The following is a 54788-nucleotide window of genomic DNA, read 5'->3' as shown; positions in this document are numbered from 1 at the left end:
GAAGCTGACCTGGTTAATTTCGGCTGCCTGTCAGGCGACCATTTCTACATGCACTTCGACGAAATCGCCGCCAAGGCCTCGCAGTTCGGTAAACGCATTGCCCACGGTTACTTCGTACTGTCGGCAGCAGCCGGGCTGTTCGTGTCGCCCGGCGCCGGACCGGTATTGGCCAACTATGGGCTGGACACCCTGCGCTTCATCAACCCGGTGGGCATTGGCGATACCATCCAGGCGCGCCTGACCTGCAAGCGCAAGATCGACCAGGGCAAGACCAGCCCGCTGGGGCAGCCGCAGGGGGTGGTGGCGTGGGATGTGGAAGTAACCAATCAGCTGGGTGAATTGGTGGCCAGCTATGACATCCTGACCTTGGTGCTGAAAAAACCAGCATGATGTGTTGACGCTACTGGCCTCTTCTCGGGCAAGCCGCCTCTGACCGGCACTGCACAGCTCCCCCGTAGGAGCGGGTTCACCCGCGAAGAGGCCAGTAGCTGCTCAAGGCACTTGGGATCAATGCACCTAAGTGGCTGCCGTGAATTACTCAGGCACCTGAAACCGTTGGTCAGCGACTGCCAATGCTCAGTGGACCTCTGGCGTGCACCTGTCGCTCTTAATTCATAAGGATCATGAACGAGGACTGCACCATGAATTCCCTACTGCGAATGGGTGGCGGCAATGTTGAAGATGACTGGCCGGAGCTGGAGCCGGATCGACGCAATGATCGGGCAGACGACCCGGATACCGACCCGGATACCGACCCTAATGTGACTGATGATGAGGAAAACCGGCCCGGCGTTCCGGCCAGCGACCCTGAGTCTGGCGCCTGACACTAGAAGTGTCAGCGTACACTGCAGGAGCGGGCACGTCCGTTCCTGCAGTTTCTTTAACCGGTTGCAGGCGAGCTATTAAACCATCGCCGCCGGATCGCCCACCGACTGGTTGGGCTTGCTCCCCGAAATCCGCCAGCTCACGGCGGTAATCCCGTAGCGCTCGGCCATCGGCCGACTGACCTTCCTGATCTTCTCGCGACCGAACTTGGGAATGATGCCGATGCCCGCATCACAACTTGCCCAATGCCAGGCCTCGGCATTGTCCAGGCGTTCCAGGCGGATGATGAAACTGCGCGGCTGGTCATGCAGTTTGTAATCGATTATGTACAGCTGTGGGCTAGGCATCGCAGGGGGCCTCCTCTTCTCCATGGATGACCTTTTGATTGATCGGGCCATGGCCAGAAGATTCAAAATTTTTGTCGACCTTTGTTACCGGTGGCCGAATGTGTGCCCCTGTCTAGGTTTCGAGAGCCTGTTTTATCGCTGTGCTTGATCGCTTTGCTGCTGACCGTCGGTACAAAAAGCAGCACACAATATATTTGCGTGACGGAGATGACCGTTCGTCAGCTTTAACGCAACGTTTATTGCCAGCCAGGGCCGAAACTTCATGCAATGAAGGAATTGCCCAGGAGCCTGAATGAAGCCAGTCAAGCATCGCGCCACCATCATTTGCCGGCATGGCAAGCAGCGCCACAAATGGTTGTGGGTAAGAAAGCCCAACGCGCCCTGGACCCTTCCAGGCGGCAAGATCGAGCCCGGCGAGACACCTATGCAGGCCGCCGAGCGGGAGTTGCTGGAAGAGACTGGGCTACAGGCTGAATCGCTGGTTTTGTTGATGCGCCATGAAACGCCAGAGCGTGTGCATTACGTGTTCGCAGCGGAGTTTGCCGAAGCACCGCAGCCCAAGGCCCGGCACGAAATTTCCGACTGCCGCTTTGCCCACCTGGATCAGGTGGCTCTCGTGAAGGGCGAGATCAAGGCCCTGATCCGCTCCTTGCTGGCTTGTGACGCGGGCACGGCGGCGTCCGTTCGGTAAGCTAGGCGTGCACACTCCACTGAACGGTGTCTGACGCGATCGGCATCTCGTCGATTGCATGGATCATTCCGTTTTCCAGCGCCTCCCGCGGCGCCAGTATCCTTGGATAGGCCATTAGATAACGCGGTACATCCAAAACCTCGGCCGCGCCTTTCGTGCGCTCCGCCACGATCTGCGCATACAGGCGCAGGTCGTAATCCAGGCTCATCGCATACTCGGACATCCGCGAATGGTCCACCGACCCATGCAAGGTCCAATGAAACGGGTGGAAAAGAAACTTGCTGAAACTGCAAGCCGTGCGTCGCTCCCCGGCAAGGAAGAGGATATTGCCCATGGATTCCACCGTACCCAGATTGTGGGTGTGCACCTCCACGGGTAACGCCCGCAGAAAGTTGTACAGGGTAAACCCATAGCTGCATTCACCGCCCATGGTGGCGATGTTCAGTTGCAGAAGCTCGGCACCCTGTTGCAATGCCCGCGAGCAGGTCGTGATCAGGTTGCCGCAGGTAGACGAATTGATCGGTCCGGTGAAGTGGATGATATGTCTGGCCATGCTTGCCTCCACGGGTGGCAGGTCATTGCTTGATCTTTTGCCCATCGTCGCCCAGCCCGGCCCTCTGGCGGTGGGCGAAACGCTCGAATGTCATCCTGGCACCCTTCCATGAAACGGGTATGCGGTGGAGACGCCAACTGCCGCAAAGTTCAACTCGGCGTCAGCATTTCCGTTGGTCAAGCGTTGTGAACCCTCGGCGGTCTTTGCCGGTCGCACCTTCAGAGCGACCGAACTAGGAACCGGCAGTGAGGACGGCAGCGTGAGCGATATTCGCATCGGTATCTCCGGGTGGCGCTATGGCCCCTGGCGCAAGGATTTCTACCCCAAAGGCCTGAAACAGGACGATGAACTGGCATTCGCTTCACGGGCGGTGAACAGCATCGAGATCAATGGCTCGTTCTACAGCCTGCAGACGCCCGAACGCTATCTGGGCTGGCGTGAAGCAACGCCGGAAGGCTTCGTGTTCGCGGTCAAGGGGCCGCGCTATATCACCCATGTCCGGCGGCTGAAGGAAATCGAAGAGCCCTTGGCCAATTTTTTCGCTTCCGGCCCGCTGCTGTTGGGCGAAAAGCTCGGGCCGTTTCTGTGGCAGTTCCCCCCTAGCATGAAGTTCGATGAAGACCGTTTTGCCCGGTTCCTGGAGCTGCTGCCACACACACGCGAAGCGGCCCGTGAACGCGCCCAAGGCTGCGCCGAGCGCCTTAAGAGTAATGGCAGCCTTGCCATCAAGGGCAATGCGCGCTTGCGCCACGCCGTGGAAATCCGCCACGAGAGCTTCCTCTGTGAAGCCTTCGTCAAGCTGTTACGCAAACATCGCGTGGCGCTGGTGGTTGCCGACAGCGCCGGCAAATGGCCCTGTGCCGAAGATGTAACCGCCGACTTCGTCTACATGCGCCTGCACGGGGATGTGGAGTTGTACAGCAGCGGATATACCGCACGCGCGCTGCGGCGCTGGAAGCAGCGTATCCAGCTATGGAGCGAAGGTAACCAGGCGGACGATGCCCGCCTGATCGTGCCGGGGCCGCCGCCTCGGTGTGCGGCACGGGATGTGTATTGCTACTTCGACAATGACCAGAAGGTTCACGCGCCATACGACGCCAGGCGCTTGCTGCAAAAGCTGTCCTTGGACCATGAGCTGATGACCGAGCCAGGCGTGGTGCCGGAGGTGGCCTTGTGAACAAGACCCTGCCCGCCCCGCGCTGCATCATCGACAAGGTGACCGCTGTTCGTCGGCTGAATGTGCTGACGCTGAACGTGCACAAAGGCTTCACCTTCTTCAACCGGCGCTTCATCCTGCCCGAGTTGCGCGAGGCGGTGCGCGCCACCGGCGCCGACCTGGTGTTTTTGCAGGAGGTGCACGGCAGTCATCAGCAGCATGCCTTGCGCCACCCAGCCTGGCCCGAAACGCCGCAGTACGAGTTTCTGGCCGACAGCATGTGGCCGCAGTTCGCCTATGGCCGCAATGCGGTCTATCCCCATGGCGACCACGGCAACGCGCTTTTGTCGAAATTCCCCATCAGGCGCTTCAACAACCTGGATGTTTCGGTGCAGGGCAATGAACAGCGTGGCCTGCTGCATTGCCAGCTGGAGGTGCCGGGCCATGACGAGGTGCATGCGGTATGCGTGCACCTGGGCCTGCGGGAAGCCCACCGGCAGCGCCAGGTGAAGCTGATGCTCGACCTGCTGGCCAGCCTGCCGCCCAACGCGCCGGTCATCATCGCCGGCGATTTCAACGACTGGCGGCTGAAGGCGGACGCGGTACTGAGCGAACACCTGACAGAGGCCTTCGGCACCCCGGCGCGCAGTTTCCCCGCGCGCCTGCCGTTGTTGCGCCTGGACCGCATCTACCTGCGAAACGCGGTGCCGGGCGCAGCCCAGGTGCTGTCCAAATACCCGTGGTCGCATCTGTCCGACCATGTACCACTGGCTGCGGAGATCAACCTGTGAACCGACCTTGGGTAGACGGCAACAGCGTGCAGTTGCTGATCAATGGCGAGCAGTATTACCCCCGCGTGTTCGAGGCCATGGCCCAGGCGCGGGAAGAAATATTGCTGGAAACCTTCATCATCTTCGACGACAAAGTGGGCAAGCAATTGCAGCAGGTGTTGATCGAGGCTGCCCGGCGCGGTGTACGCGTGGAAGTGGTCGCGGATGGCTACGGCACAGCCGAGCTACCGGCTGAATTCATTTCAGCGATGACCGACGCGGGTGTCAGCTTTCATGCCTTCGATCCACAACCCCGCTTGTTGGGCATGCGCACCAACCTGTTTCGCCGTTTGCACCGCAAGATCGTGGTGGTCGATGGTGAGCGGGCCTTCATCGGCGGTATCAACTACAGCGCCGACCATTTAGGCGACTTTGGTGCGATGGCCAAGCAGGACTATGCCGTGGAGGTCACTGGGCCGGTAGTGGCGCAGGTACATTCAGCCAGTAAGCGCCTGATGTCTCCCGTGCTGCAGCCACCCAGTGCGGTACGCCCGGTTACCGAGCCCGCCGGTAGCAGCAGTGCTGTGTTGATCGAGCGTGACAACGGCATGCGCAGCACCGATATCGAGGCACACTACCTTCAGGCGTTTCGTAAAGCCCGGCAACGCATTGTGGTCGCCAATGCGTATTTCTTTCCAGGCTACCGGCTGATGCGTGAGCTGCGCAACGCGGCCCGGCGTGGCGTGGAGGTTCGGTTGATTTTGCAGGGCCAGCCCGACATGCGCTGGGTACGCGCACTGTCGCGCCTGCTGTACAACTACCTGCTGCGCGACGGCGTGAAGATTCATGAGTACTGCCAACGGCCGTTGCACGGCAAGGTGGCACTGGTGGACGACCAATGGGCCACCGTCGGCTCCAGCAACCTCGACCCCCTGAGCCTGTCGTTCAACCTGGAGGCCAACCTGTTCATTCGTGACCGGGCCTTCAACCAGCAACTGCACCAGCATCTGCAGACACTGGCCAGCGAGCAATGCAAACCGGTCACCCTGGAGCGCATGATTCGCGGCTACTGGTGGCGAGCACCGTTGATCTTCGTGTGCTTCCACGTGATCCGCCACTTCCCGCGCATTGCGGGCTGGTTCCCTGCGCACCGGCAGCGTTTGCGCTCGGTGCAGCCGGAAGCCGAACCCCAGGGCAACTTGCACGAGGGCAACTCCTGATGGCGCGCAAAAGCTGGCAAACGTGGGGCAAACGCCTGTTCACACTCGCGTTTCTGATCCTGATCCCTGTGCTGCTGTACCTGCTGGCGCGCAATCTGGACTGGAACGAAGTGCGCCAGTCTTTGCTCGCCTACAAGCCTGGCACCCTTGCCATCGGCTTGGCGATCGCGTTGTGCAGCTACTTCGCGTTTGCCAGTTACGACCTGTTGGCCCGGGCTTACACCGGCCATACGCTACCTGCCCGGCAGGTATTGCCCGTCGCGTTCGTGTGCTACGCCTTCAACCTCAATTTCACTACCTGGGTAGGCGGGGTTGCCTTGCGCTACCGCCTTTATGGGCGGTTGGGCCTGGATACCGCGACCATTACACGAATCCTCACCTTGGGGCTGTTGACCAACTGGATGGGCTATATGCTGCTGGCCGGCACCGTATTTGCCCTGGGCCTGGTCGAGATGCCCGGCAACTGGGCGGTGGGCACTACAGGCCTGCGCCTGATCGGCCTGCTGTTGCTGGCGATTGCGGGCGGCTACCTGCTGGCCTGTGGTTTTGCCAAGAAGCGCACCTGGTGCTGGCGCGACCACGAAGTGACGCTGCCCTCGCTGCGTCTGGCGCTGTGCCAGGTGGCGCTGGGTGCCAGTAACTGGGCACTGATGGCGCTGCTGATCTTCTGGCTGCTACCGGGCGAAGCGTTCTACCCGTCGATTCTTGGCATCCTGCTGATCAGTTGTGTGGCCGGCGTGGTGGCGCATATCCCTGCGGGGCTGGGTGTGCTGGAAGCGGTGTTCCTGGCCCTCCTGCATGGGCAGATGGGCCAGGGCACGCTGGTGGCGGCCCTGCTCGGCTACCGCACGTTGTACTACCTGATTCCGTTGCTGTTGGCGGTGGTGACCTACCTGATCCTGGAAAAGCGCGCCAAGGCCATGCGCTTACGGGACAAGCCAGCCCGGACCTGAAAGGGGCCATGTGCGCTGGAGGTGGCAGATGCGACGCGTTGCATGGCACCGGCTTTGCCGGTGTTCGCGGGTAAACCCGCTCCTACGGGGGGACGCTCCGAGAAAACAACCAGGCCCAAGGCATGCGCCATAAATGTAGGAGCGGGTTTACCCGCGAAGCAGGCAACACGCTGCATGGCACCGGCTTTGCCGGTGTTCGCGGGTGAACCCGCTCCTACGGGGGACGCGCCAAGAAACCAACCAGGCCCAAGACATGCGCCATAAATGTAGGAGCGGGTTTACCCGCGAAGCAGGCAACACGTTGCATGGCACCGGCTTTGCCGGTGTTCGCGGGTGAACCCGCTCCTACGGGGGGACACGCCGAGAAACCAACCAGGCCCAAGCCATGCGCCGTAAATGTAGGAGCGGGTTTACCCGCGAAGCAGGCAACGCAACACCCTAGGCCCAAAGGACTGGGCGACCGGGTGAAAAGGCAGCCCGCCTACTGGCTTCAGGGCGATATCGGATCGCTCGCCGGAAAGGTTTCATCCAGTGCATTGTCCACCGCGTTCTCACTTGGCTTTTCACCGCAATGGCAGTCCTGCATCCGGCATGGCTCACTGTTGCTGTGCCCGCTGGCACAGGCCTGGCAGCAGTAGGCCTTGCCGTCGCGTTGCAAGGCATTGGCATCCACCGTGCAGGAACAGTGCGCGCAGGCGCAGCGTTGTTCGTTCATGGCTTGCTCTCCTCGTCGTCTATCACATCGTCGGTCCAGGGCACCCCGTCTAGCGGCGCGGATCGGGCCAGTTCGGCCTCGTCCAGGCCAATGCCGCCACCGATCTCATCGGCATCCACCTCGCGCAGACGCTGGTCTGCCGGGCCGCCACTGCCGCCCGGTTCGTGGGGGTCGCGGGCACCGGTTTCGTCCAGCAGGGTGTCCGGGCTCAAATCGTCGTAGGTGACATTGTCCTCATGCAGGCTGTCACTCAGCGCCTCGCCGCCGGTCATGCCACTTTGCGCCACGCGCCGGGGGGGAAACTCACGGTCGACCTCGGCGGCCGGTCGCTCGTCGCCCACACGCCCTTCGCGCTCATCCAGGCGTTCATCGAAATCCAGCTCATGCACGCTGCCCATGCGGTCTTCGATGTCATCGATTTCGGTGGGGGTGTATGGCTTAGGTGCATCGGGTCGGGTCATGTGCGTTCTCCATCAGGTGGCTTCATTCGGTCGACTACGCCAGCTCACGGAAGATTCAGAGTTTTTTGAACTACCGCCTCGGCCGGCGCCTCCCACGTTAGAGACCGTGATCTGCCCGGAGCCCGCCATGGCCAAGCCCCTGCAGGAATATGCGCGCAAGCGCGACTTCAACGCTACACCCGAGCCCAGCGGCAAACGCAAACGTGGCAAACGGGCCCATGCGCTGCAGTTCTGCATCCAGAAACACGACGCCAGTCATTTGCACTACGACTTCCGCCTGGAGCTCGATGGCACCCTGAAAAGCTGGGCGATCCCCAAAGGTCCGTCGTTGGACCCCAAGGTGCGCCGCCTGGCGGTGCATGTGGAGGATCACCCGCTGGACTACGCCGATTTCGAGGGCCATATCCCGGAAGGCCACTATGGTGCAGGGGACGTGATCGTCTGGGACCGCGGTATCTGGGAGCCTGAAGGCGACGCGCATGAAGCCTACGCCAAAGGCAAGCTGCGATTCCGCCTGCTGGGTGAGAAGCTAGGCGGCGTGTGGAACCTGTTCCGCACCCACCTGGCCGGCAAGAAAGAGCAATGGATGCTGGTCAAGTCGCACGACGCCCAGGCGCGCAGCGAAACCGAGTACAGCATTGTCGAGGCCCTGCCCGACAGCGTGCTCAGCGAGCGCACGCTGGTGCCACGCAAATCCGCTGCCAAAAAAGCCACTGCCCCGCGCAGCAGCCGTAAACGCGCCGACAAAGCTCAGGCTGCACCCTTGCCAGCACAGTTACAGCCACAGCTGGCAACGTTGGTGGACTCTCCCCCCAGCGGCGACTGGCGCTACGAAGTCAAGTTCGATGGCTACCGTATCCTGGCCCGCATCGAGGGCCAGGACATCCGCCTGTTCACCCGCAACGGCCATGACTGGAGCAGCAAGATGCCCCGGCAGGTTGCCGCCCTGCGCGCGCTGGGCATCGACTCGGCCTGGCTCGATGGCGAAATGGTGGTGGCCGATGACACCGGCATGGCTGATTTCCAGGCGCTGCAGAACGCCTTCGATACCGAGCACGACGAACGCATCACCTATTACCTGTTCGACCTGCCATTTCTGGGCGGTCAGGACCTGCGACAGCTACCGCTGCAGAACCGCCGCGATACATTGCGCCAACTGCTTGAGCACAACCATTCCGACGTCATCAAGTATTCCGCCGACTTCGACGAACCTGTCGAATCGCTACTCGACAGTGCCTGCCGGCTGAAGCTGGAAGGCCTGATCGGCAAGCGGGCTGACAGTGTTTACAGCGGCCGCCGTAGCCCGGACTGGATCAAGCTCAAGTGCAAGCAACGCCAGGAATTCGTGATCGTCGGCTACACCGACCCCAAAGGCAGCCGCAGCGGCTTCGGTGCCCTGCTGCTGGCCCTGCACGACAATGAGAGTGGCGAGCTGCGCTATGCCGGCAAGGTTGGTACCGGCTTCAATACCACGACACTGGCCAGCATCCATGCGCGGCTCAAGCCCCTGGAAATCGCCAGCCCTGCCCTGCCCTCACCGCCGGCCGGAGCCGAAGCGCGTGGTGTGCACTGGCTGCGGCCGCAGCTGTTGGCGGAAGTCGCCTTTGCCCAGATGACCCGTGACGGCATCGTGCGCCATTCGGTGTTCCACGGCCTGCGCGATGACAAGGCGGCAACCGCCATTGACCTGGAGCGCGCCATGCCCGCCAAAACTGTATCCAGCCGCAACAAGCAGGCCAAGGCGTCCGAGAACCTGGGTGAACTGCGGCTGACCCACCCCGACCGGGTCATCGACCCTTCAACCGGGGTGACCAAGCGTGAGGTCGCCGAGTATTACGCCGGCATCAGCCAGTGGATCCTGCCCCAGCTCAAGCATCGCCCGGTGGCATTGGTACGCGCCCCGGACGGCCTGGGCGGCGAGCTGTTCTTCCAGAAAAACGCGGGCCAACTGCACATACCCAATGTACTCAGCTACGAAAAGGCCGAGGCCGGCCAGGCAGCGATGGTCATCAATCGCGCCGATACGTTGCTGGGTGCGGTGCAGATGAACATGCTGGAGCTGCACACCTGGAACGCCACGGACAAGGATTTCGATAAACCGGACCGTTTTGTCCTCGACCTTGACCCTGACCCTGCGCTGCCCTGGAGGGCCATGGTGGAGGCGACCCAACTGACCCTCACCCTGCTGGACGAACTGGGCCTCAAGGTGTTCCTGAAAACCAGTGGTGGCAAGGGTATTCACGTGGTTGTGCCCTTGACCCGGCGAGCCGGGTGGGACGAGGTCAAGGACTTCAGCCACGCCATCGTCAATTACCTGGCCAAGCTGTTTCCGGAGCGCCTGAGCGCGGTGTCGGGGCCGAAAAATCGCGTGGGACGCATCTTCATCGACTACCTGCGCAACGGCAAAGGCGCCACCACGGCGTGCGCCTATTCACTGCGTGCCCGTGACGGGCTGCCGGTATCGGTACCTGTCTGGCGTGAGGAGCTGGCGCAAATAAAAGGCGCCAACCAATGGAACATCACCAACCTGCGCGAGCGTCTGGCGGAGGTCGACGACCCTTGGGCCGACATGGGCAAGGTACGCCAGTCGATCACCGCGCGCATGCGCAAGCAGCTAGGGCTCGAATGATGACGCCAAAGCGATTGGACACGACCCGGGAGGCCCGCCCATGAGCATCGTTCAGGACTTCAACCTGACCACCCTTGACCGCCTTTTACGCACCTTTGGCGAACGCCAGCTACCGCTCAACCTCGATACCCAATTGCCGCAACTGATCCAGGCGCTGCAAGCTGATCACCTCGACCTGCTACCGTTGCCGGGGCAAGGCAACACCTTGCGTCGCTGGCAGACCTTGGCACGGGTGGCCGGCTGTGACCTGGCATTGGCCAAGCTCTATGAGGGCCACACCGATGCCTTGGCGATCCTGGCGGAATGCGGCGCAGCGCACCACGCCAACGACGGCATCTGGGGCGTGTGGGCGGCAGAGCCACCCGATGCGCGGGTCCACATCACTGCGCGTGAAGGTGACCAGGTGCGCCTCAACGGCACCAAGGCCTGGTGTTCCGGTGCCTTGCAGATCGATCGCGCGCTGATTACTGCCTGGGATGAGGCCGAGCAGCCGCAATTGGTGGCAATCGAGCTGTCACAGCCAAGCCAGGGCCTGAACATCGAGCACTGGCAGGCCGTTGGCATGGCCACTACCGCCAGTGTCGAGGTGGCGTTCAACGATACCCCAGGCACGCTCATCGGCTCGCCAGGCCAATACCTCTCGCGCCCTGGCTTCTGGCAAGGCGGTGCGGGTATCGCCGCCTGCTGGTACGGCGCGGCCGAGGCGCTGGCGGATTACCTGCGTGAACATTGCCGCAAACCCCGCCCAGACCCGCATGCCGATGCGCATCTGGGCGCTGTGGACGCTGCATTGTATGGCGCCCGTGCGTCACTGCGTGAATGTGCTGCCTGGATCGATCAACAGCCCGGTGTGGATGCCAGTTTCGAAGTTCGCCGCACCCGCGCCCAGGTAGAACAGGCAGTAGAGCAGGTCATCAGCCACGTCGGGCGTGCCTTGGGGGCCACGCCGTTCTGTCGCAGCAGTCATTTTGCCCGGCTGAGCGCCGACCTGCCGGTGTTCCTGCGTCAGAGCCACGCCGAGCGTGATCTGGCGATGCTGGGCCAGCAGCTGGCCCAGTTGCCAGCCGGGATGTGGCAACTATGAGCCAGAACCTGATCCAGTCCGCGGGCGGCACGCCTTGGGCAGCCTGGCAGCAAAGCGCGCACCTGGCGCGTGCGACCTGGCTCGACTCACGCCAACTGTGCCCGCCGGGGCGCCGGCTGGTATTGATCGCGCCGCATCCGGATGACGAAATTCTCATGGCCGGCGGCCTGCTGGCAGGCTTCAAGGGGCGTGAGGATGAGCTGGTGTTGATCTCCGCCACCGACGGCGAAGGCAGCCACCCCGGCTCCAGCCACTGGACCGAACATCGCTTGCGCCGCCAGCGTCCCCAGGAAAGCCGACAGGCCCTGCAACAGCTCGACCTGGACCTTGAACGCCTGGACTGGCGCAGGCTCCACCTGAAGGATGGCCAGTTGCCGCGCGAAGAAGCGTTTCTGACCCATCACCTCACCCAGCTACTGCGACCCGATGACCTGCTGATGGCCACCTGGCGCAGTGACGGCCATTGCGATCACGAGGCCGTCGGCCGCGCCGCTGCGCAGGCGGCGGCAAGCCGTGGGGTGCACTTGGCTGAGGTACCGGTCTGGGCCTGGCACTGGGCCGAGCCTGACGACCCGCGCCTGCCATGGCCCCGTGCGCACCGCGTGCAGCTCGATGAAAGCCGTCTGGCACGCAAGCGCAAGGCCTTGGCCGCCCATGTCAGCCAGCTACAGCCGGACGGCGAGCAGCCGCCGGTGCTACCGCCGCACCTGCTGGATTGCCTTCTGCAACCTTTCGAACTGGTGTTCCTTTGAATGGAGCTGTCATGAGCCTCGATCCACAGTATTTTGCCGAGCTATACGCCACCAATGAAGACCCTTGGGCCTTTCGCACCCGCTGGTACGAGAAGCGCAAACGCGAGCTGGTGATGGCCAGCCTGCCACGGCAGTGCTATCAGCGCGTGTTCGAGCCAGCCTGCGCAAATGGCGAGCTCAGTGCGCTACTGGCCGAACGCTGCGCCGACCTGCTGTGCCAGGACCTGGACCCCACGGCCGTAGGCCTGGCCCGGGAACGCCTGGCGCACCTGCACAATGCTTCGGTCGAACTGGCCCGGTTACCGGGGGACTGGCCAGGCGGGCGCTTTGACCTGATCGTGCTCAGCGAGGTGGGCTATTACCTCGATCCCACTGACTGGCTGCAGGTCATCGAACAATCGTTGGCCAGCCTCAGCTACGACGGTGCGCTGCTGGCCTGCCACTGGAAGCACCCTATCGCGGGTTGCCCGCAGGACGGTCGCGAAGTGCACCGCCTATTGACCCGGCATTTGCCGTTGCATCAGCAGTTTCGGCATGAGGAGGCGGACTTTTTGCTGGAATACTGGTCATGCCAGCCAAGCGTCGTCGATCTCGATGAGACTTGCCCATGATCGCCGTTGTCATCCCGGCGCATAACGAAGCCCGCCGCCTTGGACGATGCCTGCGGGCGGTGCTGGTGGCTGCCCGGCAGGCGCAGCAAGCGGGACTGCACGTGGAAGTGCTGGTGGTACTGGACCGTTGCAGCGACGGCAGCGCCGCCGTGGCGCGGCGTTTCGGAGTACACATGCTGGAGGTGGAAGCCGGTAATGTCGGCATGGCACGTCGTGTGGGGGCCGCGCACATGGTCGAGCGTGGCGCCACATGGCTGGCGTGCACCGATGCGGACAGCCGGGTCCCGGCGCACTGGCTGCTGTCGCAGCTGGCCTGTAGCGCCGAGGTGGTTTGCGGCACCGTGCATATCGAGTACTGGCAACCCTGGCAGACCGCCGCGCTGCGCAAGCTGTACCAGAGCCGCTACCAGGCTTGTGAAGGGCATCGGCATGTGCATGGCGCGAATCTGGGGGTCTGCGCCGATGCTTACGAGCGTGTGGGTGGCTTCCAGCCCCTGGCGGCGCATGAGGATGTGCAACTGGTCAGCGACCTGCAGGCCAGCGGCGCCCAGATCGTCTGGACCGCCAGGCATAGCGTGGCCACCAGCAGCCGGCGCGACAGCCGCGCCCGCGAGGGGTTTGGTGATTACCTGGCCGGGTTGCAGGCGCAGTCCTGAAATCAATGGATTTCGGCGGTGTTCATGAAGCCTTGCGCGTTTTCTTCACCGGTTTCTTGCCACCCAGGCTGCGCTTGAGCAGTTCGGTCAGGTCGAGGATGTCCGCACCTTTCTCGGCCCCCCCTGCGTCGCCCTTCTCCACCGCCTCGATCTTGCCCTTGCTGGCCTTCTCTTCCACCAGGTCCATGATCGTCTGGCGGAAGGCGTCGTGATAATCCTCAGGCTTCCAGGGCCCGCTCATGTCCTCCACCAGGCGCTTGGCCATCTCCAGCTCACGCTTCTCCACCTTGCTGTCGGTCACGCTGGCTTCGAGCTCCAGCGTTTCCAGCCCGCGCACCTCTTCAGGCCAGCGCAAGGTGATCATCACCAGCGCCTGGTCCAGCGGCCGCAGCAGCGCCAAGTGCTGCCGGGTATGCAATACCACGGTGGCCAGTGCCACCTTGCCGGTCTTTTCCAGCGTCTCGCGCAGCAAGGCGTACACCTTGCCGCCACGGCGGTCCGGGGTCAGGTAGTACGGCGTATCAAAATGCTGCAGCGGAATATCGCCCGCTTCCACAAAGGAAAAGATATCGATCGTCTGGGTCGCTTCGGGCCGGGCCTTGCGGATCTCCTCCTCACTGATCACCACATAGCGGCCCTTCTCGAACTCTACGCCCTTGACGATATTGTCCTTGTCGATTTCCTTGCCGGTCACTTTGTTCACCCGCTTGTAGCCGACCGGCTCCATGCTGCGCTTGTCCAGCCAGTCGAAGTCCACGCGCTCGGTGCGCACGGCGGTATTGAGTGCCACGGGGATGTGCACAAGGCCAAAACTGATGGCGCCTTTCCAGATTGCCCGAGCCATGAGGGTGCTCCCAGGGTTGCCTGCTGATACCAGAAGTGACTGCGCCGGGCGACAAAGGTTTAGCTGCCCTGCCCTGCGGCAACTGTCACGCCTGGCTGAACAGCACCCGCTTGAACGCTTCGGCCGCCAGGTGCACTTGCACTGCCCAATCCTGCGCAGCATCGCTGCCGGCATCATCGGAAATGTATTTAAGGCACACGAACGGAATACCTTCGTCACGCGCGATCAATGCCAGCACGTAGGCTTCCATGTCGACCACGTCATAAGGCGCGTCGCCATGGTTGATCTCGAAGCTGTCACCGCTGCCACAGGCTTCCACAGCCAGGCCGGGTATTGCCACCCCGTGTTCGAGTACCACCGGGGTGTCGGACAAGGGCGTTTCATAACGGGCAAAGCCCAGTGGGGTCACATCCATGTCGCGTTGAACGAAGCGGTTACAGCACACGACTTCGCCCTTGCCATGACGCTGGCTGCCAGCCGAGCCCAGGTTGACGATAAGTTTGGGCCTGCGCCTGGCTATCGCCTTGGTCAGGGCGATAGCGGCATTGACCTTGCCAATGCCGGTGAATACGGTGTTCACCTCGGTAAAGACATCGCCAGCCTCGGCCTCGAGGGCAAAGACGAACAGCGTGTCATCCAGGGAAATGTCGGGGAATTGCTTGATAAGCATCATGGAGCAGGTGTTTCCGAGTGGCTGCAAAGGGCGCGGCCATTGTCGGTCAACCCGGGCTAAATGCAAGTCCCGGCAGCCACCACGGCGCGTAGCGCCTGCTCTTTGCCACGCCCGTCTGCCCTGGCCTGTGCCAGGCAGAGCAATTGCTGGTCGGCATGGGTACCATGGCGCAGCACGTGCAGGGCGTGCTGGCAGGCGCGCTCGGCGTCCGCGCTGTCTATGGGCATCTGGGCCTGCAGTTGGGCGAGCCAGCCTTGCGCCGTGACCGGCTGCTGCTCGTGACAACCTATGAATTGTGCGTGGCGCCCATGGCGCATGGCACGCCAGTAGTTCTCCTGGGCGATCCAGCGCAATTCGCGGCTGCTGGGCAGCGGGTCATGGCGGTAGGCAATGCTGTGTTCAACCAGGTGGCGAAACAGTGCTGCAATGCACAGAACGTCTTCCAGATTCGGGCAGCCATCGCAGATGCGCAACTCCACTGTCGGATAGCGCCGCGAAGGCCGGATTGCCCACCAAAGGTCGCCATCGGCAGCCAGTGCACCGGTTCGCTGCAACAGGGTACGGTAGCGTTCATAGGCGGCCCAGTCCGGCAACGCTTCGGGCAAGCCCATGTGCGGCCACTCACCACAGATCACACGGCGATAGCTCATGTACCCGGTAGGCTGGCCAGCCCACAGGGGCGACGAAGTGCTCAACGCCAGCAACAACGGTAACCAGGGCAAAAGGCGGTTGATCAGTTGCATGCGGTCACAAGCCGGCGGCACGCCAACGTGCACATGCAGGCCATTGAGCAGGCTACGCCTTGCCACATGGCGGTAGTCATCGAACAGCTGCTTATAGTGCCCTTGTGCCGCGGGCTTCTGCAGCAGCCACGCGGCGCAGGGGTGGCTTGCCGCAGCGTATGGCCCCATCCCCTCTTCGGCCAATGCCACGCGCAGCCGTTGACGGCTGCGCTGGAAAAACTCACGTGCTTCATACAGGTTGGTGAACACCGGCGACGCCAGCTCGATCTGGCTGCGGAACATTTCCTGGGCGAAATAGCGGCCAAGTGCTTCACGGCAGCGCCCCATCACCACGGGTGACGGTGTAGCCGTAACCTGACCCGAGCCCAGTTTCACCAGCAGGTACTCTTCCTCGATGCCGAACGTACAGGGCCGGATCATGCTGACTCAGCGGCTGCGGGTAACGGTGAGCGCCACGGCGGCGATGCGCTCGACCTGTTCATAGCCCGGCTCAGCCAGTTGCTCGCCAAATACATCGGGGTCGATTTCCCGATACACCCAGGCCCAATCCTGACCGGCCAGGCGCAGGCGGATGGCTTCGAGCAAGGCATCGCGGCCTTCGACAATGGCCACCCCTGTGTATAGCAGCAACGTACCGTGGCGGCTCAGCCGATCGCGAGCCTGCTCCACGATACGTAGCGACAGGTCGACGCCTAGCGCGCCTCCGCCGTGACGGTACAGGCGGGCGTTGGGGTCAAGCATGTAGGGCGGGTTGGCAACGATCAGGTCGAACGTGCCGCTGATACCGTCCAGCAAGTCGCTGGGCTCGACCGACACGTTACTCACACCCGCCAGGGCTGCATTGATTGCCGTATAGCGCAGTGCCAGGGGGTTGATGTCAACGGCGCTGACCTGTGCGTGCTGGGCGGCGCGGGCAATCAGCAAGGCGCCCACCCCGCTGCCACAGCCGATATCCACTGCATGCTCGACCCGCGCGGGGCAGTGCTGAAGGTGATCGTGAATGACCTGGGCAAAGCGGTAACTGTCCGGGCCGAAGAACACGGCATCGCTGGCGTCGGTTGGAAACGCCGAATGCAGCAACAGAAATTCATCCAGGCTGGACCAGCGTACCGTGCTGGTCAGCAGTTCACCCTGCGCAACTAACGCCTGCGCACGTTCGAGCAACTGCAACTGATCTTCCGACAGCAAACCGGGGTCGAAAGGTCGGCTCCAGCCGAATACATCGCGCAGGGTGCTGGCCTGCCCGCAGCCCACGCGGGCATTGACGCGCGCGTGGGTGGCGGGCGTTACGCAGGTAAAGCGGTATCCATCGGCACGCAGGCGCTGTCCCAGTTGCAGCAACGCCTGGTCTGCCTCGATTTGCCTGGGCGCAAGCATCATCAACGCGGTTCCTCCTGGCGCAGCCCGGTTACGCGCATGTAGGCGCGCGTGGCAGACAGACCGTCCGGCGTGGCGTGGCGGTTGCCAGCCATCCGCTGGATCAAGGCCTCGGGGGCCACATTCAAGGCGTCGCCGGGTATTTCCTCATGCACCTCCGGCAGCCCCCAACTGCCAGGGGCCACGCGGCGGGTAGACGGCCGCCAGTCGTCGGCGATCCAGTCATGCCAAAGCTGTTTTTCATAGGCGTTGAAGACACCGAACATCGCCGCAGACGGCCCCTCGATCAGCGTCCACCAGCGGCTGTTAGCTGGCGGCTGCCCTCTGCGGATCCAGCCATGAGCCTGTAATGCGGCAACGAATGCGGGCATGGCGCCGGGTTCGGCCAGCCATTGATTGATCGTGCGCTGCTGCAGACGGCAATGGTCGGCATGCATGAACTGGCCGTATACCCGCTTGCGTTCCAAGGCTGCGAACAGTTCAGCTTGCAGGTCGAACTGGCGGATGAGGTCTGGCGTGGCGATACCCCGGTCATTCAGACGGTAGCCGCGGCGCACCCTGGCGTAGAACCCCTGGGGGTCACGCGGGGGGCTTAGCTGGTTCAATGCCTGGATTGCCAGGCGCGCGTGGCCGCTGGCGGCATTGTCGATGGTCACGTGCAGCTGAAAATACTGCCCGTCGATGCCTAGCTCGGCCAGCTCGTACGTGGTGATCAACAGATGCAGCGGTGGCTGCTCATAACCGAGGTTGTAGCCAACCACCTCTGGCAGGTAACTGTTGCAATGCTGCCCCAGCGCAAGTTGCAGGGCCCCTTGCAGATATCGCGTGTCATCCAGGGGCATGGCCTCTACGCAACCCAGGCGACCAAGCAGACGCTGATAGATCAGCACATGGTTGCAGCGTGGGTCGCCGTTGCCGAGCTCTTCCAGGTAAGTGCGAATCAGCCCGTGGTAACGTGGGTCGCGCCAGTGATGCAGGGTGCCCTGTAGCCAGGCGCCGTCGACGGCCTTGGTCGGCGCAACCTGTTGCAGGAACCACAATGCGTGGGCGCGGTTGGAAAAGTAACGGCGTGGCATGCCTTGACGGCGTTGTGCCATGTAACGGGTATAGGCCTCGGCAACCTTGGCAGCATGCTTTCTGCTCCAGACCGGCAACTCGGACGGTGTGTCGGGCAAGTCGTCCGGCATGCTTGCGGCACCCGCCAGTTGCTCCTCGAGCCATGAGGCGCTGCCAGCATCCTGCCCTGCGAGCATTGTTTCATAGCGTTGTCGCAGACTGGTCGATTCGGCGGCCACTTGCGCAGCGCTTGCAGTATTGCGGTTCATCACCGTCATGCCGTGCTCCTTGTCTACTTACTGGCTCGGCTTCTGCCCCGGCATCGGCTCGGGGTCGGGCGCAGGCTGCGGTGCAGGCTTGCTATCCGGTTGCTGCATCTGCAGCGAAGGTTTGCTGGGGTCCGAATCTTTGCCGGGGTGGTCATTGTCGCGATCGAAACAACCGCCGACCAAACTCAGCGAACCCATCAGGATGATCAGTGGAGTCAGGCGCATGGAGTACCCCCTTGGATAATTGCAGTGCCAGGTCGCCCCGGCACTGCGCCTCGGTCAGTTACGAACGGCCGCCCTTGTGGCCCGACTCGCGGTCGTGGGGCATGTTGCCGCCCGAGGACTGGCCGCCTTTGCGACCGGCTTCGGAGGCTTTTTCACGGTCATTGGCGAAATTGCCCGGGTTCTTGTTACCGCCTTGGCTGCCTTGTTGATTGCCGGTGCGGCTGTTGTCTTTAGTGGCCATGGTGTTCAAACCTCATATGACTTCGGAATGCACGGCAAGATGCCGTACACAGATTCGGAGTTCGGCGATATCGGCAGATTCGCTTTATTACGAGAGGTTCGGACCGGTGGCGTTAAATAAGCGGCATCGCCGTATTTGGTGCGCGTGTCAGTGGTGCGGCGGGCTATCCATGCGCGCCTGGCGCCGGCCCAGCCAACCACCCGTCGCGGCCCAGCCCACGGCAAGCAGCGCGCCGATCAGCATCGCCAATTGCGGGTGCTCGCCCATGACGTCCAACCCACGCTTGACCCAGCCGCTCAGCGCATCGCCGCCACGGTAGACCACCGTGTCGATGAAGTTCTTGGCTTTGTACTTGTCCTCGGCGGGCAGCACGGTGAACAGCATCTCCCGCCCTGGCCGCACCAGTGCGTATTCACCTGCCCGGCGCACCACCATCACCACCACGAACAGGGCAAACACCGGGGCCAGTGCCAGCCACAAGAAGCCGGCAGCCATTATCAGCGGCACTGCAACCAGCAACACACCGACACCCAGCCGACGGGCCAGACGCCCGGTAAGAAAGACCTGGGTGAGGATGGCCAGGGCCTGCACAACCGTGTCGATCAGGCCGAACACCTGTGTCTGCCGGGTGCGGTCAGTGAAGGTTTCGCTGACAATACGCGCCTGCTCGAAGTACAGGAATGTGCTGACGCTGGCCAGCAATACCACGAACAAAGCGATGCCTAGCAGATAGGGCGAGCGCAGGACGGCGGTGGCGCCGGTAAACGGGTTGCCACCCAGTGGCCGCGCGTCCTGGTGTTTGGTTTGCATCGCAATAGGTTGGCGTGCTCGCCAGCGTTGCAGGAACAGTGTCGCGCCGATACTGCCCAGCAGAAACACCGCCGCCAGCACCAGCAACCCGGCATGGCCGAGCGGCGCCACCAGCAACGTGCCAAGCACGGGGCCACTGAGCCCGCCCAGGCTGGCCCCGGCTGCCAGCAGACCGAACAGCCGCTTGCCTTGGGCGGTGGAAAACAGATCGGCGAGCACGCTCCAGGCCAGCGAGATCGTCAGCAAATTGAACACCGACAGCCAGATATAGAACGCCCGGGCGGTCCAGAGATTGTCAGGGTTACCGGCTAAAAGTGCCGCGAACAGCAACAGGTTGCTGGAGAAAAAACCATAGGTCTAAGGCAGGATATGCCTGCGCTGCACCCTGGAGGCCAGCCAGCCAAACAGCGGCAGGCACGCCAACGTGGCAAGGAAGGTGCCGGTGAACAGCCACTGCAGGTTTTCCACGCCACCGGCAACGCCCATGGTTTCGCGTACCGGGCGCAGCATGAAGTAACCAGTGAACAGCAGATAGAACAGCAGCAAGCCGGCGATGACCGCCGGCCCCTCACCAGGCTGGATGTTCAGCCCTTGGTCCAGGCGCCGCCGCCAGGTTTGCATGGTGTCAGGCAAACTGCGTGATCAGCGCCTGTTGCTGCGCCTGGGTGAGCATTGGCTCATGCCCGGCCTTGAGCTGATCGAGCTGGCGGTCAGGTCGACTGGTAGCGGGTATGACCGTGGTCACTGCCGGGTGACTGATGGCGAACTTGAGAAACAGCTGTGCCCAGCTGCCGATGCCTGCTTCGGCAGCCCAGCCCGGCAAGGCCTGGCCTTTGACCCGGGCGAACAGCCGGCCATCGTCGAAGGCCCGATTGATCAACACCGCAACGCCCTTGTCCTGGCACAGCGGCAGCAGTTCCCGGGCAGCGTCCGGCGCGTTGACCGAGTAGTTGATCTGGATGAAGTCCGGCGGCTCGCTGCGCACGATACGGGCGACGTCGTCGTGGCCACTGTTCAGGTAATGGGTGATGCCGACATAACGTGTCCCGCCCTGCTGCTTCAGCTCGCGGGCATAAGGCAGCTGCGTCTGCCAGTCACGCAGGTTGTGAATCTGCAGCAAGTCGACCTTGTCGGTGCGCAGGCTCTTGAGGCTGCCGGCCCACTGCGCCTGGGCTTCAGCCCGGCTATTGGCGGCGATCTTGGTGGCAAGGAAGCACTGTCGGTGCCAGCCGCCCTCTTCCAGCAACTGGCCGAGAATGCTGTCGGCGCCCCCGTAGTTGGGCGAGGTGTCGATCACCCGGCCGCCGCCTTCGAAAAATGCCTTGAGCACCGTTTTGAGCTGAAGGTACTGGGGCGAACCGCTTTCTACCTCGAAACTGCCCGACGTACCGGCACCGATCACCGGCAACGCTTCACCGGTGGACGGGACTTTGCGCGCAAGCAAACCCGCCGGCGCGGCAGCGTGCAGCCAAGGGCTGGCGGCGGCCAGCAACCCCAATGTTGCACCTGCGCGTAGGACTTCACGACGTGCGTACATGGAAAATCTCCCGTCATGAATCGGAAACTTTCAAGGCTAGCCGCTCTATCCCTCGCCTGCGGGTGTTTCTGTATCCGGATGTTTAGAGATCAGGCCCGCAGCAAGGGGCTCAGATCGACACCCGTCTCGCTCATTGGCGGGCACCAGTAGTAGCCCCCCGTCAGCGGGCGGCTAAAGCGGTACAGCCCGTCGATGATGCCGTCTTCCAGGCCACTCATGCGCCGCAGCTGCACTTCGAATGCCTCGAAACTCTTGCCCAGGGCGACGAAAGCCAGGCCGGCGCCGCGTTGGTCGGCCCAGGATACCGAGCGACGGACCATGAACGCCTCGGGTTCAAAGCTTTCCTGGGCGGTGCGCTTGACGTGCGCGGACGCGGGGGCGTCGTCGAGTTCTTCGTTATCGCTCAAGCGACGGCCGATGATGTTGTCCTGGTCAGCCTGAGGCAGCGACTTGAAGTATTGCAGGTCGTGCTTCCACAACTGGAACGCGGCAAAGCTGGAGCCATCTGCGGCAATGGCCGCTTGCACCGCTTCTTCGTCTACCGGGTTTTCGGTGCCGTCTTCATAACCGGTAAGGTCATGGCCGCCCCGGTGCAGGAAGCCATCAACGCTGTCGGCCAGGCTCAGGGCGGGTGCCAGCGCCTGCTCCAGGGCCTGGGCGCGCAGCAGCAGGTCGCCACGTTCGTCGCCACGCAGCCACAGCCACAGGGCGTGTTGGGTGCTGGGGTTCTCCACCGCGGCATCCAGCAGCGGGAACGGGCGCAGGCCGGGTATTTCCCGGCCCAGGGCCTTGGCCAAGGGGGCGCCTACGCCCAGCAGCAACTGTTTGCCATCGACCTGCGGCAGCAAGGCATCCAGCGCGGCAGGCAACGCCTCGGGCGACTGCAGGGTGAAGAACAGGTGACGGGCGTGGGCCGGCACCGGGGTGGCAAGCAGACCTTGCTGGAACGGCATATCAGGCTAATCCTAAGGTAAAAACGGAATGCTACTTCGCCTGCATGCCTGCTGCAATGCGGCATGCAGCCTCGCCAGCCGCTGCACGTGGTAACAAACGGTTACCAAGAGCTGGCCCTTTGCAATTAGCTATCAATCAAGGCCGATCTACACTGCTTCAGATCCTTCGCCCGAGAGACCACTCATGACCGCCTCGCCCCTGCTCACTGCGTTTCTGCCGCTTGCCCTGGGCATCATCATGCTTGGCCTTGGGCTGTCGCTTACCCTGGCTGACTTCGCGCGCGTGGTGAAGTATCCAAAGCCCGTGGTGGTGGGCCTGGTGTGCCAGATCCTGCTGTTGCCGCTGGTGTGCTTCCTGATCGCCAACGGCTTTGGCCTGGAATCTGCCCTGGCAGTGGGGTTGATGCTGCTGGCTGCTTCGCCGGGCGGTACCACGGCCAACCTGTTCAGCCATCTGGCCCACGGTGACGTGGCATTGAACATCACCCTGACGGCGGTCAACTCACTGATCGCGATCCTGACCATGCCGTTGCTGGTGAACCTGTCGCTGAGCTGGTTCATGGCTTCGGACCAGGCTATTCCACTGCAGTTCGCCAAGGTCATGCAGGTGTTCGCCATCGTCTTGCTGCCGGTGGCGCTGGGCATGCTGATTCGCCATTTCGCCCCGGCGTTCGCTGCGCGCATGGAAAAACCGATGAAGCTGGTGGCTGCGCTGTTCCTGGCCTTCACCATCGTCCTGGCATTGGCCAAGGACTGGCAGACAGTGGTCGAGTACGCACCGGTGGTTGGCCTGGCGGCGCTGCTGTTCAACCTGCTGAGCCTGACGGTGGGCTATTGGGTGCCGCGGCTGTTGAACATTCCCAAGCGCCAGGCGATTGCCATTGGTATGGAAATTGGCATCCATAACGGGACCTTGGCGATTGCCCTGGCGTTGAGCCCTTCGCTGCTGAACAACGCGACCATGGCGGTGCCGGCTGCGTTGTACAGCTTGATCATGTTCTTTACCGCGGCCGGGTTTGGCTGGTGGGTGAGCCGCGGGCATGTGGCGGCAGAGCCCAAGGGTGAAACCGTGAACTGACGTTACCCGGTGCCCGGCAGGTGCCGGGCGTGCCAGGGATCCGTCACGATTGGCTGCGCCTGCTGCGCAATTTCTGCTTCAACACCTTCAGCGGCGGCGCATAGAAGAACCCGAACGACACGCTCCCCGTGCGCCCCTTCACCGCATGGTGCAGGCGGTGCGCGCGGTGCAAGCGTTTCAGGTAGCGGTTGACCGGCCGCGGCTTGCGCGGCCAGTGCCGGTGAAAGAAACCGTCGTGGGCCAGTACATACAGTGCACCATAGCCTGCCACACCACCGCCTACCCACTGCAAAGGCGCATAACCACTTTTGCCCAGCGCCACCAGCACCGTGGCGATCAGCCCCAAGGCCACCAGGTACAGGTCGTTGGTTTCAAGCATGCCCAGGTGTGGCTCATGGTGCGATCGGTGCAGCCACCAGCCCCAGCCATGCATGATGTACTTGTGAGCCAGTGTACCAACGCCCTCCATGGCCACCAGGGTGCCGAACAATATGGCGAGATTGAACAGCATGGAACGGTCCGGGTGATGGCAAAGGAAGGCGCAAGGTTACCGGCTGCCCAGGGTTTTTTCCATGTGGGCGTGACCGGCAGCAGGCCGTTCCCGGATGAAGCCATTGTCATGTTTTTGCCCTTGACCTGCTCTGCCCTGCGGCGTATGGTCCGCGACGCAATTTTGCCTTCCTCAACAGGAGACCTGCCTTGGACAGTAGCCCCAGTCGCTTGCGACAGGCCCGCGTGGCGCGCTAGCCCGGCAGTGTTCCGCACTGTCTGGCCGCTCTGGCAAGACGGTGGTTTCCCGTAACCCCCGCTTCTCCTTCCCTCCGCGTGGTCCTGCGCAATTTCTGGTTATTTCAACCGCGCCAACTGATGGCGTTCATGCGGGCGTGTGCCTGCGGAAGAGGTTTGCTATGGATTGGAAAGTATTTCTGCTGCGTGTCAGCATTGCCCTGGTGCTGGGGGCGCTGATCGGTGCCGAACGGCAATTGCGCCAACGCCTTACCGGGCTGCGCACCAATGCGCTGGTCAGTACCGGTGCCTGCCTGTTCGTATTGATGACCCAAGCGGTGCCAGGCATGGCGCCTGCCGATGCGTCGCGGGTCGCAGCCTATGTGGTGTCGGGCATCGGCTTTCTCGGCGGTGGCGTCATCATGCGTGATGGTTTCAATGTACGTGGCCTGAACACCGCGGCCACCTTGTGGTGCACGGCTGCGGTCGGCGTGCTGTGCAGCCTCGGGCTGATGATGGAGGCGGCACTGGGTAGCCTGGTGGTGCTCTGCGCCAACATCCTGTTGCGTGATATCGCCCAGCGTCTGGACCGTCAGGACGTGGTGCCGGCCAGCGAGGTGGAACAGCACTTCGAAGTCCGTATCGTCTGCCGCGGCGAGGACGAGATCCAGGTGCGTAGCCTGATGCTGCACAGCCTGGGCGATCCACAGCTGCGCCTGCAGTCGTTGCAGAGCCAGGACCTGGACAACCCTGCGCGCCTGGAAGTGCGCGCCGAGCTGTTGGGCACCGCGCAGGCGCCGGCGCAACTGGAGCGCCTGGTCAGCAGGGTCAGCCTGGAGAAAGGTGTAAGCTCGGTGCGCTGGCAATTGCAGCCGCAGGTGCTGGCGACGGATTAGAACGACAGGAGTGATTCATGCTTATCCGCCCGACCCTTGAACCAGACATCACGTGGCTGCCGGACGTCGAGCGCTCGGCAGCCCAGGCCTTTGCCAGTTGGCCGGCACTGGCCTGGCTGGCGCAAGGCGAAGTCATGGATTGCGCGGCGCACAGGGCTTTCGTCGAGGCAGGGGGTAGTTGGGTGGCGCAGGACGCGACTGGGCGCATTGTGGGTTTTGCATGCGCCCGGCTGGCGGATCAGGCATTGCACCTTCATGAAATATCGGTGTGCCAGGAGGCCCAAGGGCAAGGTGTCGGGCGCCGGTTGCTGCAGCAAGTGGTCGATGCAGCGCGCTGCGCCGGTGTACGCGAGCTGACGCTGACCACCTTTGTGGATGTGCCTTGGAATGCTCCGTTTTATGCCCGTTTCGGGTTTGAGATGCTTCAGGATAGCCGGCTTTGCGAACGACTCCGTGGCATCCTGGCCAGCGAGCATGCTCACGGTCTTCTCGGGCGTTGTGCAATGCGTCTGAACGTGGGGCTCTAGTTTCATCGCGCCGCATGGTGCCCCCGCGATCTCCAGCCAGGTCAGCAATTCTGCCCTGCCGCCACACTACCGGCCACGCAATACCCATCTCGCCCCTGCTGTTTGGCCTGGTACAACGCCCCATCAGCCGCCGCGACCAGCGCCTCGGCAGTACCCCCCTCCCGCGCCAGGTCGACCACCGCGATCCCGGCACTGAACGACACCCTTCCCAATGGGCTGGCGGCATGTTCCAGCGCCTGACGGCGCAACAGCTGCTGTAACTCCTGCACCAGCAGTTCCGCGCCACGGCCATCGGTATCGGGCAGCAACAGCGTGAATTCCTCCCCACCATAGCGCACCGCCAGATCGGCCGGCCGTTTCAAGGCCTGTTGCAGCACCTCGGCAAAGCGTCGCAGGCACTGGTCGCCAGCCGGGTGACCGTAGTGGTCGTTGTAGGCCTTGAAGTAGTCCAGGTCCAGCATCACCAGTGCCAGGGGATAGCCTTGGCGCCGTGCACGGCGCAGTTCAGGTTCGAACACGCCATCCAGCCGCCGACGGTTACCCAGCCCTGTAAGGCTGTCGGTCAAGGCCAACGCTTTCAGCGTCTGGTGAGCCTGGAGCAGCGCCCGCTCGATCACGATCCGCTCGCGCAGTTGGCGCAGCACCACACCGCCAAACGCTGCCAGCCCCACCAACAACAGCAGCAAGACCGCCACCGACTTGATCGCATCGTACCGCCAGGGCGCGACAATGGATTCACGCGACAGCCCCGCCTCCACGACCAACGGGTAGCTGGACAACGCGCGGTAGCCATACAGCCGAGGGGTACCGTCGACAACCGCTACCGCCTCGGCTACCCCTTCTGTGGCATACGGCAAGTGGTTGCGGAAGATCTCACTGTTGGCAAGACTTCGGCCTATCACCTGTTCCACGAACGGGCGCCGTACCAGGAGGGTGCCGTCGCGCTTGGCCAGCACCAGCGCGCCGCGTTCGTCGATCTTGAAGTCGCCGTAGTAACGCACGAACCACGCCACTTTGATGGTGCCGAGCAATACGCCGGCGAAGCTGCCGTCGGCATGCTCCAGGCGCCTGGAAATAGGAATGATCAGGTCGCCGGTGGAACGGCTGCGCACCACCGAACCGATATGTACACCAGGGTCGGTATGGCTGCGGTGATAGGCGAAGTAGTCCCGGTCGGCGTTATTGGCCTTGGGCGGGATGGCCGCCTGATCCGTGACGATCCAGCTGCCGTCCGGGCCGTAAACGAAAAGCCCGTGCAACTGCGGCATGATGCGTTTTTGCTGGGCCAGCAAGGCATGCAGGCGGGGCCGGTCGATGTGATCGAAACCATCGCCTTCCAGGCGCTCGGCCAAGGCTGCGGTAATGGCGTCGACCTGGCGGATAGCGTCCTCGGCGTGCTGCGCCGTGGCCCGGGCCAGGTTGCTGACCATGTTCTCGGCATTGTTATAGGCAAAGCGGTAGTCGCGCCAGATGCGCCAACCTTCCACCAGTACAAATGCCAGCATCACCACCAGCATGAATGCCAGTACCAGGCGGAACAGCGCCACGGCGCGGCCCTCGCCACTTATGGCGAAAAGCCCATCGTCATCCTGTTTCCTGGCTGCGCACATTGGAATCCCTGGCCCTACGGCGTTCGCCGTCTTCACTATAGTTCAGCGTCGCACGGTCGGAACCGGCGGCAAAAAAGATTAAACCTTTGCCCCGCCTTCACCCTCAACCGTACGCGACATTGAGGTCGCGCCACGGTTTAAAGGAGTGAAGCATGAATAGTCTCTTCATCAGACGCGTTGGTTTTTCCATGGTGTTGGGCCTGGCATCGGTGCACGCAATGGCCGCGACTTCCGATGATTTCGTCGATGCAGCCACCGAGGCCGGCATTGCCGAAGTGGTGACCGGCAAGCTGGCTCAGGAGAAAAGCCAGAACGCCGAGATCAAGTCATTCGCCCAGCAAATGGTCACCGACCACACCCAGGCCAACCAGAAACTCGGCGACATTGCCCGCAAACTGGACATTTCGGTTCCGGATGAGGCCGCGATGACCGACAAGATCAAGAAAGTGATCCTGGAGTGGCGCGATGAGTCCTTCGACAAGTCGTACCTCAACAACCAGGTCGACGCTCACGAAAAAGCGGTGGAGCTGTTCAAGAAAGAGGCCGCATCGTCCGACAAGGCCGAGCTGAAGGCCTTTGCCAGCGAAACGCTGCCCAAACTCGAACAGCACCTGGAACAGGCCAAAGCCCTTCAGTCCAAGCACGGCAAGTGAGGCCGCACATGAGTAACGATGCATTGAAGACCGAAGTACTTACCCGCCTGCTGCATGCCCACCCCGAAGGCCTAGGCAAGGAAGTGCTGGACAACTACCGCGGTGAAAAGGCGGTGGCCGGCATGCTCAAGACGTTGCAGGAAGCCGGTTTGATTCACGACGGTAGCGTGGCGGTAAGCAGTGATCACCAGATCAGCGTGCACTACCCGATCAAGCTGTCGGCGGCGGGCGTAGAGGCCGCCAGGCGCGCTGAAGGCTGACAGTCGTCTGTGGTGACCGTCGCCGGCAAGCTGGTTCCCAAGGGATCGCACATGGCTTGCCGGCGACGAGACCAGTAATCAAGGCCGTGGTTTACTCCTTTTTCTCAATGTCTCTAGGCGGCTTGGCCGGCCCCTGAGGGTCGACTTGAGGGTCTTCGGCATCCGGGGAGTCGGGGTCGAAACCAAGGTCGGCCTTTTTATCGGCCTGCTCGGCCGAGTGAGGCCCCTCTTTGTGTGGTGGTTGAGATCCAGGCATGGCGTTGTCTCCGGTGAGTGTCTAAGGAAGAAACCACCCGCCAGGAAAAGTTTGATTAATCTGCAACCGAGGCCAATTGCGCCCGACACTGCGCCAGCGCCTCATCACGCGCCTTCAACTGCTCCTCAAGCCACTGCAACTGCCGCGCCTGCTCGGCGCACACGTCGCGCCTGGCTTCAAGGCTCTGGGCTTGCACATCCAGCTGCCGACGCATCTCTTCGCTGGCGCCTTGTGCCTGGGCCAGGATGGTGCGCAGGCCCTGGATCTGCGCATCGCGTTGTTCCAGCAACTCATCCTGCGCCCGGCATTCGCTGGCCGCCTGACGATGCTCTCCCAGCAGGCGCTCATTGTCACGGTGCAAACGGGTAAGTTCGTCCTGCTTGACGATCATGCCCTGCTGCAACTGACGTAATTCCACCTGCATCTGCTGCAACTGCGCTTCGTGGCGGCGCTGTTCCTGCTCGCGCTGTTCACGGCTGGCATTGCGGTAGTGCTCCAAGGCGTCGCGGGCATGGCGGTGCTTGTCCTCCAGCGACTTGACCTGCTCGTCCTTGTCAGCCAGGCGCACCTGCAACTCACCCAGCGACTGGTTGAGGCTGGCACTGCGCAGCTGTTCGGCCTGCAGCGTGCTTTGCGTGGACAGCAGTTTTTCGGATTCCGCGGCCAATGCCGCTGCATCGATCTTGTGTTGCTGATGCGCTGCGGCCAGTGCCTTCCGGGCAATTTCCAGCTGCGCCTCAAGCTGCTCGCGCTGTTGAGTGAACGTGCTCTCGGCCTGCTCGATCTTCAGGTCGGCCTCGTCCTGCAGCTGCGTTGCCAGTTGCCCGACCAGGCGGCTCAGCACATCGCTCAGCGCGACCCCGCCTTCGGACGCCACCGGCTGCTGGCCGTTCAGTTCCTTCAGGTAGCGGTGAATCGTGGTTTTGGAGCCGGTGTTGCCCAACTCGATACGTATGGCATCGATGCTGGGGTTCTCACCCCGGGCGATCAGTGCCTGACGCGCCTGCTGCACTACCACCTTGTTGATACCGCCACGGGCCATGCTTGCTCCTACGATTTTGTACTGTGTTATGTAACATGTAATTACGTACCAATTATGGCGATAGCAAACCCCTCCTGCAAACATTTCCTCAGGTGGAATAATCACGGCTTATCGCATGTGATGCGCAAAACGGGCTTGTTTTCGATTCGATCACTTGGCTTTTATCAAGCCCACCTCAAGGTGCCCGGGTAGGCTCCCGAACAGAGTGATATCCAATAAAGGAAGAACACCATGAATCGCCCCGCTCCATCGAGGGTTCGCCTGTATGACGAAGACGATCTGGACTGTGTGCTGCGCTCGATGGCCCGCCAGGCCATGGCCTGCTTGCCTACGTCTGAAGTCGCGCTGGTAGGCATTCAGCGGCGTGGTGAGCCGCTGGCGCAGCGCCTGCAACTGCACCTGCAAGCACTGAACGGTGCTGCGCCATTGCCGCTCTACCCGATCAAGGTCATGCGCCACGGCCGAACAGGCGATACCGCCTGATTCAACGGCCGGGTGCGGGGCCTTCTCGTCAGGATTGAGAATCAAGGCCTCCAGGCGCTACCTTGCACCGGGTGGTACTGAGCCACTGACTACCCGTCGCCAACTGTTCGTCGTTCTTGCAGTCGTCGTTAGCCGCACAGCCCTACACCACCAGAATATTGCAAGGCACCTGGTACAACACATGCTCGGTGGTACTGCCGAACAGACGGTCCAGCCCCCGTGCAATTGGTCGCCCCATGACCAGTACGTCCACCGGCTGTGATTCGACGTATTCGCTGAGCACCGGGACCGGGCGGCCGAGCACGAAGTGGCAGCGTTCCGGTGGTGCGCCGAAGCGTTCGGCCAGTTTCCTGAAATCATCTTCCAGCGCTTGGCGCATGGGCTCGGCAATGTCACCGATGGCCCAGGCGGCATAGCCCATGTCGCCCATGTAGGCCATCGACAGATCGCAGGCGTGCAGCAGGTCCAGTTGCGCCCCTGTCTGCAAGGCCAAGGCACTGGCCTGCTGGACGATGCTGTCATTTCGGGCTTGCCCCTCTTCCGAGGTGTCGGCCACGTCCACCGCCGCCACGACCTGACGCGGCAACGTCGGCCGGTTGGCCCCGAGCAGGTAGACCGGGACCGGGCAGTGGCGCAACAGTTTCCAGTCAAGCGGGGTGAAGAAGGCGCGCTTGAGCGCGGGCTCATGCTCGACCTGCTTGAGCAGCAGGTCCGGTTGCATCTCCATGACGTGCTCCAGGATGTCATCCTGCAGGTCATTGCTCCACGCCACCTCGGTCGTCACCTGCACGCCGGAGGCACGCAGCGCGTTCGCCTGGGTTTCCAGCTGTTGCTGCTGAGTGTGCCGGTAAGCCTCCCGCTCCGTTTGGTGCTTACCGGACTCCAGTAGCCAGAGTTTGTCCAGTGCTTCGAGCAAGGCGACAATGTGCAAGCTGGCCGATGCTGATCGGGCCAGTGCACCGGCCTGCTCCAGAGCGACCGCCTGGTGCAGCATTGGGCGCATGATCAGCAACAGGCGTTGATAGTGGCTCATGATTACCTCCAACGGTGGGCCGGCCTGATCACTCAGGTCGCTCGGGTTGCATCGAGAGGGGGCTTTCGGCGGGCAGTGATTGACTGCTGCTGCCAGCATCCAGTTCATTCCGCCCTTGGCGCTTGATTTTTATCAAGCGTGCGAACGCCTGCAGCGTGGCTCAATGTCTGGCCTGTTGGCGCAGTTGCCGCACCTCGTCCTGAGCCTGGGTTGCCCGCCTTAGGGCCTCGTTGGCGGTCTGCTCGACCAGATCGATGCGGTAACACACTTGATCGGCGCGCAACCTTGCGGTGGCGGCGTTGTTCTCCGCCGACTCCAGGCGCGCATCGTATTCCTCGGCGCGCCACGCCGTGCAGCCTGACGCGCTAACCAGCAACAGGCTTGCCCACCCGCAAAGCACATAACGTCGCATGTCCGTACCCTCTTGCATGCCCAGGACACGCTGAGTATCGCTGGCGGCGTGCGCTGCAGCCTGACATTTGTCAACCGCGAGCGGCCTTTTCACCGGGTTTGACCTTTATCAATCGGGGATGCTGTTGCGACTGTTGCAGCGCCAAGAGGTCAACGACATTCACCACCCTCACACGCACGTCTGGAGCCTGCTCTTGCAGCAGTGTAACCGCCGCCAGTACCTCCAGTGTCGGCACATCGCCCGCGCAGGCAAGCACCATCTTGGGCATCTCGTCATCATGGCAGGCCCAGCCCCAGCGCCCGATACCTGATTGACAATGCAGAGTGGCCGCTTCGCTATCGAGCCACTGCCACTCCATCTGATAAGCATGCCAGCCTCCTTTCGTCATCGCGCACGCGGGCGCTCAAAGGTCTTCGCCGCGCATATCTTCCTCCCGCCGGCTCTGTTGACGGATCAGCAGTGACAGTTCGTGCAGGTGGTCCGACAGCAGGCCCACCAGGTCGTCCGCCGTGGCAATGCCGACCAGCAGGCCGAAATCATCGACTACCGGAATACGTCGGATATTGGCGCGCCGCATATTGAGGATGACATCGAACAGGTCCTCGTTCTGGTTCGCGGTGATCAGAGGCCGGGGCAGTACATCGACCGCCTGCAGGTCCTCCTGATCCGGTGGGTTGCGCGCAATGATCCGCAACGCCAGGTCGCGATCGGTGATCAGGCCGATGGGCCGACAACGCTCGCCGTCGACATGTTCGGCCAGCACAAGATCGCCGACATGGTACTGATTCATCATGCGCGCCGCGGCATAGATGGAGATACCGGGTGGTGCGGTGACCACGTCCCGGTTGCAGTATTTGCCAATGGACATCATGTTCTACCTACACGGGCGGAGCCTCCTTGCTCCTCGATGCAGTGAGGGTGGGTGATCATTTACCGCTTTTGATCGGAATCACCTTTTCCGGATGGATGGCTTCAGCACGTTTGGGCAGGTGCACCAGCAGCACCCCCTTGTCGAACTGGGCGTCGATTTTCTCGGCGTCGACCCCACGGGGCAGCTGGAAAACCCGTTCGAAGCTGCCGTAATGGCGCTCGGACAGGTGATATTCCTTGCGTTTTTCGTCCACTTCCTCCTTTTTCTCGCCCCGGATCAACAGGTTGCCATTGACGAGCTTGATCTCGATATCCTTGGCATCCACGCCAGGCAACTCGGCGCTGATGCGGTATTCCTCGGCCAGCTCGCTGATGTCCATGGCCGGCATGCCGTGGGTGAACAGGTCACGCCGCCAGAACGGTTCGACATCGAACGGTGTGTGGCTGAACGGCATGCGCATCGGCCGCCGTCCAAAATCCTCGAACAGGCTGTCGATCTGGCGGCGCAATTGCTGGAAGGGCCGCCACAGCTCTGAAGGTTCGACGCTGGGTGGCGAACCTTCGGTTGGCTGGCTGGCGACGGGGGTAACAGGCACTTTCTTGGCAACGTCTGACATGGCGCCCTCCTCGAATGAGTGAATGAGTAATGCCTCCCGGGGAGACGCCTCGATCATGCGCCGTGGGGCAGCACCCCATTTGATCTTTATCAACAAGGTGAAGTCCCTGCCGCCCGCTGGTTTGATCCTGGTCAAAGTGCCGGATTGGCCACGGTCTAGGCTGATTACAGCAAGTCATCATTACCGTGCGAGGCAGTCATGGACCGGGAGGGTGCCAGCGTCCGCTTGCTCCAGACATTGCCCGGCCTGGGCATCCAGCAATTCGTGCGCCTGGCCCTTTGCAGGCAGCCATGCAGCGAGGCAATGGCTGGCCAGTACTGCGTGCTCAGCGGTCGAACCGAGTGCTGGCCATGCAGTTACGTGACCCTGCCTGGCGTGGCCGGGCAATTTATCGTCAGCACCCAGAGTGCGCAGCCCTTGGGACGGGCGGGGGAACTGTTCGACTATTCCGGGCCGCTTGGCAGCGCTTGGCCGTTGCCCCTGCAAAGTACAAGGTTGCTGGCCATCAGTCGCGCCGATGGCCTGCTGCCCTTGCTGGGTGCGCTGGATGAGGTTCGCTGTTGGCTGCCCTGGATACAATTGCAGCTGTCACATGACGGCATTGCGGCTGAACTGCTGCCAGACGATTGTCGAACCTGGCTGTCGCTACTGCCGCGTGACAGCAGCAGTGGCTGGTGGCAAACCAGGCGCTTGCTGATCACCTTTCACCCGGACACGGTGTACTGTTGCGCACCGCCACAGGTGGCGCGCCAGGTAGCCCAGCTGTGCTGGCAAACAGGCGTAGCACCGCAGCGCATCTGGATACGCACGGATCATGTGGCACGTCCGACCTGGGGGGCGCACTCCGCCGAAAGCTGGCCTGTGCAACGCTATGACCGGGTGCTTGCCGCGCTCAAGTGGGCTCCGCCAGGCGGGTCAGGTTGACCAGGCCTTGCATGTCGATGAGCCTGACCTCACGCCCGGCGCACAGCACGAGACCTGCATGGACGAAGCGGCTGAACAGTCGGCTGACCGTTTCCAGCGTAAGGTCCAGGTAGTTGGCGATATCACCACGGGACATGGGCAGGTTGAACACATCCGCCCGCAACCCCCGCGCCAGGTAACGCGCCGACATGCCCAGCAGGAAGATCGCCAGCCGCTGCTCGGCACGCCCATGGCAGCAGCGCAGGTGCTCGTCCTTGCCCTGGATCCCCAGGCTGAGCATGTGCAGCAACTGATAACGCAACCCCGGAATCTGGCCGGACAGGTCCACCAGCTGATCCAGCCTGATGGAGCAGACCAGCGAGAGTTCCAGGGCAACGGCAAAGCTTCGGTAATGACTGGCACCAATAGCGTCCAGCCCGAGCATTTCACCCGGCAGGAGGAAGCCGGTCACCCGCTCGGTGCCCTCGGCATCGAGCAGAAAATTCTTGATCGCCCCAGAGCGCAAGGCAAACACGTGCTCCATGGGTTCATTGGCCTTGAACAGGTACTCACCCCGCTTCAATGGGCGGTTACGGCGGACAATTCGCTCCAGCTTGTCCACCTCGTCGGTACTGAGGCTGGCGGGCAGGCAAAGCCGGCTCAACGAGCACGCAAGGCACTTGACATGGAGCTTTGCTCCCATTTCCGCAGGGCCTGACATGACGATGCCTCTGCTTTTCTTGCAGGCGGGTATCTTTTGAAGTTAGCGGCTCCACTAAACGTTAGCGGTCTGTCCGACCAAGGGTCGGACGCTACCCCCGGCTATACCCGCTTTTTCTATCGGCTCGACAGGTCATGTGGGAAGCATTTGACAACTGTCAAGTCAGGGCAAGGTCCGCTGCCGAAACTGAACTTCCTTGTTCATTCGACACAGAGGACATTGCCATGGCACCCGCCGAAACTTCCCGAGTACATACAACGCCTTCGTTTCCCAAGCCTTCCGGTGAACACTGGATCGAAGCCCTTGAAAACGGCGTTCACGTGTTGATCAGGCCCTTGCAAGCCCAGGACCGAGAACGCGAAAAAGCCTTCATCGAACGGCTGTCGCCCGAATCGCGGCATTTCCGCTTCCTGTGCCAGTTCAGGGAGCCCGGTGAGGCCATGCTCGACCAACTGATGAAGGTCGACCAGGATCGCCAGGCGGCCTACGTCGCCCTCGCCCACGTCGATGGCGAATTGCAGGAAGTGGGCATTTCCCGCTACGCCACCGCCAGCGGAAAGGACGAGTGCGAATGCGCCGTTACCGTCATGGATAGCTGGCAGCATCATGGCTTGGGTCGCCTGCTGCTCAAGCACCTGATCGACCATGCCCGCGCCAAGGGCTTGCGGCAGATGTATTCGGTCGACGCAGCAGCCAACCAAGCGATGCGCGAGCTGGCCAAAGCGGCGGGGTTCACCACCGCCGCTGACCCGGATGATCCCAGCCAGGTCATCCACCGGCTCTCCCTGATCTGAACCCTGGGCCGTCGCACTGACGGGTCAATGCGCGGCGGCCCGATTACGGGAGGCTCCCCATGAACGGCCCTTCGAAGAAATTGATGGAAAAACTCTACGGCAAGCAGTATCAGGTCGACACTGCCGATATTGCCCCGGTGCTTCATCAGTACGCCGAACCTTTGCCGAACCTGGATACGCCGGCATTCGCAGCGCTGTTCGACCGCTACGCTGACGCGCGCGTCATCCTGCTGGGCGAGGCAAGCCACGGCAGCAGCGAGTTCTATCGCGCCCGAGCGGCGATCACCCGGCGCCTGATCGAACAGCATGGCTTCAACATCGTCGCCGTCGAGGCCGACTGGCCGGATGCCGGGCATGTCGATCAGTACGTCCGAGGCTTGGCGCACTCGGCGTGGAAACGCCATATTTTCAGCCGTTTTCCAACCTGGATGTGGCGCAATAGCGAAGTCAAAGCCTTCGCCCAATGGCTGCACGGGCACAACCGCCTGCTGCCCACCGACCACCGCGTGGAATTCCGCGGCCTGGATGTCTACAGCCTGCGCAATTCCATCCATGAAGTCCTGGCGTATCTGGACCGGGTCGATCCGCATCTGGCCCATGAAGCCCGTCGCCGCTACGGTTGCCTGACGCCTTGGCAGGACGACCCCGCGCTGTACGGGCACTTTGTCGAGCACAGTGGCGTCATGCCATGCGAGCAACCGGTGATCCAGCAACTGAATGCCATGCTCGCCGAGCAATTGTCAGGGCTTGTCCGCAATGATGAAGCTTTTTTCAACGCCACGCAGAATGCCCGTGTAATCATCGCCGCAGAGCAGTACTACCGCGCCATTTACCGAGGTTCGACGGCGTCCTGGAACCTGCGCGACCGGCACATGTTCGATACCTTGCGCGCGCTGCTGGAACACCGTGGCCCCCACGCCAAGGCGGTGGTCTGGGCTCACAACTCCCATATCGGCAATGCCGCAGCCACGGAAATGGGCTGGAAAGGCCAGTTCAACATCGGCCAGCTCTGCCGCAGCGCTTTCGGGCACGACGCGGTGTTGATCGGCATGGCCACCGACCGCGGCCAGGTGGCCGCCGCCGATGACTGGGACGGCGACATGCAGATCAAGGAAATCCGACCTTCGCGCAGCGACAGCTGGGAGCATCAGTTCCGCCTCGCAGGCGTGCCAGCCTGCCTGAGCGACTGGCGCGACCCACAGCGCAAGGAGCTGCGCCATGTGTTGTCCACGGTGCTACTCGAACGCGCCATCGGCGTCATCTATCGCCCAGAGAGTGAACGGCTGAGCCATTACTTCGAGGCGGTGCTGGCCGAGCAGTTCGATGCGCTGCTCTGGTTCGAGCAGACCCGGCCGGTGACTGCCCTGCCCTTGCCGAAACAACAGCATCTTGAGCCAGAGGACGAAACCTATCCATTTGGTGTATGAGCCTCGGCTAAGCCCCATCAGACGGATATGCGCTGCAGGTACTTCACGAACCAGTCACCGGCGAGCGCCGCGGCCTTCGCCAAGGTGCCAGGCTCTTCGAAAAGATGCGTAGCGCCTGGCACCACTTCAAGATGCCGCTCACAGCTCAGCAAGCGGTCCACCTGACGATTGAGCTCAAGGACCAGGGCGTCCTGGCTACCTACGATGTGCAAGGTTGGCGCCTGCACACGGTCCAGCATCGGCCCAGCCAGGTCTGTTCTGCCGCCTCTGCTCACCACCGCCGCCACCCGTTCGGGACGCTGCGCAGCCGCCCACAGGGCCGCAGCGGCCCCCGTGCTTTCACCGAACAAGCCGATGCGCAACTTGCGCAGTTGCGCATCGTTTGCAACCCAATCGACAACATCGATCAAGCGCTTGGCCAGCAAGGCAATGTCAAAGCGCAATTCTCCGGTCTCGTTATCCAGACGTTGCTCAGCCTCGGTCAGCAGGTCGAAGAGTAGTGACCCCAGGCCACGTGCCGCGAGAGCGTCTGCTACGTATTGATTGCGGGCGCTCAGACGTCCGCTGCCGCTGCCATGGGCAAAGATGACCAAGGCGCAGGCGTTGGCCGGCTCACGCACGTCCGCCACGAGTTCAACGCCTGCCAGCTTCATCGTCTGTGTGCGAACTTCAACCCTGTGCTCAGTCATGGGGCGCCCTCCGGCAAAGCGCTTGCTGATCGGCCTGCCCCATGAGCGTCATCACTTCCTCGTCTGATGTCTGCGGGAAGTCCTGATACCAATAGCCAACCGAAACCATCCGCTCAGGCACCAGCGGGCATACCAGCTCATCCACTTCACCGTACAGCGCTTCGAGCGTTTCTGGCGGTGCGACCGGGACGGCGACCACGATCCGCGCCGGTGATTGGGCTCGCGCGGCCTGAATAGCCGCCCGCATCGTGGCGCCGGTCGCCAGGCCGTCATCGATGAGAATCACCACCTGATCCTTGAGTTGCAGGGGTGGCCGCCCTCCCCGGTAGCCCCGTTCGCGCCGGGCCAGCTCCTCGGTTTCCCTGGCAACCACGGCGTCGAACAACGCGGGTTCTACCGGATAGGCCCGTAGCGTGTCGTCATTGAGGAAAGTGACTCCGCCGCTGGCTATCGCCCCCATGGCGAACTCGGGGTGAAACGGCATGCCGAGCTTACGCACCACCAGCAGGTCCAGGCGGACGTTGAGGGCGGTCGCGACTTCGTAGGCCACCGGAACGCCACCACGCGGCAGTGCGAGCACGATCACGTCGGGCCTGCCAGCGTAGCGGGCCAGTGGCTCGACCAGGCATCGTCCTGCCTGGGTACGGTCGGCAAACAAGGTTGGCAACGCAAGGTCATGGGACATGAACACCTCCCGCGCCGCTACAGGCGCCTGTCACTGCGGTTTCCGATGGGGGCCGTTGGTTGCTTCAAGCCGTGACTGCACGCCCCTCCTCGGGCAACAGGTCGAACTGCGCGAGGCAACGCTGCTCATCTGCAAGGGGGGGGCAGCGCCCTCGGGCCGCTCACTTCCTGCATGGGCGTTTCGAACAGGCCAGGCGGAACACCCCATTGCGCTTCAGAAAGGCCGCTGGGGTGCGATGCAGTCGATAATCCGCGCACACCCGCATCGGCATTTGATGCAGATCAGAAAACCGCTTATCGCATGTGAGCACCCAGATTTTAGTTGCCAGGCGGCTGATACACGTCCACCGCGCTGGTATCCACCGCCTTGGGTAACAACCCCTCGCGATAGAACGCGTCGGCAATCCGTTGCTGCTCGGTCAGGTTGTTCAGCTTCACCGGCTGCACATCGTAACTGCGCCGGGCGTTGGCCTGCTGCACCGTGGCGCTGTCCAGATTACCCCACAGCGGGCCAAGGATCCGGGCAGCGGCCTCGGGGTTGGCCTTGGTCCAGGCACCGGCTTCACGCAATGCCAGGTACACCTGCTGCAATACCTCAGGATGCGCCTTGGCATAATCGCTGCCGGCGAGGTAATAGCGCTGGTAACTGGCCAGTTCGCTGCCGTCGGCCAGGATCCTTGCGTTCTGCTGACGCTGGGCGCTGGCCACGTAAGGGTCCCAGGTCACCCAGGCATCGACCTTGTGGTTCTCGAAGGCAGCGCGGCCGTCGGCGGGGATCAGGTACGCCGGCGTGATGTCCTTGAAGGTCAGCCCAGCCTTGGCCAGGGCCTGGATCAACAGATAGTGGCTGCCAGCGGCTTTGGTCACCGCCACACGCTTGTCTTTGAGGTCGGCCAGGGTCTTGAGCGGTGAATCCGCCGGCACCAGGATCGCCTGGGCGGTCGGCGAAGGGGCTTCCCGGGCGAAATAGGTCAACTTGGCGCCTGCCGCCTGAGTGAACACCGGCACGGTGTCGGCAACGTCCGCCGAGAGGTCGACATTGCCAAGGTTCAGGGCCTCCAGCAGCGGCAGACCACTGGGAAACTCGTGCCAGGTCACGCGAATGCCCTCGGCCTGCAGGCGCTGTTCGAGAGTGCCCCTGGCCTTCAGCAGGGTCAGCAGGGTCGAGGATTTCTGGTAACCGATGCGCAGGGTCTGCTCGGCGCTGGCAAGGCTTGGCAGCAAGGCGCTGGCGAGCAGCGCCAGGCCCAGCTGGCGCAGGGGTTTAAAGGTCATGAATACGTCTCCGAGGTCAGGGTTGCGCTGCAAGCTTGGCGGCGGCGGGAAGGGTGAAGCCGGTGGCAAAGGTCGGGGCCACATCGAGGCGCTCGGTCATCAGGCCGTGGGTGTGGTAGAAGTCGGCGGTGTCCTGCTGCTCGGTCACGGTTTGCGTGTCGATCACCTGCCAGCGCAGCTGCCGACGCTCGAATTGCAGGCGGGCCGCCTCTACCGGGAAGCCAATGATCGCGGCCAAGGTTTTCGAGTAGGTATCCAGGTGTTGGTTGGCCCACACCTGCGCTGCGGCCAGGCGGTTGAGATAGTCCTGCAGCGCTGCACGACGCCCAGGCTCCTCCAACGCCTTGTCGGTGGCGGCAAGGAAACTGTTGCCGGTGGACAGGCCACGACCGTTGACCAACACACGGCCTTGCCCACTCAACTCGGCCAGCGCTGTGTAAGGCTCCCAGGTCGACCAGGCATCCACCGAGCCGTTGGCCAGGGCGATCTTGGCATCCACCGGCCCAAGGAAACGGAACTCCACATCCTTCTCGGTCAGCCCTGCCTGGGCCAGCGCCTTGAGCGCCAGGTGGTGCCCGATCGACCCTCGTCCGGTCGCGATGCGCTTGCCCTTGAGTTCGGCCGCACTGCGCAGCGGCGCCTCCGGCCGCACCAGCAACGCCGTGCCATAAGGGTCGGACTTGTCCACTGCGATGGCCTTGACCGGTGCTCCGGAGGCCAGCACGAACAGCAGTGGCGCATCGCCGATGATGCCGGCATCGATCGCCCCAGCGTTGAGCGCCTCGGCCAGCGGCGCGGCGGCAGGGAACTCGGCCCAGCGGATGTCGTAGGGCAGGTCGCGCAGGGCGTCGGCGGCCTCCAGCTGGGCGCGCATGTTACCCTTCTGGTCGCCGATGCGCAGGGTCAGGCGCTCGCTGGCGCCGGCATGACCGGCCAGCAGCAGGGCAACGGCAACGGTCAGCAGCTTCGTTCGGATGGACATGATGCTCCTCGGTGTCTTGGCGGGCAGCATCGTGCGGCCCGGGTCAAGCGACTCTAGCGAGATCTTTTAAATAAATTAAATTGATTTTAGGAATAACCTAATATGCGTTTTTATCTTCTAGAATCGTCCCGATGGCACTACCCTCCAGTGCGATGATGCTGATGCCTGATTTTTTCCCGTTCGACCCAGAGAGCGCCGATTATGAAAATCGATGATATGGACGCCTTCGTCGCCGTCATTCGTTGCCAGTCCACCAACCTTGCCGCCGAGGCCCTGCAACTGACGCAGCCGGCCATCACCCGCCGGGTGCAGAATTTCGAGGAAGACCTCGGCGCCACCCTCCTCGACCGCAACACCAAGCCGCTCAAGCCCACCCCCATGGGCTTGCGGGTCTATGAGCAGTGCAAGGCGATCCTGCGCGAGATAGACTCGCTGCGTGAACTGGTAGCCAACGACGGCGCGCCGTCGGGCACCTTGCGCCTGGGTGTGCCGCAGACATTGGGCGACGTTGTGCTGCTCGACGCCCTGGCACAGATCCGTGAGGCCTACCCCCAACTGCGCACCCAGGTCACCAGCGGCTGGGGTAGCAGCCTGATCGCGCGCATGGAAAACGGTGAACTGGACGCTGCCGCGGCCCTGTTCCCGCCTGGCAAGATTTTCCCCGAAGGGATCGCCAGCCAGTCGATCGCGCGCATGCCGCTGAGGGTGGTCACGGCCAAGGGCAGCGCCGGCAAGCGCAGCTACAAGCTCAAGGACTGCTACACCCGCGGCTGGGTGCTGAACCCGGATGGCTGTGGCTTCCGCGCCGGGCTGCAACGGGCACTGAGTGAGCAAGGGCTGAGCCTGTCGATCAACCTCGAAACCTTCGGCACCGAGTTGCAACTGGGGCTGGTCGCCAACGGCCAGGGCCTGGGACTGGTTCCCGAGCCGCTGCTGCAGTCCAGCCGGCACCGCAGTGCGCTGGATGTACTGAATATCAGCGATTTCAAGCCGCAGGTGGATCTGTGGCTGTTCCATCCGCGCTACCTGGGTAATTTACAGGAGCCGGTGGAGCTTTTTGGTGAGGTCGCGGGACATCGGTTGTTGGGTTGAGCTCACTGGCCTGTGGGGCCTTGCGTGGCGAAAGGGCTGCAACGCAGCCCAAGCAATAAATGCAAATTACGCATAACAAACAAAAGTCTAAATTATTAAAACTGATAATTAGCATAGAACTAAAAAGCCTTTTACAGCCTTCATCCATACGAATACGGTCTTAGGCAACGCACCGTCATTCAGGGATGAGCCTCATGAGTCAACCGTCCGACAGCGCTCTCGCCGAGCTGACGCTGGCCCTCGCGGCAAACGCCGAGCGCTACGACCGCAGCGCCCAGTTCCCCCAGGACAACTTCCACTTGCTGCACCGCCACGGGCTGCTCGCCCTCACCGTACCCCGTGCCTTCGGCGGAGGCGGCGCGGACCTTGCCAGCGCCCGCCGGGTGATCGGCGCGGTCGGCAAGGGTGACCCGGCCACCGCGCTGATCCTGGTGATGCAATACCTGCAGCATTTTCGCCTGCAGGACGAAGCGCGCTGGCCCGAGCCTCTGCGCCAGCGCGTGGCTTATGATGCCGTGCGGCACGGCGCGCTGATCAACGCCCTGCGCGTCGAACCTGAACTGGGAACTCCGGCCCGTGGTGGCCTGCCCGCCACCGTGGCGCGACGCACGGCCGAAGGCTGGCGCTTGAACGGGCGAAAGATCTACTCCACCGGCAGCCACGGCCTGACCTGGTACCTGGTGTGGGGCCGCAGCGACGACACCGACCCGTTGGTCGGCGGCTTCCTTGTGCACCGCGACACGCCTGGCATCACGATCATCGATGACTGGGACCACTTGGGCATGCGCGCCACTTGCAGCCACGAAGTGCGCTTCGACGATGTGCTGATTCCCCTCGACCACGCCGTCAGCGTCAGCCCCGCCAGTGCCCCGAAGGCCGAACTCGACGGCGAGAGCCTACTGTGGATGGCGGTGTTACTGCCGGCCGTATACGACGGCGTGGCCCGCGCCGCGCGCGACTGGCTGGCGGGCTTTCTCAAGCAGCGCACACCTTCCAACCTGGGAGCGCCGCTGGCCAGCCTGCCACGCTTCCAGCATGTACTGGGCCGCATCGACACCCTGCTGTTCGCCAACCAGAGCCTGCTCGACGGTGCCGCCGCCGGGCACATCTCACCCCAGCATGCCGGGCAGCTCAAGCATCTGGTCAGCGCCAACGCCATCCAGGCCGTGGAACTGGCCATCGAGGCCGCCGGCAATCCCGGGCTGTCGCGGCGCAACCCGCTGGAGCGCCACTACCGCGATGTACTTTGCAGCCGGATCCACACCCCACAGGACGATGTGGTGTTCGGCCAGGTCGGCCGTGCCGCGCTGACGGAGGTACAGGCATGAACCACTCGATCATCGCCAGCCAGCTCGACGACCAGGCCAACCAGCACCTGCGCGAACACTTGCCAGGCCATGAAGTCATTGATATCTCACCCGACCAGCTGGCTGTCGAAGCCCCCGCCGATGTGTTAATCCTGCGCCCGATCAATGTGCGTGGGCGACGCGTAGGCACCCCGCCACCCGGGTGGCCCTGGGGCCTGAAGTGGGTGCAACTGGTGTCTTCGGGCATCGACTTCTACCCCGACTGGGTGTTCCAGGGGGCAACGGTAACCAGCGGCAAAGGCGCCAACGCCGAACAAGTGGCCGAGTTTGCCCTGGCTTTGGTGTTCGCCGCCGCCAAGCAACTGCCCGGTCTGTGGGTCAAGGACGCCGACTGGCGCCTGACCCCGCTGGCCCCCTTGCGTGGTCGCACCCTGGGCATCCTCGGCTTCGGCAGTATCGGCCAGAGCCTGGCGCGCAAGGCCGTGGCCCTGGGGCTTCGGGTTCTGGCCCTGAGCCGCCCCGGCCAGGGCATCGCAGACATCCCTGGCGTAGAACCTGTGGCCGACCTGCGACAGCTGTTCGCCGGCAGCGACCATCTGGTGCTGGCCGCCCCGCTCACTGCGGCCACCCGTGGCCTGATCGACCGCCAGGTCCTCGCCTATGCCCGCCCCGGCCTGCACCTGATCAACATTGCCCGCGGCGGCTTGCTCGACCAACAGGCCCTGCTCGACGCCCTGGACAGCGGCTTGATCGGCCGGGCCAGCCTGGATGTCACCGAACCCGAGCCACTGCCGGCAGGCCACCCGTTGTACCACCACCCACGGGTGTTCCTGTCACCGCACACCTCGGCCATTTCCGAGGACGGTTACCCGGCCTTTCTCGATGCCTTCATCGCCAACTTCCACCGCTACCGCGAGCAGGCGCCCCTGGCCAACCTGGTCGACACGGCGCGCGGCTACTGATTACCGGAGAGCCCCATGAGTTCACTGTCTGCCTTCACCACCAGCAACTGCAACGTACGCGACCGGGTCAGCGCCGAAGAGTGGGAGGTGCGGGTCAAGCTGGCCGCCGCTTACCGTCTGGCTGCGCTGCTGCGCTGGACCGACCACATCTACACGCACTTCTCGGTCCGCGTGCCGGGGCCGCATGAGCATTTTCTGATAAACGCCTTCGGCCTGCTGTTCGACGAAATTACCGCCTCCAACCTGGTCAAGGTCGACGTCGACGGCGCGATCATCGACGACCCGCTGGGGCTGGGCATCAATCAGGCCGGGTATGTCATTCACAGCGCCATCCACCGCGCACGGCCTGATCTCAAGGCTGTGCTGCACACCCATACTCGCGACGGCGCGGCGGTGTCCGCCCAGCGCGACGGGTTGCTGCCGATCTCCCAGCACGCCTTGGCCTACTACAGCCGCGTGGTTTACCACGACTACGAAGGCGTCGCCCTGGACCTGGACGAGCAAGCACGGCTGGTGGCCAATCTGGGCGACAGCAACATTCTTATTTTGCGCAACCACGGGCTGCTGACCGGAGGTGTCAGCGTGGAACACGCGTTCCGTGAGCTGCACGGGCTGGAGCGGGCCTGCAACATCCAGGTCGCCGCCCAGGCCGGGGGCAACGACCAACTGTTACATGCGTCAAAGGCGGCGATTGCCAAGGTGCATGAGCAGTCCAAGCGGTTTTCCGATGGCCAGGGGGAAGGTATCCAACGGCATTGGGATGCGCTGATTCGGCAGTTGGATCGCGAGGGCCTCGACTACCAGGACTGACTCCAAGGCACCTTTTGCCTGTTCCGGCGAACCGGCCGGAACAGGAGAGCCCCATTCATTGAAGGATCCATCCCATGCCCCCACTGCACCAACTGCTCGCGATCGGCACCCTGGCCCTGGGCCTCACCGCTTGCTCGCCGGCCGACAACACCTCAACCAGCAAGACCCTCAACATCGCCTTCTGGGGTGACAACACCACGCTGGTCAGCGTCGACCCCTTTCAGGTCTACTGGCTCGAACACCGCGTGCTGCTGCGCAACGTCGTCGAGTCGCTCACTGACCAAGACCCGCAGACCGGTCGCATCATCCCGTGGCTGGCGAAAACCTGGGAGGTCGGTGCCGATGCCCTGAGCTATACCTTCCACCTGCGCGAGGACGTCACCTTCAGCAACGGCGAACGCTTCGATGCTCACGCCGTGAAAACTGCCTTCGACAGCAACAAAGCGTTCGCCAGCCAGTTGCCGGCCACCTTCGGTGCCACCTACCTGGCCGGCTACGACCACGCCGAGGTGATCGACGACTTCACCGTGCGCCTGGTCCTGGCAAAACCCAACGCGGGTTTCCTTCAGGCCACGTCCACCACCAACCTGGCCATTCTCGCCCCGGCCTCGTACCGGTTGAGCGCGCAGCAACGCTCGCTGGGCAAGATCATCGGTACCGGGCCATTCACCCTCGATCACTACACCCCGGAGGTCGGCGCACGCCTGCTCAAGCGTGCCGATTACGCCTGGCCCTCGGCCAATGTGCGCAACCAGGGCGCGGCGTACCTGGATGCCGTGGACATCAGCTACATCCCCGAAGAGAGTGTGCGCAACGGCCTGTTCCTGCAAGGCAAGGTCGACATCCTGTGGCCACGCAACCCGTTCTCGGAAGTCGACCTGAAGCTGTTTCAGTCCAAGGGCGCGACCATCCAGAGCCGTTCGCTGCCAGGCCCGGCGCTGAACCTCTACCCCAACACCCGCAACGACCGCCTGCTCGGTGACCGCCAAGTGCGCCTGGCGCTGCAGAAGGCCATCGACCGCACCAGCTACGCGCACACCGTCTACAACACTGCGTTCCCGGTGGTGAGTGGCGTATACGACGTCACCACACCGTTCTTCAAAGCCCAAACCGACAAGCTCGCCTACGACCCCAAAGGCGCCGAGCAACTGCTCGACGCCGCTGGCTGGCACAAAGGCGACGACGGCTACCGGCACAAGAACGGCCAGCGCCTGACGCTGCGCTACAACCTCACACCCGCCGAAAGCGCCGGTGACGTGCTGGTACAGGACCAACTGCGCAAAGTGGGCATCGACCTCAAGCTGAACGTACTGACCCGCGCCGAATGGGTGACCGGCAACTCGACAGGCGCCTACGACCTCACCTCCACCTACATGACCCGCGCCGACCCGATCATCCTGCAGACCATCCTCGACCCGCGCGCCGCCAACAGCGCCACGCTCGCCACCAACACCTACGAGCCCGACACCCTGGCCAAAGCTCAGGCGCTGTTCGACAGCGGTATCACCGCCACTGCCGACACGCAACGGGCCCAGGCCTACGGCCAACTGCAGGACCTGCTGGTCGACGAAGCGTCGGCGTTCCCGCTGTACGAGCGCGTCTGGCAGGCCGCCACCGCGCTGCGGGTCAAGCACTTCCACTGGACCGCCGAAGGCTTCGCCCTGCTCAGTGACATCCAGGTCGGCCAGCCATGAGACGCTACCTGATCGGCCGCGTCGGCCAGGCCCTGCTGGTGTTGTGGGGGGCTTATACCATCACCTACTTCATCCTCTACCTGCTGCCCGGCGACACCTTGGCGATCATGCTGAGCGCCTCCGGCATGGAAGCCGACGGCCTGTCGCCCGAGGACCTGGCCAAAGCACGCACTTACTATGGGCTGGACAAAGGCTTGTTCGAGCAGTATTTCGACCTGCTGTGGCGGGCCCTGCACGGCGACCTTGGCCAATCGCTGTCGCTGGGCCGACCGGTCACGGCACTGTTGGCCGAGCGCCTGCCGCAGACCCTGGCCCTGGCCGGTGCCGCCATTGCCCTGTCGCTGTTGGCGGGTGTCGGCCTTGCCTGTCTGACCGCCTACCTGCAATGGCGTCCACTGAAGACTGCACTGGCGCGCCTGCCCTCGCTGGGCTTCTCGGTGCCGGTGTTCTGGATGGGCCTGCTGCTGATCCAGGTGTTCGCTTTCGCGTTGGGCTGGTTTCCGGCCACGGGCAGTCAAGGCCTGGCCAGCCTGGTGCTGCCGGCCATCACCCTGGCGATCCCCAGCGCTGCGGTGTACGCCCAGGTGCTGCAACGCGGCTTTCAGGGGGTGTGGCAGGAGCCGTACATCACCACCGCCTTCGCCAAGGGCCTTAGCCGGGCCCAGGTTCAGGCACGCCATGGCCTGCGCAACGCAGCGCTGCCGCTATTGACGCTGGTCGGCCTGCAAGTCGGCAATACCGTGTCCGGGGCTGTATTGGTGGAAACCATCTTCTCGCGCAACGGCGTCGGCCGTCTGGCCCAGGAGGCCGTGCTGCGCCAGGACATACCCGTGGTGCTGGCGATCGTCGGGGCGTCGGCTGCGGCCTTCGTGGTGGTGAACCTGCTCGTCGATCTGTTCTATCCCTACCTCGACCCGCGCATCACCCACACCGCGAAGGTGAACTGAGATGACCCTCGACATACCCCTGTCACCCCTCGACACCGCGCCCTCCGAGCCCCGCCCTGCCGCCACCTGGAGGCGTCGCACGCGTTGGCAGCGCGCACACCAGATGTTGGCCCCGCTGCTGCGCCGACCCGGTTTCAGCCTGGCGCTGCTGATCGTAATGTTCGCCCTGCTTTGCGCGCTGGCCCCGCACTGGCTCAGCAGCTTCGATCCCTACGCCACCGCACCCGCCGACAAGCTCAGTCCACCCAGCCTGGCGCACTGGTTCGGCACCGACGAACTGGGCCGCGACCTCTACACCCGGGTGGTGTACGGCGCGCGCCTGTCGGTGCTCGCCGCCCTGCTGGCGGTGGCCATCGCCTTGCTGGGCGGCTTGGGCCTGGGCGTGCTGGCCGGTTTTGCCGGCGGGCGCGTCGACGCGGCGCTGATGCGCCTGATCGACGTATTGCTGGCCCTGCCCGGCCTGCTGTTGGCCCTGGCCATCGTCACCGCCATTGGCTTCGGCACCGTGCCGGTGGCCGTCGCCGTGGGCGTCGGCATCCTGCCCGGTTTTGCCCGCACCACCCGAGCCGAAGTGCTGCGGATCAAGACCCTGCCCTTTGTGGAAGCCGCACGCCTGTGCGGTGCCAGCTGGGCACGCACCCTGCTGCGCCATGTACTGCCCAATGCCTGGAGCCCGGTAGCGGTGCTCGCCACCCTGGACTTCGGCGCTGCCATCCTGGCCACGGCCGGGCTGAGTTTCCTCGGCTTTGGCGCGGCGCCACCCGCCGCGGAATGGGGCACGCTGATTGCCAACGGCCGTCACTTCCTCATCACCGCCCCTTGGCTATCCCTGCTACCGGGGCTGTTCGTGGTGGCCGTGGTGTTCAGCCTCAACCACCTGGCGCGCAGCGCCGAGGAGCATGCCCGATGAGCCAGTCACCCCTGATCGAGGTCCGCGACCTAAGCGTCAGCTACAGCTTCGCCGGGCAACGCAGCCAGGCCCTGCGCCAGCTGTCGTTCAGCCTGGCCCAGGGCGAGACCCTGGCGGTGGTGGGCGAGTCAGGCTCGGGCAAATCGACCCTGGCCAACGCCCTGCTTGGTCTGTTGCCGGGCAATGCACGCATCGACCAAGGCCAGTTATGGGTCGATGGTGTCGATATGGCGCAAGCCAGCGAACGCGCCAGGCGCCAGTTGCGCGGGCGCACCATCGGCCTGGTGCCGCAAGACCCAATGGTCAGCCTTAACCCCACCCAACGGATCGGCCAGCAAATCGCCGAGGCGCTGCAGCTGGCGCGTGGACGACGCTATCCAGGCCAAGAGGCCGAGGTGCTGGCGCTGCTGGACCAGGTCGGCCTCGACGAGCCGGCGCTGCGTGCGCGGCAGTACCCCCATGAGCTGTCCGGCGGCATGCGCCAGCGGGTGCTGATTGCCATCGCCCTGGCCGGCGAGCCACGGTTGATCATCGCCGACGAGCCCACCAGTGCGCTGGACGTGACCGTGCAGCGGCGTATTCTCGATCACCTGCAACTGCTGGTCGCCGAGCGTGGCATCTCGCTGCTGATCATCACCCATGATCTGGGCATGGCCTGTGACCGCGCCGACCGCCTGCTGGTGATGAAGCAGGGTGAGCAGGTCGAACACGGCTCGCCCCGGCAGATCCTCTGGGGCGCCCGGCAACCCTACACCCGCGCCCTGCTCGATGCCGCGCCGGCCTTCGTGCCACGGCGCAGGCCAGCCGCACCGCGGGGCCAGACGCCCCTGCTGCGCCTGAGCCATGTCGGCAAACGGTTCGAGCTGCCCGGCAAAAACGCGCGCTACACCGCCCTGCACGACCTGAGCCTTGAACTGCATGCCGGGCAGACCCTGGCGATTGTCGGCGAATCCGGCTCGGGCAAGAGCACCGCCCTGCGCATCGCCCTGGGCCTGGAGAAGCCCAGTCAAGGGCAGGTGGTGTTCGCCGGCGAGGACGTCACCGATTACACCTGGAGCCAGTTCCGCCCCTTGCGCCGGCGTATCCAGCTGGTGCAGCAAAACCCGTTCGCCGCGCTCGACCCGCGTTTCACCGTGTTCGACAGCATCGTCGAGCCGCTGGTCTCTTTCGGCCTGCTCCGGGGCGAGGCACTGGAGCGCAAGGCCCGCGAGCTGATCACACGGGTGCAATTGCCAGTGCAGTTCCTCGATCGCCTGCCCAGGGAATTGTCAGGTGGCCAGCGCCAACGCGTGGCGATTGCACGGGCGTTGGCACTGGAGCCAGAGGTGCTGCTGCTCGATGAGCCAGTCAGTGCACTGGACGTGTCTGTGCAGGCGCAGATCCTCGCCCTGCTGGACGAATTGCAGCGCGAGCTCGGCATGGCCTATGTGCTGGTCTCCCATGACCTGGCGGTGGTGGCGAGCATGGCAGACCAGGTGCTGGTGCTACGGCGCGGGCAGGTGGTCGAGCAAGGGCCGGCGCTGCAGGTGCTCAGCAAGTCGGCCAGCGCCTACACACGGGCGCTGATCGACGCGATACCAGGGCATTCACGCAGCGTGTTGCCCGTGGCGATTTAACGGTTGTGCCGTGCGGCACTGACGTGTTGCACGGATCGACCCTTGGTGCACATCTGAAAAGAGGTATTGACCATGAGTAAACGGCAGGTCCATCTCGGCGCCATGATCCACGGCGTCGGCCACAAAAGGAGTTCCATTGCATGAGCCTCGAATTCATTGGCCTGATCGGCCCCCATGAAAGCAGCGAATCACAGGCGCCGCGCGGACCGCAGGTTGACCTGGGCTTCATCAAGGCCTTCGCCCAGGCCCAGGAGTACGCCGGCTTCGACAAGGCCCTGCTGGCGGTGAATACCAGCGCGCCAGACTCGATGATTCTCGCCAGCTACGTGGCCGCGCTCACCGAGCGCATCGGCCTGCTGGTGGCACACCGCCCCGGCTTCCAGGCACCGACCTTCGCTGCCCGCCAATTCGCCACCCTCGACCAGCTCAGCCGCGGCCGTGCTTCGATCAACGTGATAACCGGTGGCGACAGCGGCGACCTGCAGCGCGACGGTGACTTTCTCGACAAAGATGCCCGCTACGCACGTACCGACGAGTACCTCGATGTGCTGCGTAACACCTGGACCCAGACGTCGCCCTTCGACCACCACGGCGACCACTACCGGGTAGAGGACAACCTGACCTTGGTCAAACCCGTGGGCAAGCTGCCGGTGTACTTCTCCGGCGCCTCGGACGCGGCGGTAGAAGTCGCGGCCAAGCATGCCGACGTCTACATGATGTGGGGCGAGCCGCTGGAGCAGGTGCGCGAACGCATCGCCCAGGTGCGCAAGGCCGCCGCTCGCCATGGGCGTGAGCAGCACATTCGCTTCAGCCTGTCGCTGCGGCCGATCCTGGGGGCCACCGAGGAGGAAGCCTGGGCCCGCGCTGAACGCATCCTGGCCGATGCACAGCAGCGTATTGGCATCCGCCAGGGCAACCGCCGCGAGAAGAATTCCGGCAAGAGCAACGTGGGGTCCGAACGCCTGGTGCAACTGGCCAGTCAGCGCAAGGTCCACGACACTCGGCTGTGGACAGAGATTGCCGCACTGGGTGGCGGGGCCGGTAATTCCACCTCGCTGGTCGGTACCGCCGAACAGGTCGCCGAAGCGACGCTGGCGTACTACGACCTGGGCGTGAGCACGTTCCTGTTCCGTGGCTTCGATCAGTTGCGTGATGCCGTGGAGTATGGGCAGGCGCTGATTCCGCGGATTCGGGCGCTGGTAGCAGACCAGGAAGCCGGTCGCAGCACCCGCAGCGCCTGATCTGCACCGGCCTCTTCGCGACCAAGGACGTTCCTACAGGTGATTGAAGATCCCTGTAGGAACGGTTGTTAGCCGCGAAGAGGCCGGCCCAGGCGATCTAGCGGCCAGACCGCGGTATCGCCAACCCCAAGCTTTCCCGAAGGGTCGTGCCCTCATACGCCGTGCGATACACCCCACGTGCCTGCAGCAACGGTACCACTTCTTCGGTAAACCGCCGGAACTGGCCAGGATGACCAATGTAGATATTGAACCCATCCAGCGCCCGCGCTTCGAACCACTCGGCCATCTTCGCCGCCACGGTTTCGGCCGAACCAACGAAGGCCCCTGGCCGTAACTGACGGCCAAACTCAACAGCCTGACGCAGACTGAAGGCCTTGTCCCGCGCCTGGTCGGCAATACGCTTGGCATTCGTGAAAAAGCTGCTCCGTGCAAACTCCAGGCTCTCTTGCGGGAACGGGGCATCCAGGTCGTACTGGCTGAAATCATGCCAGCCGAAGTTGCGCCCGAATTCCTTCAACGCCAGTTCGAAACTGTGGTCGGCCTGATGGTAATGGCGCTCGATCTCACGGGCGTGGGCGTCGTTGTCACCCACGTAGATCTCCGCGCCGGGCAATACCAGCAACTGCTCCGGGTCGCGACCCAGGCGCGCGGCGCGGCGTTTGATGTCGCGGTAGAAGGCCTGGCCCTGCTCGATGCTGGCGGCGTGGGTGAACACCACATCAGCCGTGGCGGCCCCGAGCGCTCGGCCTTGTTCGGAATCGCCCGCCTGGAAGATCACCGGCTGCCCCTGGGGCGAGCGCTGGATGTTGAGCGGGCCGACGACCGAGAAATGCTTACCCTTGTGGTTGAGCGCATGCAGCTTGGTCGGGTCGAGGAACCGGCCACTGGCCCGATCACGGGGGAAAGCATCGTCTTCGTACGACTGCCACAGCCCCTGCACGACTTGCACATGCTCCTCGGCACGGGCGTAACGGGTGTCGTAGTCATAATGCTCGTCGAGCCCGTAGTTACCGGCAGTGCCGGCATCGCCGCTGGTGACCACGTTCCACCCTGCACGGCCCTTGCTGATCAGGTCCAGCGAAGCCAGGCGGCGGGCGACGTTGAAGGGCGCGTTGTAAGAAGTGGTAAGGGTACCCACCAGGCCGATATGGCGGGTGCTGACCGCCAGAGCCGAGAGCAGGGTCAACGGTTCCAGCCGATTGAGATAGTGCGAAGGCGAGCCGGGGGTGATGAACTGGCTGTCGACGATGAACATCAGGTCGAACAACGCGGCTTCCGCCTGCCGGGCGATGGCGATGTACCAGTCGATGTTCACGCTGGCGTCGGCGGGCAGTTCGGGGTCGAGCCACAGGTTGTGCCGGCCCGGGCCGCCACTGCCCATGGTCAGGGCGCCAAGTTTGATCTGTCGTTTGCTCATGGGAGTTCCTGTTGGATGGTCCATATCTGAATGCCGCCGCGGTCCTTGCGCAGCGGCCTAGTTATTGCCGAACGCTGCGTTGAACGAGGTATCGAACAGGCTTTGCGCCGGGTATGCCTTGATCAGCCCGAGCCCGGAGAAGAAATCCACGGTTTTCTGCGCATCGGCGATCACCTGCGGGTCCAGCGGCGCGAGGTCGGTGCGTGCACGGGCGAACCAGGCACGGGCGATGTCGCGATCAGCACGGGTGAGCTTGGCCCACGCGTCGGCGTAGGCCTCGGTATTGGCAGGGGCACTCAGGGTCCAGTCACGGGCCTTTTTCAGGCGCTGGAGGAAATCGGCGATCTGCGCACGCTTGAGTTCCACCGCCTTGCTGTTGGCGACCACGAAGCTCTGCGCCGGGATTACCCCATCGGCGGTGGCCAGCACCCGGGCGCCCTGCCGCTCCTGTTGAGTGACGTAAGGCTCCCAGGTGGCGATCACATCCACCGAACCACCGTCCAAGGCGTGGGATGCATCCAGCGCACTGAGGTAACGCAGCTCCACGGCATCACGCGGCACCCCGGCCTTGTCCAGGGCACTGAAAAGCAATTGCTGGCTCCACGAGCCTTTCCAGATGGCCGCGCGTTTGCCGCGCAGGTCCTGCAGGCTATGGATCGGCGAATCCTTGCGCGCCAGGATGGCCACGCCTTCGAGGTTCTGCCGGCTGACCGCAATCACCTTGATCGGCGCCCCCAAGGCACCGAGGAACAGGGGCGGCGCGTCGCCCAGCAGGCCGATATCGAGACTGCCGACGTTGAGCGCTTCGGCCACCGGGGAGCCTGCGGTGAACTGCTTCCACTCCAGGGTGTAAGGCAGTTGTTCTAGCACGCCGGCGGCTTCCATCACGGCACGAGCGTTGTAACTCTGGTCACCGACCACCAGGGTCTGGGCGGCGGCGGCAAGGCTGAAAGTGGTGGCCAACACGGTGGCGGCCAGCTGTTTGAAGTAACGCACGTTCGTCTCCAGATACCCGCTTGGGGCATGTGAGGCGATCCGCGCGTGCGGTCTCGTCTGTGGTTTATATAGCCATAAGGCATTAATTGAATGTTTTTTATAATTTAATCTTTTCTTCAAGTCCTGTGAAATGCACATTGGGCATATCCTCATGCCTTTCACTGCGGCAATTTCAAAAGAAACGGTCCATTCTGTAAATGCATATTTTGCATATTAGCTTATGTTTATTTTGCATTTTGAGAATAGAAAAAAGGTTTGCTAGGGTTAACTGAAACCTGAGAGCAGAGCCTGAACCATGACCGAACCCCTGCGCCCGCAGCGCTTGCGCCACTTCATCGACCACCTCGCCACGCTGCTTGACCAAAAGCCTGACGAAGCCACCCTGCTCGACGCAGGCCAAGGCCTGCTGGCCGAGCTGGTCGCCCATGACGACTGGCTGCCGGACGACCTCGCCCAGCCCGACCCGCAGCGCTATCAGCAATACCTGCTGCACTGCGACTCGCGCCAACGTTTCTCGGTGGTGAGCTTCGTCTGGGGCCCGGGGCAGCAAACACCGATCCACGACCACCGGGTCTGGGGGCTGATCGGCATGCTGCGCGGTGCCGAGCACGCTCAGGGCTTCGTGCGTGACGCCAGGGGCGCTTTGTTGCCAGAGGGGGCCCCCATCCGTCTGATGCCCGGCCAGGTGGAAGCGGTGTCGCCGCGCATCGGCGACATTCATCAGGTGAGCAATGCGTTCGCCGACCAGGTATCGATCAGCATTCACGTCTATGGCGGCAACATCGGCGCCGTCAAGCGCGCGGTGTACGCCTTGGATGGCAGCGAAAAACCGTTTGTCTCCGGCTATTCCAATACCCGCCTGCCAAACATCTGGGACCTGTCCAAAGAGAACCCTGCCCCATGAGCACCGTCACCACCCGCCGTTACCACGACATCCGCCGTGCTTTACTGGCCAAGGAGGAGCTGGCCCTGATCGACGTACGCGAAGAAGACCCTTTCGCCCAGGCCCATCCGCTGTTCGCGGCCAACATACCCCTGTCGAAACTGGAGCTGGAAATCTTCGCCCGCGTACCCCGGCGGGACACCGCCCTCACCGTCTACGATGACGGTGAGGGGCTCGCCGCTGTCGCCGCGCAGCGCTTACTGGCCTTGGGCTACGTCAATGTTGCCGTGCTTGATGGCGGCCTTGCCGGCTGGCGCGCTGCGGGCGGCGAGTTGTTTCGCGATGTCAACGTGCCAAGCAAAGCTTTCGGCGAACTGGTGGAGAGCGTGCGCCACACGCCTTCGCTGGCTGCCGAACAGGTCAAGGCGCTGCTTGATGGACAGGCCAATGTGGTGGTCCTCGATGCCCGCCGTTTCGACGAATACCAGACCATGAGCATCCCCGGCGGCATCAGCGTGCCTGGCGCCGAACTGGTGCTGCGCGTGGCAGAACTGGCGCCTGACCCGGCGACCCAGGTGATCGTCAACTGTGCCGGGCGCACCCGTAGCATCATCGGCACCCAGTCGCTGATCAATGCCGGCATTCCCAATCCGGTGGCGGCCCTGCGCAATGGCACCATCGGCTGGACCCTGGCGGGGCAGCAACTGGCTCATGGTCAGGACCGCCGCTTTGCCGAGGTCACTGCGGTTACCCGCGCCAACGCCGCCGGCCAGGCCCGGGCGGTAGCAGACCGCGCCGGCGTGCTGCGCCTGGACCGCGCCGGG

Annotated in this window: 58 protein-coding genes and 4 pseudogenes (2 of these 62 cut by a window edge); 32 read left to right on the top strand and 30 right to left on the bottom strand. The window is 63.2% G+C overall.

Going from position 1 to position 54788, the window contains the following annotated elements:
* Together paaZ and V7787_RS00795 are read left to right on the top strand one after the other, a co-directional pair.
* Positions 1-390, top strand: the final stretch of a protein-coding gene (gene paaZ / locus V7787_RS00800) for a phenylacetic acid degradation bifunctional protein PaaZ (RefSeq protein WP_064492049.1). It extends 1665 nt beyond the left edge of the window; 390 of the gene's 2055 nt are visible here — the last part of the coding sequence; its start codon lies beyond the left edge, outside the window; the stop codon is at positions 388-390.
* A gap of 251 nt (positions 391-641) precedes the next feature.
* Entirely contained in the window at positions 642-824 is a 183-nt protein-coding gene (locus V7787_RS00795; RefSeq protein WP_198747030.1) for a hypothetical protein, read from the top strand.
* Between the two features lie 78 nt (positions 825-902).
* Here the strand turns inward: V7787_RS00795 and V7787_RS00790 are convergent, their stop codons facing one another.
* A complete protein-coding gene (locus tag V7787_RS00790) occupies positions 903-1172 on the bottom strand; it encodes a DUF6555 family protein (protein WP_004374494.1) in 270 nt (89 codons plus the stop codon).
* A 292-nt stretch (positions 1173-1464) separates the two neighbouring features.
* Between V7787_RS00790 and V7787_RS00785 the strand changes: the two genes are divergently transcribed.
* Positions 1465-1863: an NUDIX hydrolase gene (locus V7787_RS00785; RefSeq protein WP_064492047.1), complete on the top strand. Its 399-nt coding sequence runs from the start codon at positions 1465-1467 to the stop codon at positions 1861-1863.
* A 1-nt stretch (position 1864) separates the two neighbouring features.
* Here the strand turns inward: V7787_RS00785 and V7787_RS00780 are convergent, their stop codons facing one another.
* Positions 1865-2416, bottom strand: a complete 552-nt coding sequence (locus V7787_RS00780; RefSeq protein WP_180688032.1) for an ATP-dependent Clp protease proteolytic subunit — start codon at positions 2414-2416, stop codon at positions 1865-1867.
* Positions 2417-2675: 259 nt separating this feature from the next.
* On the opposite strand from V7787_RS00780, the gene V7787_RS00775 reads away from it, so the two are divergent.
* Genes V7787_RS00775 through V7787_RS00760 form a run of 4 tightly spaced genes read left to right on the top strand, consistent with a single transcriptional unit; the run spans position 2676 to position 6515 of the window.
* The gene (locus V7787_RS00775) at positions 2676-3593 is read left to right on the top strand and encodes a DUF72 domain-containing protein (protein WP_420130821.1); all 918 of its coding nucleotides are present in this window, start codon (positions 2676-2678) and stop codon (positions 3591-3593) included.
* Positions 3590-4363 (top strand): endonuclease/exonuclease/phosphatase family protein, encoded by a 774-nt coding sequence (locus tag V7787_RS00770; RefSeq protein WP_064492044.1) that lies wholly within the window; start codon positions 3590-3592, stop codon positions 4361-4363. The genes V7787_RS00775 and V7787_RS00770 overlap by 4 nt, the downstream gene beginning before the upstream one ends.
* The gene (gene clsB / locus V7787_RS00765) at positions 4360-5562 is read left to right on the top strand and encodes a cardiolipin synthase ClsB (protein WP_064492043.1); all 1203 of its coding nucleotides are present in this window, start codon (positions 4360-4362) and stop codon (positions 5560-5562) included. Before V7787_RS00770 ends, clsB begins: the two co-directional genes overlap by 4 nt.
* Complete coding sequence (locus tag V7787_RS00760; RefSeq protein ID WP_064492042.1) at positions 5562-6515, top strand: lysylphosphatidylglycerol synthase domain-containing protein; 954 nt, start codon at positions 5562-5564, stop codon at positions 6513-6515. Before clsB ends, V7787_RS00760 begins: the two co-directional genes overlap by 1 nt.
* A 490-nt stretch (positions 6516-7005) precedes the next feature.
* On the opposite strand, the gene V7787_RS00755 is transcribed toward V7787_RS00760, so the two are convergent.
* Together V7787_RS00755 and V7787_RS00750 are read right to left on the bottom strand one after the other, a co-directional pair.
* Positions 7006-7230, bottom strand: a complete 225-nt coding sequence (locus V7787_RS00755) for a metallothionein (RefSeq protein WP_020190819.1) — start codon at positions 7228-7230, stop codon at positions 7006-7008.
* Positions 7227-7691, bottom strand: a complete 465-nt coding sequence (locus V7787_RS00750) for a phosphotransferase system, HPr-related protein (RefSeq protein WP_198746950.1) — start codon at positions 7689-7691, stop codon at positions 7227-7229. The genes V7787_RS00755 and V7787_RS00750 overlap by 4 nt, the downstream gene beginning before the upstream one ends.
* A 127-nt stretch (positions 7692-7818) precedes the next feature.
* Here V7787_RS00750 and ligD point away from each other — a divergent pair, with 127 nt between their 5' ends.
* From ligD to V7787_RS00725, 5 genes are read left to right on the top strand one after another with little or no spacing between them, the layout of a single operon-like run.
* Entirely contained in the window at positions 7819-10320 is a 2502-nt protein-coding gene (ligD, locus tag V7787_RS00745) for a DNA ligase D (protein ID WP_198746949.1), read from the top strand.
* 40 nt (positions 10321-10360) lie between these two features.
* Positions 10361-11404, top strand: coding sequence for an acyl-CoA dehydrogenase (locus V7787_RS00740; RefSeq protein WP_336084805.1), 1044 nt, complete (start codon positions 10361-10363; stop codon positions 11402-11404).
* Positions 11401-12156 carry a PIG-L deacetylase family protein gene (locus V7787_RS00735; protein WP_198746948.1) on the top strand — a complete coding sequence of 252 codons (756 nt, stop codon included), beginning with the start codon at positions 11401-11403 and terminating at the stop codon, positions 12154-12156. The genes V7787_RS00740 and V7787_RS00735 overlap by 4 nt, the downstream gene beginning before the upstream one ends.
* Before the next feature lie 11 nt (positions 12157-12167).
* Positions 12168-12767: a class I SAM-dependent methyltransferase gene (locus tag V7787_RS00730; protein ID WP_020190824.1), complete on the top strand. Its 600-nt coding sequence runs from the start codon at positions 12168-12170 to the stop codon at positions 12765-12767.
* Positions 12764-13423: a glycosyltransferase gene (locus tag V7787_RS00725; protein WP_029615402.1), complete on the top strand. Its 660-nt coding sequence runs from the start codon at positions 12764-12766 to the stop codon at positions 13421-13423. The genes V7787_RS00730 and V7787_RS00725 overlap by 4 nt, the downstream gene beginning before the upstream one ends.
* A gap of 22 nt (positions 13424-13445) precedes the next feature.
* Here V7787_RS00725 and ku read toward each other — a convergent pair whose 3' ends face one another.
* From ku to V7787_RS00675, 10 genes and pseudogenes are all read right to left on the bottom strand, one after another.
* Positions 13446-14267, bottom strand: coding sequence for a non-homologous end joining protein Ku (gene ku / locus V7787_RS00720; protein ID WP_336084801.1), 822 nt, complete (start codon positions 14265-14267; stop codon positions 13446-13448).
* Between the two features lie 85 nt (positions 14268-14352).
* Positions 14353-14940 (bottom strand): 5'-methylthioadenosine/S-adenosylhomocysteine nucleosidase family protein, encoded by a 588-nt coding sequence (locus tag V7787_RS00715; RefSeq protein ID WP_198746946.1) that lies wholly within the window; start codon positions 14938-14940, stop codon positions 14353-14355.
* Between the two features lie 56 nt (positions 14941-14996).
* Positions 14997-16103: a carboxylate-amine ligase gene (locus V7787_RS00710; RefSeq protein WP_336084798.1), complete on the bottom strand. Its 1107-nt coding sequence runs from the start codon at positions 16101-16103 to the stop codon at positions 14997-14999.
* Positions 16104-16109: 6 nt separating this feature from the next.
* On the bottom strand, positions 16110-17063 hold the full coding sequence (locus tag V7787_RS00705; protein ID WP_336084796.1) for a class I SAM-dependent methyltransferase: 954 nt from the start codon (positions 17061-17063) through the stop codon (positions 16110-16112).
* Positions 17063-18394, bottom strand: coding sequence for an iron-containing redox enzyme family protein (locus V7787_RS00700; protein ID WP_064492032.1), 1332 nt, complete (start codon positions 18392-18394; stop codon positions 17063-17065). The genes V7787_RS00705 and V7787_RS00700 overlap by 1 nt, the downstream gene beginning before the upstream one ends.
* A gap of 18 nt (positions 18395-18412) precedes the next feature.
* Positions 18413-18610 (bottom strand): hypothetical protein, encoded by a 198-nt coding sequence (locus V7787_RS00695; RefSeq protein WP_021784729.1) that lies wholly within the window; start codon positions 18608-18610, stop codon positions 18413-18415.
* Positions 18611-18668: 58 nt separating this feature from the next.
* A pseudogene (locus tag V7787_RS00690) lies at positions 18669-18794 on the bottom strand (general stress protein); the annotation flags it as partial.
* 204 nt (positions 18795-18998) lie between these two features.
* A pseudogene (locus V7787_RS00685) lies at positions 18999-20282 on the bottom strand (NTP/NDP exchange transporter).
* A gap of 4 nt (positions 20283-20286) precedes the next feature.
* A complete protein-coding gene (locus V7787_RS00680; protein WP_064492030.1) occupies positions 20287-21198 on the bottom strand; it encodes an aldo/keto reductase in 912 nt (303 codons plus the stop codon).
* 89 nt (positions 21199-21287) lie between these two features.
* Entirely contained in the window at positions 21288-22151 is an 864-nt protein-coding gene (locus V7787_RS00675; RefSeq protein ID WP_064492029.1) for a Dyp-type peroxidase, read from the bottom strand.
* Between the two features lie 184 nt (positions 22152-22335).
* Between V7787_RS00675 and V7787_RS00670 the strand changes: the two genes are divergently transcribed.
* The gene (locus V7787_RS00670) at positions 22336-23229 is read left to right on the top strand and encodes a bile acid:sodium symporter family protein (protein ID WP_012052327.1); all 894 of its coding nucleotides are present in this window, start codon (positions 22336-22338) and stop codon (positions 23227-23229) included.
* A 43-nt stretch (positions 23230-23272) separates the two neighbouring features.
* On the opposite strand, the gene V7787_RS00665 is transcribed toward V7787_RS00670, so the two are convergent.
* Complete coding sequence (locus V7787_RS00665) at positions 23273-23740, bottom strand: sterol desaturase family protein (RefSeq protein ID WP_064492028.1); 468 nt, start codon at positions 23738-23740, stop codon at positions 23273-23275.
* 397 nt (positions 23741-24137) lie between these two features.
* On the opposite strand from V7787_RS00665, the gene V7787_RS00660 reads away from it, so the two are divergent.
* Together V7787_RS00660 and V7787_RS00655 are read left to right on the top strand one after the other, a co-directional pair.
* Entirely contained in the window at positions 24138-24851 is a 714-nt protein-coding gene (locus tag V7787_RS00660) for an MgtC/SapB family protein (RefSeq protein WP_004374444.1), read from the top strand.
* 17 nt (positions 24852-24868) lie between these two features.
* Entirely contained in the window at positions 24869-25378 is a 510-nt protein-coding gene (locus V7787_RS00655; protein ID WP_064492027.1) for a GNAT family N-acetyltransferase, read from the top strand.
* A gap of 41 nt (positions 25379-25419) precedes the next feature.
* On the opposite strand, the gene V7787_RS00650 is transcribed toward V7787_RS00655, so the two are convergent.
* Positions 25420-26988, bottom strand: a complete 1569-nt coding sequence (locus tag V7787_RS00650) for a sensor domain-containing diguanylate cyclase (RefSeq protein ID WP_064492026.1) — start codon at positions 26986-26988, stop codon at positions 25420-25422.
* A 152-nt stretch (positions 26989-27140) separates the two neighbouring features.
* Here V7787_RS00650 and V7787_RS00645 point away from each other — a divergent pair, with 152 nt between their 5' ends.
* Positions 27141-27641 carry a DUF4142 domain-containing protein gene (locus V7787_RS00645; protein WP_010954125.1) on the top strand — a complete coding sequence of 167 codons (501 nt, stop codon included), beginning with the start codon at positions 27141-27143 and terminating at the stop codon, positions 27639-27641.
* Between the two features lie 8 nt (positions 27642-27649).
* Positions 27650-27901 (top strand): hypothetical protein, encoded by a 252-nt coding sequence (locus tag V7787_RS00640; protein WP_004374436.1) that lies wholly within the window; start codon positions 27650-27652, stop codon positions 27899-27901.
* 91 nt (positions 27902-27992) lie between these two features.
* On the opposite strand, the gene V7787_RS00635 is transcribed toward V7787_RS00640, so the two are convergent.
* Positions 27993-28157 (bottom strand): DUF6021 family protein, encoded by a 165-nt coding sequence (locus tag V7787_RS00635; RefSeq protein WP_010954124.1) that lies wholly within the window; start codon positions 28155-28157, stop codon positions 27993-27995.
* A 55-nt stretch (positions 28158-28212) separates the two neighbouring features.
* Positions 28213-29199: a DNA-binding protein gene (locus V7787_RS00630; RefSeq protein ID WP_064492025.1), complete on the bottom strand. Its 987-nt coding sequence runs from the start codon at positions 29197-29199 to the stop codon at positions 28213-28215.
* A gap of 231 nt (positions 29200-29430) precedes the next feature.
* Here V7787_RS00630 and V7787_RS00625 point away from each other — a divergent pair.
* Positions 29431-29658 (top strand): annotated as a pseudogene (locus V7787_RS00625) (phosphoribosyltransferase); the annotation flags it as partial.
* A gap of 166 nt (positions 29659-29824) precedes the next feature.
* Here the strand turns inward: V7787_RS00625 and V7787_RS00620 are convergent.
* The 5 genes and pseudogenes from V7787_RS00620 to V7787_RS00600 form a co-directional block, all read right to left on the bottom strand.
* Positions 29825-30715 carry a universal stress protein gene (locus tag V7787_RS00620; RefSeq protein WP_064492024.1) on the bottom strand — a complete coding sequence of 297 codons (891 nt, stop codon included), beginning with the start codon at positions 30713-30715 and terminating at the stop codon, positions 29825-29827.
* 160 nt (positions 30716-30875) lie between these two features.
* Positions 30876-31127 carry a hypothetical protein gene (locus tag V7787_RS00615; RefSeq protein ID WP_064492097.1) on the bottom strand — a complete coding sequence of 84 codons (252 nt, stop codon included), beginning with the start codon at positions 31125-31127 and terminating at the stop codon, positions 30876-30878.
* 115 nt (positions 31128-31242) lie between these two features.
* Positions 31243-31488: pseudogene (locus tag V7787_RS00610) on the bottom strand (phosphoketolase); the annotation flags it as partial.
* Between the two features lie 42 nt (positions 31489-31530).
* Positions 31531-31995 (bottom strand): CBS domain-containing protein, encoded by a 465-nt coding sequence (locus V7787_RS00605; RefSeq protein ID WP_336084775.1) that lies wholly within the window; start codon positions 31993-31995, stop codon positions 31531-31533.
* A 58-nt stretch (positions 31996-32053) separates the two neighbouring features.
* Positions 32054-32614 carry an Hsp20/alpha crystallin family protein gene (locus tag V7787_RS00600; protein ID WP_049587895.1) on the bottom strand — a complete coding sequence of 187 codons (561 nt, stop codon included), beginning with the start codon at positions 32612-32614 and terminating at the stop codon, positions 32054-32056.
* A 198-nt stretch (positions 32615-32812) separates the two neighbouring features.
* On the opposite strand from V7787_RS00600, the gene V7787_RS00595 reads away from it, so the two are divergent.
* The gene (locus V7787_RS00595) at positions 32813-33538 is read left to right on the top strand and encodes a hypothetical protein (RefSeq protein WP_336084774.1); all 726 of its coding nucleotides are present in this window, start codon (positions 32813-32815) and stop codon (positions 33536-33538) included.
* On the opposite strand, the gene fnrB is transcribed toward V7787_RS00595, so the two are convergent.
* Positions 33507-34238, bottom strand: a complete 732-nt coding sequence (gene fnrB, locus V7787_RS00590; RefSeq protein WP_336084772.1) for a Crp/Fnr family transcriptional regulator FnrB — start codon at positions 34236-34238, stop codon at positions 33507-33509. The genes V7787_RS00595 and fnrB overlap by 32 nt on opposite strands.
* A 224-nt stretch (positions 34239-34462) precedes the next feature.
* Between fnrB and V7787_RS00585 the strand changes: the two genes are divergently transcribed.
* Entirely contained in the window at positions 34463-35032 is a 570-nt protein-coding gene (locus tag V7787_RS00585; RefSeq protein WP_336085072.1) for a GNAT family N-acetyltransferase, read from the top strand.
* Between the two features lie 59 nt (positions 35033-35091).
* Positions 35092-36459, top strand: coding sequence for an erythromycin esterase family protein (locus V7787_RS00580; protein WP_064492018.1), 1368 nt, complete (start codon positions 35092-35094; stop codon positions 36457-36459).
* A gap of 17 nt (positions 36460-36476) precedes the next feature.
* On the opposite strand, the gene V7787_RS00575 is transcribed toward V7787_RS00580, so the two are convergent.
* From V7787_RS00575 to V7787_RS00560, 4 genes are all read right to left on the bottom strand, one after another.
* Entirely contained in the window at positions 36477-37112 is a 636-nt protein-coding gene (locus tag V7787_RS00575) for a dienelactone hydrolase family protein (RefSeq protein ID WP_442965305.1), read from the bottom strand.
* Between the two features lie 28 nt (positions 37113-37140).
* Positions 37141-37833 carry a phosphoribosyltransferase gene (locus tag V7787_RS00570; RefSeq protein WP_020190849.1) on the bottom strand — a complete coding sequence of 231 codons (693 nt, stop codon included), beginning with the start codon at positions 37831-37833 and terminating at the stop codon, positions 37141-37143.
* A gap of 317 nt (positions 37834-38150) precedes the next feature.
* Complete coding sequence (locus V7787_RS00565; protein WP_064492016.1) at positions 38151-39107, bottom strand: aliphatic sulfonate ABC transporter substrate-binding protein; 957 nt, start codon at positions 39105-39107, stop codon at positions 38151-38153.
* Between the two features lie 16 nt (positions 39108-39123).
* Positions 39124-40089, bottom strand: a complete 966-nt coding sequence (locus V7787_RS00560; protein WP_064492015.1) for an ABC transporter substrate-binding protein — start codon at positions 40087-40089, stop codon at positions 39124-39126.
* Positions 40090-40290: 201 nt separating this feature from the next.
* Between V7787_RS00560 and V7787_RS00555 the strand changes: the two genes are divergently transcribed.
* The 9 genes from V7787_RS00555 (at position 40291) to V7787_RS00515 (ending at position 50668) form a co-directional block, all read left to right on the top strand.
* A complete protein-coding gene (locus V7787_RS00555) occupies positions 40291-41181 on the top strand; it encodes a LysR family transcriptional regulator (RefSeq protein ID WP_020190852.1) in 891 nt (296 codons plus the stop codon).
* A gap of 194 nt (positions 41182-41375) precedes the next feature.
* Positions 41376-42509, top strand: coding sequence for an acyl-CoA dehydrogenase family protein (locus V7787_RS00550; RefSeq protein ID WP_064492014.1), 1134 nt, complete (start codon positions 41376-41378; stop codon positions 42507-42509).
* Positions 42506-43450, top strand: coding sequence for a D-isomer specific 2-hydroxyacid dehydrogenase family protein (locus V7787_RS00545; RefSeq protein WP_064492013.1), 945 nt, complete (start codon positions 42506-42508; stop codon positions 43448-43450). Before V7787_RS00550 ends, V7787_RS00545 begins: the two co-directional genes overlap by 4 nt.
* A 15-nt stretch (positions 43451-43465) precedes the next feature.
* On the top strand, positions 43466-44260 hold the full coding sequence (locus V7787_RS00540; RefSeq protein WP_064492012.1) for a class II aldolase/adducin family protein: 795 nt from the start codon (positions 43466-43468) through the stop codon (positions 44258-44260).
* Positions 44261-44334: 74 nt separating this feature from the next.
* Positions 44335-45954, top strand: a complete 1620-nt coding sequence (locus tag V7787_RS00535) for an ABC transporter substrate-binding protein (protein WP_336084761.1) — start codon at positions 44335-44337, stop codon at positions 45952-45954.
* Complete coding sequence (locus V7787_RS00530) at positions 45951-46901, top strand: ABC transporter permease (RefSeq protein WP_010954106.1); 951 nt, start codon at positions 45951-45953, stop codon at positions 46899-46901. The genes V7787_RS00535 and V7787_RS00530 overlap by 4 nt, the downstream gene beginning before the upstream one ends.
* 1 nt (position 46902) lies before the next feature.
* Positions 46903-47811, top strand: a complete 909-nt coding sequence (locus V7787_RS00525; RefSeq protein WP_064492010.1) for an ABC transporter permease — start codon at positions 46903-46905, stop codon at positions 47809-47811.
* Positions 47808-49427, top strand: coding sequence for a dipeptide ABC transporter ATP-binding protein (locus V7787_RS00520; protein ID WP_064492009.1), 1620 nt, complete (start codon positions 47808-47810; stop codon positions 49425-49427). Before V7787_RS00525 ends, V7787_RS00520 begins: the two co-directional genes overlap by 4 nt.
* A 140-nt stretch (positions 49428-49567) precedes the next feature.
* Positions 49568-50668 carry an LLM class flavin-dependent oxidoreductase gene (locus V7787_RS00515; protein ID WP_104887635.1) on the top strand — a complete coding sequence of 367 codons (1101 nt, stop codon included), beginning with the start codon at positions 49568-49570 and terminating at the stop codon, positions 50666-50668.
* A 97-nt stretch (positions 50669-50765) separates the two neighbouring features.
* Here V7787_RS00515 and V7787_RS00510 read toward each other — a convergent pair whose 3' ends face one another.
* The gene (locus V7787_RS00510) at positions 50766-52085 is read right to left on the bottom strand and encodes an LLM class flavin-dependent oxidoreductase (protein WP_010954102.1); all 1320 of its coding nucleotides are present in this window, start codon (positions 52083-52085) and stop codon (positions 50766-50768) included.
* Positions 52086-52142: 57 nt separating this feature from the next.
* Positions 52143-53081 (bottom strand): ABC transporter substrate-binding protein, encoded by a 939-nt coding sequence (locus V7787_RS00505; RefSeq protein ID WP_010954101.1) that lies wholly within the window; start codon positions 53079-53081, stop codon positions 52143-52145.
* 295 nt (positions 53082-53376) lie between these two features.
* Between V7787_RS00505 and V7787_RS00500 the strand changes: the two genes are divergently transcribed.
* On the top strand, positions 53377-53985 hold the full coding sequence (locus V7787_RS00500; RefSeq protein ID WP_104887634.1) for a cysteine dioxygenase: 609 nt from the start codon (positions 53377-53379) through the stop codon (positions 53983-53985).
* Positions 53982-54788 carry the 5' portion of a rhodanese-related sulfurtransferase gene (locus tag V7787_RS00495; RefSeq protein WP_104887633.1) on the top strand. The gene runs 777 nt beyond the window's last position, so only the first 807 of its 1584 coding nucleotides appear in the window; it begins with the start codon at positions 53982-53984; its stop codon lies off the right edge, out of view. Before V7787_RS00500 ends, V7787_RS00495 begins: the two co-directional genes overlap by 4 nt.

Source organism: Pseudomonas sp. CGJS7 (assembly GCF_036961695.1).
Note: the sequence above shows the minus strand (reverse complement) of the source record. Positions and strands in the feature narration are given on the sequence as shown.

Bases quoted from the DNA above. Each gene is read 5' to 3' on its own strand.
- V7787_RS00585 (WP_336085072.1), top strand. From the start codon at position 34,463: ATGGCACCCGCCGAAACTTCCCGAGTACATACAACGCCTTCGTTTCCC.
- V7787_RS00665 (WP_064492028.1), bottom strand. From the start codon at position 23,740: ATGCTGTTCAATCTCGCCATATTGTTCGGCACCCTGGTGGCCATGGAG.
- V7787_RS00535 (WP_336084761.1), top strand. From the start codon at position 44,335: ATGCCCCCACTGCACCAACTGCTCGCGATCGGCACCCTGGCCCTGGGC.
- V7787_RS00540 (WP_064492012.1), top strand. From the start codon at position 43,466: ATGAGTTCACTGTCTGCCTTCACCACCAGCAACTGCAACGTACGCGAC.
- V7787_RS00515 (WP_104887635.1), top strand. From the start codon at position 49,568: ATGAGCCTCGAATTCATTGGCCTGATCGGCCCCCATGAAAGCAGCGAA.
- V7787_RS00700 (WP_064492032.1), bottom strand. From the start codon at position 18,394: ATGACGGTGATGAACCGCAATACTGCAAGCGCTGCGCAAGTGGCCGCC.
- ku (WP_336084801.1), bottom strand. From the start codon at position 14,267: ATGGCTCGGGCAATCTGGAAAGGCGCCATCAGTTTTGGCCTTGTGCAC.
- V7787_RS00525 (WP_064492010.1), top strand. From the start codon at position 46,903: ATGACCCTCGACATACCCCTGTCACCCCTCGACACCGCGCCCTCCGAG.
- V7787_RS00660 (WP_004374444.1), top strand. From the start codon at position 24,138: ATGGATTGGAAAGTATTTCTGCTGCGTGTCAGCATTGCCCTGGTGCTG.
- V7787_RS00605 (WP_336084775.1), bottom strand. From the start codon at position 31,995: ATGTCCATTGGCAAATACTGCAACCGGGACGTGGTCACCGCACCACCC.
- V7787_RS00755 (WP_020190819.1), bottom strand. From the start codon at position 7,230: ATGAACGAACAACGCTGCGCCTGCGCGCACTGTTCCTGCACGGTGGAT.
- V7787_RS00670 (WP_012052327.1), top strand. From the start codon at position 22,336: ATGACCGCCTCGCCCCTGCTCACTGCGTTTCTGCCGCTTGCCCTGGGC.
- V7787_RS00725 (WP_029615402.1), top strand. From the start codon at position 12,764: ATGATCGCCGTTGTCATCCCGGCGCATAACGAAGCCCGCCGCCTTGGA.
- V7787_RS00675 (WP_064492029.1), bottom strand. From the start codon at position 22,151: ATGCCGTTCCAGCAAGGTCTGCTTGCCACCCCGGTGCCGGCCCACGCC.
- V7787_RS00530 (WP_010954106.1), top strand. From the start codon at position 45,951: ATGAGACGCTACCTGATCGGCCGCGTCGGCCAGGCCCTGCTGGTGTTG.
- V7787_RS00500 (WP_104887634.1), top strand. From the start codon at position 53,377: ATGACCGAACCCCTGCGCCCGCAGCGCTTGCGCCACTTCATCGACCAC.
- V7787_RS00620 (WP_064492024.1), bottom strand. From the start codon at position 30,715: ATGAGCCACTATCAACGCCTGTTGCTGATCATGCGCCCAATGCTGCAC.
- V7787_RS00650 (WP_064492026.1), bottom strand. From the start codon at position 26,988: ATGTGCGCAGCCAGGAAACAGGATGACGATGGGCTTTTCGCCATAAGT.
- V7787_RS00680 (WP_064492030.1), bottom strand. From the start codon at position 21,198: ATGTACGCACGTCGTGAAGTCCTACGCGCAGGTGCAACATTGGGGTTG.
- V7787_RS00510 (WP_010954102.1), bottom strand. From the start codon at position 52,085: ATGAGCAAACGACAGATCAAACTTGGCGCCCTGACCATGGGCAGTGGC.
- V7787_RS00705 (WP_336084796.1), bottom strand. From the start codon at position 17,063: ATGATGCTTGCGCCCAGGCAAATCGAGGCAGACCAGGCGTTGCTGCAA.
- V7787_RS00655 (WP_064492027.1), top strand. From the start codon at position 24,869: ATGCTTATCCGCCCGACCCTTGAACCAGACATCACGTGGCTGCCGGAC.
- V7787_RS00555 (WP_020190852.1), top strand. From the start codon at position 40,291: ATGAAAATCGATGATATGGACGCCTTCGTCGCCGTCATTCGTTGCCAG.
- V7787_RS00595 (WP_336084774.1), top strand. From the start codon at position 32,813: ATGGACCGGGAGGGTGCCAGCGTCCGCTTGCTCCAGACATTGCCCGGC.
- V7787_RS00785 (WP_064492047.1), top strand. From the start codon at position 1,465: ATGAAGCCAGTCAAGCATCGCGCCACCATCATTTGCCGGCATGGCAAG.
- V7787_RS00750 (WP_198746950.1), bottom strand. From the start codon at position 7,691: ATGACCCGACCCGATGCACCTAAGCCATACACCCCCACCGAAATCGAT.
- V7787_RS00615 (WP_064492097.1), bottom strand. From the start codon at position 31,127: ATGCGACGTTATGTGCTTTGCGGGTGGGCAAGCCTGTTGCTGGTTAGC.
- V7787_RS00760 (WP_064492042.1), top strand. From the start codon at position 5,562: ATGGCGCGCAAAAGCTGGCAAACGTGGGGCAAACGCCTGTTCACACTC.
- V7787_RS00780 (WP_180688032.1), bottom strand. From the start codon at position 2,416: ATGGCCAGACATATCATCCACTTCACCGGACCGATCAATTCGTCTACC.
- ligD (WP_198746949.1), top strand. From the start codon at position 7,819: ATGGCCAAGCCCCTGCAGGAATATGCGCGCAAGCGCGACTTCAACGCT.
- V7787_RS00575 (WP_442965305.1), bottom strand. From the start codon at position 37,112: ATGAAGCTGGCAGGCGTTGAACTCGTGGCGGACGTGCGTGAGCCGGCC.
- V7787_RS00740 (WP_336084805.1), top strand. From the start codon at position 10,361: ATGAGCATCGTTCAGGACTTCAACCTGACCACCCTTGACCGCCTTTTA.
- V7787_RS00730 (WP_020190824.1), top strand. From the start codon at position 12,168: ATGAGCCTCGATCCACAGTATTTTGCCGAGCTATACGCCACCAATGAA.
- V7787_RS00635 (WP_010954124.1), bottom strand. From the start codon at position 28,157: ATGCCTGGATCTCAACCACCACACAAAGAGGGGCCTCACTCGGCCGAG.
- V7787_RS00550 (WP_064492014.1), top strand. From the start codon at position 41,376: ATGAGTCAACCGTCCGACAGCGCTCTCGCCGAGCTGACGCTGGCCCTC.
- V7787_RS00790 (WP_004374494.1), bottom strand. From the start codon at position 1,172: ATGCCTAGCCCACAGCTGTACATAATCGATTACAAACTGCATGACCAG.
- V7787_RS00520 (WP_064492009.1), top strand. From the start codon at position 47,808: ATGAGCCAGTCACCCCTGATCGAGGTCCGCGACCTAAGCGTCAGCTAC.
- V7787_RS00560 (WP_064492015.1), bottom strand. From the start codon at position 40,089: ATGTCCATCCGAACGAAGCTGCTGACCGTTGCCGTTGCCCTGCTGCTG.
- V7787_RS00630 (WP_064492025.1), bottom strand. From the start codon at position 29,199: ATGGCCCGTGGCGGTATCAACAAGGTGGTAGTGCAGCAGGCGCGTCAG.
- V7787_RS00545 (WP_064492013.1), top strand. From the start codon at position 42,506: ATGAACCACTCGATCATCGCCAGCCAGCTCGACGACCAGGCCAACCAG.
- V7787_RS00715 (WP_198746946.1), bottom strand. From the start codon at position 14,940: ATGATGCTTATCAAGCAATTCCCCGACATTTCCCTGGATGACACGCTG.
- V7787_RS00695 (WP_021784729.1), bottom strand. From the start codon at position 18,610: ATGCGCCTGACTCCACTGATCATCCTGATGGGTTCGCTGAGTTTGGTC.
- V7787_RS00600 (WP_049587895.1), bottom strand. From the start codon at position 32,614: ATGTCAGACGTTGCCAAGAAAGTGCCTGTTACCCCCGTCGCCAGCCAG.
- V7787_RS00645 (WP_010954125.1), top strand. From the start codon at position 27,141: ATGAATAGTCTCTTCATCAGACGCGTTGGTTTTTCCATGGTGTTGGGC.
- V7787_RS00640 (WP_004374436.1), top strand. From the start codon at position 27,650: ATGAGTAACGATGCATTGAAGACCGAAGTACTTACCCGCCTGCTGCAT.
- V7787_RS00570 (WP_020190849.1), bottom strand. From the start codon at position 37,833: ATGTCCCATGACCTTGCGTTGCCAACCTTGTTTGCCGACCGTACCCAG.
- V7787_RS00565 (WP_064492016.1), bottom strand. From the start codon at position 39,107: ATGACCTTTAAACCCCTGCGCCAGCTGGGCCTGGCGCTGCTCGCCAGC.
- fnrB (WP_336084772.1), bottom strand. From the start codon at position 34,238: ATGTCAGGCCCTGCGGAAATGGGAGCAAAGCTCCATGTCAAGTGCCTT.
- V7787_RS00710 (WP_336084798.1), bottom strand. From the start codon at position 16,103: ATGATCCGGCCCTGTACGTTCGGCATCGAGGAAGAGTACCTGCTGGTG.
- V7787_RS00735 (WP_198746948.1), top strand. From the start codon at position 11,401: ATGAGCCAGAACCTGATCCAGTCCGCGGGCGGCACGCCTTGGGCAGCC.
- V7787_RS00580 (WP_064492018.1), top strand. From the start codon at position 35,092: ATGAACGGCCCTTCGAAGAAATTGATGGAAAAACTCTACGGCAAGCAG.
- V7787_RS00795 (WP_198747030.1), top strand. From the start codon at position 642: ATGAATTCCCTACTGCGAATGGGTGGCGGCAATGTTGAAGATGACTGG.